Origin of the sequence: Chitinophaga sp. (genome assembly GCF_035538455.1) — a bacterium.
Taxonomy (GTDB): Bacteria; Bacteroidota; Bacteroidia; order Chitinophagales; family Chitinophagaceae; genus Chitinophaga.
In genome coordinates this window covers 1-57,671 of sequence record NZ_DATLKJ010000098.1, presented here as the reverse complement: position 1 = coordinate 57,671, position 57,671 = coordinate 1, and the positions used below count along the sequence as shown (strand labels likewise).

The window sequence follows — 57,671 nt, the reverse complement described above, 5'->3', positions numbered from 1 at the left end:
GGATAACATTGATGCGCTGGAAATGCTGTTGCCCGGAGAGGCGCGTCAGTTGCTGGATGCATCGGGCGATATACCGGTAGGATTCCCTGCAGATAAAACGATTGTTGACCTGTTTGAAGAGCAGGCAGCGAGAACACCTGATGCCATCGCGGCGGTATCCGGCGCGGAAAGACTTACCTATAAAGCGCTACAGCAGCGTTCCAATCAGCTGGCGCACTTCCTCGTATCGAAAGGCGTGAAGCCGGAGACGCTGGTGCCGGTATGTACTGCCCGCACCCTGGATATGATCGTGGGCATCCTGGGTATCCTGAAAGCAGGAGGGGCCTATGTGCCCATCGACACGCTCTATCCGGCTGACCGTATCCTGTACATGTTGCAGGATACCGCAGCTACCGTGGTGGTATGTGATACCGAAGGCCGCAACGCTGTACAACAAACCGGCTACGATACTTCATTGGCAGATCTTTCCAGCGATTGGAATGCGATCAGTCAGTTGCCGGCGTCCATACCGGCGGTTAAAATATCTCCCGCAAATGCAGCTTATGTCATCTATACATCTGGTTCTACCGGCCGGCCGAAAGGCGTGGTGGTAGAGCATTTCAATGTAGTGCGTTTGTTTATGACAGATCAGCCGTTGTTTGATTTTAATGAGCAGGATGTATGGTCTGTTTTTCACTCCTTCTGTTTTGACTTCTCCGTTTGGGAAATGTACGGCGCCTTATTCTATGGTGGCCGGCTGGTGGTAATTCCAAAAGAAGTGGCGCAGGATGCTGCCGCCTTCGGCGAACTGCTGCTGACGGAAGGAATTACCGTGTTGAATCAGACGCCTTCTTCCTTCTATGTGTTGCAGGACTACCTGGCAGAACGCACAACGGTAATGCCTGTACGATATGTGATCTTCGGGGGAGAAGCATTAAACCCGGTGAAGATAAAGAGCTGGAAGCAATCTTACCCCGGCTGCCGCCTGATCAATATGTATGGTATTACCGAAACGACTGTGCATGTAACCTTCAAGGAATTGCAGCCGGAGCACCTGAACAGCAACATCAGTGTTATCGGTAATCCTATTCCGACACTCAGCGCCTATATCCTCGACAGCCGCCGTCAGCCGGTACCGGTGGGGGTGCCTGGAGAACTGTATATCGGCGGTGCAGGCGTAGCAAGAGGTTACCTGAATTTGCCGGTGCTCACCGCGGAGAAATTCATTGAACATCCTTTCATTGGCGGTAAACGGTTGTACCGCAGCGGGGACCTTGCGAGAAGGATGCCTGACGGCGATATTGAGTATCTCGGCCGTATCGATGAACAGGTGAAGATACGTGGCTTCAGGATAGAGCTGGGAGAGATAGAAAGCGTGTTGCAACAGACCGGCATGGTGAGCCAGTGCGTGGTGCTGGCGAAAGCCGATGCGCGCGGCGACAAGCGCCTGGTAGCATATGTAGTACCGAAAGACAATTTTGATAAGGATGATGCTATCGTCTTACTGAAAGAGCGATTACCGGAATATATGGTGCCTGCGGCCTGGGTGCTGCTGGAAGAAGTACCGCTGACATCCAACGGGAAAGTCAACCGGAAAGCACTTCCGGAGCCGGACAGCTTCCCTGTCAACAACAGGGAGTATGTGGCGCCTGTAACCGGAACAGAGATCCTGCTCGCTGAGATCTGGAAAGAATTGCTGGGATTATCTGCGGTGAGCATCCATGATAACTTCTTTGAAGCCGGTGGGCACTCCCTGCTGGTAACACGACTGACCGCGCTTATCAGGAAAAGAAGAACCGCAGAGATCAGCGTGAAGGAGGTATTTGAATATCCTACCATCGCGTTGTTGTCGAAGCACCTGGATCATGCTGCTAAAGCGGCACTACCGGCTGTGCTGCCACAGGAAAGACCTGCCAGGATTCCGCTCTCCTACAGCCAGGAGCGTCTCTGGTTTATTGATCAGCTGGAAGGCAGCACACAATTTCATATACCGCTGGTATTGAAACTGGAAGGCCGCCTGAACGCTGCAGCGCTGGAAAATGCACTGCGTACCGTTGTAGACAGACATGAAGTATTAAGGACCGTTATCCGGGAAGAGAACGGAACCGGCTACCAGGAAATACTTTCAGCGAACGACTGGAAACTGGCCGGCATTGCATCCGCAGACGTGCACGCATTTATTGCACAGCCTTTCCACCTCGCAACCGATTATATGCTGCGGGCAGGTATTATCCGTAACAGCGCAACAGCGCATCTGCTGGTGCTTACGGTGCATCATATTGCCGCAGACGGCTGGTCGCTGTCTGTTATCGGCCATGAGCTGTCTGCCTTCTATGCTGCGTACACCGATGGCGCAACAGCGTTGCCCGAACCGCTCTCCATCCAGTACGCTGATTTTGCCTTATGGCAGCGGGAGTACCTTACAGGTGATGTTATGGCATCCCAGCAGGCATTCTGGAAGCAGCAGCTGTCGGGCGTAGAGCCGTTACGTTTGCCCGCTGATTTGTCTGCACAGGTGAATGATGAGACTCCCGGCGACATCCTTACTTTCTCCCTTGACAAATCATTGGGAGCAGCGCTGAACAGGTTTAGCCAGCAGCAGGGCGCTACGTTGTTTATGACATTGTTGGCTGTCTTCGAAATATTATTGCAGCGTTACTCCGGGCAGGAAGACATCTGCGTAGGAACCGTGATCGCCGGAAGACGGCAGCAGGAGCTGGAAGGGTTGATTGGCTTCTTCATTAATACCCTGGCTATCCGCAGCGACCTGGATAAACAGCATACCTTCACGGCGCTGGTACAGAAAGTAAAAGCAAGATTACTCAACGTATACGATAACCAGGACCTGCCTTTTGAAAAGGTGATAGAAACAGCAGCCAGCAGCAGCAGAGCGCTTGGGAGCAATCCATTCTTCCAGGTGATGTTCCTGATGGAGAATGCGCCGGAGTCTTCCTCTTTCCGCTTTGGCGCGTTGCAGGTTTCTCCGGTTGAATCTTCCTACACCGCTGCGCAGTTTGACCTGATCTTTACGGTTGCTGAAGAAGCGGGCAATCTTTCACTGAGCATCGGTTACAGTACCGGCCTTTTCAGAAAAGAAACGATTGTAAGAATGGCCGGCCATTATGAACAGCTGTTGAAAGCAGCTATGGCAGCGCCGGAAGAACATATCTATCAATTACCGTTATTGTCAGTGGCAGAGCAGGAAACATTATCGCGTTTCTCTGCCGGGCCAGCCAGTGCTTATCCGCATGAAAAATCTGTCATCACCCTGTTTGAAGAGCAGGTGCAGCAACGCCCCGATGCTATCGCGCTGGCCTATGATGATCAGACAATGACGTACCGTGAGCTGGATGCGGCTTCCGGTCAACTGGCGCATTTACTGCAACAACGCGGCGTGCAGGCGGATACGTTAGTAGGTATCTGCATCGGAAAAGGGCTGGAAATGATCATGGGTATTCTGGCGGTATGGAAGGCGGGCGGTGCATATGTACCGTTCGATCCTGCTTATCCGGTGGAGCGCATGCGTTACATGCTGGATGATACCGGAACCGCGATTGTACTGAGCAGCAACGAAAGTAAAAATAACCTGCCATCCGATTGGGAAGGGCTGGTCATCAACCTGGATGACCGTGCAGCATTCGGGGATATGCCGGTAACCGCCCTTGCGCATAAGCCGTCAGGTAGGGATTTGTCTTACGTGATTTATACCTCCGGTTCTACAGGTAAGCCGAAAGGGGTACTGGTAGAGCATCAGGGAATGCTGAACCATCTCTATGCCAAAATAAATGACCTGCAGCTGGATGCGTCTTCCATACTGGCATACACCGCTTCCTACACCTTTGACATATCCGTATGGCAGATGTTCTGCGCCTTGCTGTGCGGAGGAAAAACGGTGATCTATGGCGATCACCACATCCTGCAACCGGCGGAGCTGATCCGGCAGGTGGACACAGACGAAGTGACGATACTGGAGCTGGTGCCATCCTACCTGAATGCCGTATTGCAGGAAGAACTGTCTGTTTCGTTGAGCCGTCTGCGTTACCTGCTGGTAACCGGCGAAGCGGTGAGTCCGGCGCTGGTAACAGCCTGGTTCAATCACCCGCAGTATCAGCGGATTCCGGTGGTAAACGCCTATGGTCCTACAGAGGCCTCCGACGATATTACACATCACTTCATGTATGCCGCGCCAACCGGTAACAGTGTGCCATTGGGCCGGCCGGTGCAGCACCTGCATATCTACATCCTGGATAATCATGGGCAGCAGTGCGCGCCCGGGATTGCAGGGGAGATCTGCGTATCCGGTATCGGCGTATCACGCGGGTATCTGAACCGCCCTGACCTTACCGCAGACCGCTTTGTACAAGATCCTTACCGCAATGGCGAACGGATGTACCGCACCGGAGACCTTGGCCGCTGGCTGGATGACGGCGCCATCGAATACCTTGGCCGTATTGACGAACAGGTGAAGATCCGCGGTTACCGCATAGAGCTGGGAGAAATTGAGAACATGCTGCAACAGCACGAATCGGTACAGCAATGTGCCGTAGTAGCCAGCGCGAATGAGCAGGGAATCAGGCATCTCGTGGCATATGTGGTACCCAATGATGCTGTCAGCAAGACTGCCCTGCATCAATACCTTGGCGAAAGGCTGCCGGAGTATATGGTGCCGGGTGTATGGATGATGCTGGAACAGCTGCCGCTGACGCCCAACGGGAAGATCGATAGAAAAAATCTTCCTGATCCGGAGATTATTCATACACAAAGTGGCGGGTATGTAGCGCCGCGTAATGAAACAGAACAGGCCCTTGCGGCTGTCTGGCAACAGCTGCTGGGCATAGAACGGATCGGGATATACGATAATTTCTTTGAGCTGGGCGGGCATTCACTGATCGCTATCCGTGTGCTGACAGCCATCAGGAAGATGGGATACAGCATCCAGCTGAGCGACCTCGTTATACACAAGACCATTGCGGAGTTATCCGCCATGCTTACGGAAACGGATACACGTAACCAGGAAGATTATTCCGGTGGTCATATTCTTTCCCTCAATAAAGCTACAACAGGCAGGCCGGTATTTATTATGCCCGGAGGTATTGGTCCGGCAGAAGGTTACGACAGGCTGGCGAAAGCCCTGGAAGCCTGCGGCCCGGTATATGGTTTAAGCATGATGGGGACGCAGGAGAAGGAAGCGCCGCTGGGCGCCATCGAAGAAATTGCTACACGCAATATCGAATGGATGCGGCTGATGCAGCCGGTAGGCCCGTACCGGCTGATTGGCCACTCCTTTGGCGGATGGGTGGTGCATGAAATGGTGAAGCAGCTGGAGCACAACGGAGACTCCGTTCAGTTTGCAGCTATCATGGATGTATCGCCACGTACCGAAATGCCGTCTACTGTGTCCGCACTCATGGACATCGCAAAAGGCACGCTGGAAATGCTGGGTATCATCGAAACAACGGATCGTTGTCCGGCATGGCTTACCGACATAGAAACGGCCATGACCAGGCTGCCTCCGGAAGACACACGACGCTTCATGATAGACGAGGTAATCAGCCATTGCCGCGCTATGAACAGGTTCCCGGAAACGGAGCTGCGGTTGGGCCGGCTGCTGCTGTTTAACTCGACCATGTTCAGCTATGTGTCGGCGGGCAAAGTAAATGCCGCCTTTACCATTGTGCATGCTGATACGGTGAAGTGGCAGCAGGACGGATTCGATGAAACGCTCGGCTGGACAACATTCACCAGCCAGGTACAAACCATCACCGCGCCGGGAGATCACTTCAACATGATTGACGGTGCCAATGGCGATACGCTGGGAAGTTTGCTGAAAGCACAGCTGGAAAGTACGGATATAACATCAACGCATATACGGTAATCACATTAAACGCTATAAATCCATTAGGTTTTTTATTTCTGAACAATTAAATGAAATGCTATGTTGACCAATATTTTTGAAACTTTTGAATCGAATGTCCGCAGCTACTCCAGGTCTTATCCCGTTGTCTTCCAGAAAGCAAAGGGAAGTATCCTGTATACCGACAACGGTAAAGAGTATATTGATTTTCTGATGGGCGCCGGCGCACTCAACTATGGCCATAACAATGAGTACATCAAAAGAAGCCTGCTGGATTATATGCAGGGTGACTATATCATGCAGGGCCTGGATATGTTTACGGTAGCCAAGAGTGAATTCATTACAGCATTTAACCAGCATCTGCTGGAACCTAAATCACTTCACTACAAATTCCAGTTCTGCGGACCTACCGGCACCAATGCTATTGAAGCTGCGCTCAAACTGGCGCGCACCTATACCAAACGTTCCAATGTGGTAGCGTTCATGGGCGCTTATCATGGCTTGTCGCTCGGCAGCCTGGCGCTTACCAGCAACCAGTATCACAGACAAGTGGCTGGCGTGGGCCTGAACAATGTAACGTTCATTCCTTTTGAACAGAACGGTCCTGAAGGATTCGACAGCCTGGCTTATTTTGAAATGATGCTGGAAGACAGTCATTCCGGTATTGAGAAACCGGCAGCCGTTATCCTGGAAACCGTACAGGCAGAAGGCGGTATCAACGTAGCCTCCGCAGAATGGCTGGCTGCCTTGTATGCTATCTGCAAGCGTCACGACGTATTGTTTATCTGCGATGATATACAGATTGGCTGCGGCAGATCAGGAGAGTTCTTCTCCTTTGAGCGCGCAGGTATCACACCTGATATCGTGGTGTTGTCAAAATCGCTCAGCGGTTACGGTTTACCGATGTCTATGCTGCTGATCAGACCAGACCTCGACATCTGGAAACCAGGTGAGCATAACGGCACCTTCCGCGGATACCAGCTGGCATTCGTGGGTGGCAAGGCGGCACTGGAGTTCCGCGAAGCAGAAGGACTGGACGCTGCCGTACAAAGAAAGGCCAGCTATGTGACCCGTTTCCTGGAAGATGAGATCGCAGCACTGGATGACCGCATCGAAGTAAGAGGGCTGGGCCTGATGCAGGGTATTGACCTCTCCCGCTTCAGAGATCCGCTGATGGCGAAGAAGATAGCGCAGGATTGCTTTAAGCGCCAGCTTATCGTAGAATGTGTAGGAAGAGAAGATAAAGTGCTGAAGTTATTGCCGGCATTGACCATAGAAGATGATGTACTGGAAAGGGCGCTGGAGATCCTGCGTGACGCCTGCCTGCAACATATCGGTCAGAAAGCATTGTCCTGAGAATTATCTGTTTAATATCTGCATGGGAATGACCAAAAAGTATTTTTTTTCTCGCAGAGGCGCAAAAAGGCAAACAAGCGAAGACCGGAGCGGGTTTTTAAGCTCGCAAAGTGAGGAGACCATACAGAATATTTAATATATTATAATCTTCCCACTTTGCGGGCTTAAAAACTTGCTGCGGTCTTCGCTACTAAAATTTTTTACTTTTTTGCGCCTCTGCGAGAAAAAAAATACTTTTCGGTCAGCCCCATGCTCTTTTCTGAAATTATTAATTATAGTATGGAAACCGGTAATGATAATGCGTTAAAGAAAGCGCTGAGCTTATATAAATACATCAGGCCCTATTGGAAGGTGTTTACGCTGGGGATGTTATTCCTGATTGTATCCAGTGCATTGAGTCTGGCTATTCCTGGTCTGCTGGGAAAAATAGTGGATGTCATCAGGAGGGGGGGCGTACGGAGTGAGATCAATCAGCTGGGTATGCTGATTCTGGGCTTGCTGGTAGCGCAGGCCGTTTGTGTGTATGCCCGTGTGCTTTGTTTTGTCACTGTTACGGAGAAGGGGCTGGCATCCTTGCGCCAGCAGATCTACAATCATCTGATACAGCTGCCGCTGACCTTCTTCCAGAGCCGCCGCACCGGTGAATTGTACAGCCGCATATCAGCGGATATTGCGTTGCTGCAGCAGACATTCTCTGTGACGATTGCAGAGTTCTTCCGGCAGGTGATTATTATTATCGGGGGGATTGTATTGTTGCTGACCACATCGCTGAAGCTGACGTTGTTCATGGTTGCGTTGCTGCCGCCGGTAATGCTGCTGGGCATTTTCTTTGGCAGGTATGTGCGCCGGTTTTCGAAAGAGGTGCAGCAGCGGGCAGGAGAGGCGAGTACGATTGTAGAGGAAACATTACAGGGAATTATCAGTGTGAAGGTGTTTGTGAATGAATTATTTGAGATGAAAAGATATGGTAGAAAGGTACAGGAAGCGGCGCATACCGCCATCAGAGGCGGCAGGTATCAGGGGGCGCTGACTGCCTTTCTTGCACTCGGCGTATTTGGTGCGATGATCATTATTGTCTGGAAAGGGGCGTTGCTGGTGAGTTCCGGGGAGATGAAATCCGTTGGCGATCTCTTTACTTTTATCATCTACTCTGGTTTTGTGGGAGGCGCCGTTACTGAACTGGCGGAGGCTTATTCAGGGATGCAGAAAAGTATCGGCGCTACCGAGCATTTGTTTGAGATCCTGGATGTGCCGGTGGAGCCGGTGGTGCGGGAAGATGATATATCGGAACATACCTTGAATGGTCATATCCGGTTTGATCATGTAGCCTTCCACTATCCGTCACGGAAGGAAGTACAGATCCTGAAAGATGTATCCTTTTCATTGGAACGGGATCAGAAGATCGCTATTGTGGGGCCCAGCGGAGCTGGTAAGAGTACGATCATCAATCTTATACTGGGGCTATATCCTGCCGAAAAAGGAAATATTTACTTTGATGGAAAGGTTATCACTTCATTCCCGCTTGCGGCGTTACGGAGCCAGATTGCGGTGGTCATGCAGGATGTATTTCTCTTCGGGTCCACTATCCGGGAGAACATCGCTTACGGCAGGATCGGCGCCACGGATGAGGAGGTTATTGCTGCTGCGAAGGAAGCGAATGCCTGGGAGTTTATCAGCACGCTGTCCGCAGGATTAGATACGATTGTGGGAGAGCGTGGGCTTCAGCTCTCCGGAGGTCAGCGGCAACGTATTTCCATTGCCCGCGCTGTGCTGAAGAATCCGCGTATCCTGATCCTGGATGAGGCTACTTCCGCACTTGACAGCGTATCAGAGAAACTGGTACAGGAAGCGCTGGAGAAATTACTGGAAGGACGCACTACCATTATTATTGCGCACCGGTTGTCTACCATCCGGCAGGCGGATAAGATCATCGTAATGGATAAGGGAAATGTAGTGGAAGAAGGTACCCATTTTGAGTTGCTGCAGATAGAAGGCGGCGTATATGGTACCCTCAGTGCGATGCAGGTATCGGATAACTGATGAAGAAAAAAAAGAAATATAGCATATAACCATCTTTGATAACAGGGGATAATCAAGGGAGCATAGCGTGGAAGCACCAGGTGTGCAAAGTGGTGGCGTTGATCATGCTGCCGTCATAAATTAAACGGAATCTGTAACTTTGCTGTAACAGATGATTGCTGATACATCAGTTTGTTCCACAACCCTGCAACCCTCAGATCATAAAACCGGTTATATGAAAAATGTTTACCCCTTGCATGCATGGCGATATTTTACTTTGCTTTTCCTTCTTTGTACATCCGTACTGAGTCACGCCCAGAATGTTCCCTGCGAAGGCGTTATTGCACAAACCAATACCACTGGTGGGTTATGTATAGGATGTTATACGGAGCATCCGGAACTGGCGGCAGATAACAATACATCCACCTATTCTACCCTGCATGTTGTACTTGGCTTGTTAGGATCGTATGCAGAACAGAAGCTGCGTTTCCCTTCAGTAAGCCAGCCAGGTGATTCAATAAAAATACTGATTACCTACCCTGTAGGTCTGTTGGATCTTTCGTTATTGGGCAGCATACAGGTGGCGAGTTATAACGGAACGACATATAATAATGACAGGCAATCGATTAACACAGGCCTCATACAATTAAGGTTGATCAGTTCCACTCAGACTATGTTATCCTGGGCGCCGCAACAGCTATTTGATCAGGTGGAGATCCGCCTGAATTCAGGAATATTACAGGCGCTCAATTCCATTAGTATCAACTACGCCAACCGGGTTGTGCCAGGACCACGGATAAAGGATAGCCTGGTAAAGGTGTGCAGGGGTAAGACTGCCGTCATTGGAACAGACAGTTTACCGGGCGTATCCTACAGCTGGTACAAACAACCAGTTGGAGGGTTCTCATTTTATAGTGGGGCAACGTATACTACCAGACCTGTACTTGCAGACAGCACTTATTATGTAGAGGCTGTTCGTAATGGTTGTGCAAATCCACAAAGATCAGTGGTGAAGATCAGCTCATTGCAGTTGCCGGCCGTACCTGTTATAACGCCGGATAGCCTGGGCATATGCAGGAATGAATCAGCTATATTTACTACCGTAATGCAATCCGGAATCATGCACAGATGGTATAGCCAATCTGCAGGCGGTACGATACTGACGGCAGGCGATACTTTCGTATCTCCGCTATTGACCAATCCTAAAAATTATTACGCTGCATCTGTCGATACAAACGGTTGTGTGAGTGCATCCCGCACACAGGCTTCAGTGGTGATACTTCCGCCCGGGCCGGGTGTTTCAATGGGTAGCCGGACAACTATGGGTGGCACGGGTGGAGATGAATTTGTTGCAGTCCTTAATACGCCTGACGGGGGCTACCTTACCGTTGGCAACAGCGCCTCCAATGACGGCGACCTGGCTGGCCAGAATCACGGGGCCAAAGATTTCTGGGTAGTAAAGCTGGATGGTAACAACAATAAACTATGGAGCAAAGCTATAGGTACAAATGGGAGAGATAGCGTAACAGGTGTTGTGGCGGCGAAAGAAGGTAAGTATATTATCTCCGGCGTTTATAATGTGCAGTCGCCTTCTGCTTCAGGCCAACTGGTATGCATCGACCAATCGGGCAATGTGGTCTGGACAAAACAGATCCCGGCCAGGAATCCGGCTGTGGCCCTTTTCCCGAAAGACAGTAATGTGGTAGTTGCCGGAACGGTGGGGGGCGCGCTGCAGCTGATGATGGTGGATGCAATGGGAACTATCCGGAAAACATTGACATATAATGGTAACTATGCAATTGACAGAATATCAATTGCCTCAACAGCAGATAAAAGTTTACTGGTAACAGGAACTACTATTTCCGGTGGTGTTTATGGGAGAGACATATTTGTTGATAAAGTGGATAGTAATCTAAACCGGCAGTGGGAAAAAGTATTCCTTGGGGCAGGTGAAGAGGCAGGCGTCAGCATATACAGGACCGGCGCTGATCACTTTATGGTGAATGGTGTCACCCTGGCGGATACTACCAGCGGCACTACTGTCAAAATACTACGGATGAATGCCGATGGTGTTCTTGATTATATAAAAGTGCTTGGCCCCCTGACACCTCCTTTAACCTCTTCCGTGAAAGGAGCAGCTGGTAATTCATTGACAGCGGTAACAGGAAGTAGTAAAGTTGCGGTAGCAGGTAAGGTTACATGCCCGTCTGTATGTAGGATGTATTGCCCATCTGGATTTGTCAGAGATGTTAACGGGTGCGAATTATGCCAATGCAATAGTTTTGGGAAAGACATGATTAAGTTAGAAAATGGCGCCAGGCCGTGGACTGCAGATAAGGACATGTTATTGGGGCTTAATGTATCCAAAGGGCCCGGAGTGCCTAATGATATACTGTATCTGATGAAACTGGACAGTATAGGTAATATCGTTGCTTTGCAGATAGACAGCACCAATGCCATTATTCCTACGGCAATTACCAATAGCGCGAACGGCGGCGCATTAATGTTAGGCGTTTCTGGTGATTCGGTTTCAAAGGCAGCTATTGTAAAAATAGATCCTCCGTCATGTTTACCATTGACGCCGCCGGTATTGCCAACGGCAGCATCACTTGTACATGATCAGAAATTAATGGCTTACAAAGAGCTGGCGCAGGGGACTGAAGATCAAATGTCCACCCTTCAGCTGGAAGTATTTCCCAATCCTTTTTCTGAAACGGTAACCTGCCGCTATGCTGTTCTGCATACCGGCCGGGTCGTGCTGAGATTAACCCATTCGGATGGACGGCGCGATGTTGTATTAAAAGATGAGCTGTCAGCTCCCGGCACATACAATGTCCGGGTTAATACCGGAGGGTATCCATCCGGCATATATATTCTCTCACTGAAACAGGGGAAGATCAAACAAATAGTGAAATTGTTAAGGTTATAAGACTATTAATCAGTCACTTACAACAAAACGACAGGGGGGTATAACGGGATTTTCATGTCCATCCGAAAATCACGATAGTGCGCTTTTAATACCTATGAGAATCGAATGACAACCGAAGGAGAAGCCGGTGAAAGGTATGGGAAAGGCCTGTGAAAGGCGTGGGAGAACTATTCTGACGCAGGTTTGCGGTCATCAGGCAGGTCATGGGCTCTCCGGTTTCCGGGTTGTTGCTTCCCGGCTATATATTAGTTGAAATATCTGTCACAACGTCGCTTAATACTACTCCTGTTTTTCCCATCCCTTACAGCAATCTATAGTTTACTCTACAGCGCGCTTTTACGCAGCCTCGCATCATTACATCAGCGAATTGGATACATCATTTTCAGGTGATGTAGTGGTGACGTAATATTACCTGATTGATAATCAATTGCTAACGGTTTCTGATGTATGAAAGATGTAATAGAAAAATTGTTGCCACAATAACCATATTCTAATTTTGAAGAGACAACCCTCCTTGTTATGCAGCTATCAATTGTTAGCAATTTTGTTTTTTACACCAGAAACAATCACTGTTCCAATCCTGCATTTTTGACATGCAAGACATGTTGTTGACTCGAGTGTTTGTAAGCGGACTCTATTATTTAGTAAAGCATGTATACAAGGGTATCATCTCATGTTTCAATTTCACAGATTATGATAAATATTGTTGCTGTCGACAATCACCCTATTGTATTGGAAGGATTACAGAAGCTGCTGTCGAATAGTGCTGACATTTTACCGGGCGGCTATTCGAGGTCGGGAAAAGAGATCCTGGCATTACTGGATGCGCAGCCAGCGGATATTGTTCTGATGGATATTAACCTTACGGACATCAATGGAATTCTGCTTTGCCAGGAAATCAAAAGGAAATATACCCAAACAGGTATTATTGTGCTTAGCACACACAGTGAAAGGCATGTGATTATGTCGGCCATCGGGAACGGGGCCAGCGGGTACGTCATGAAGAGTGCCACGGGGCCTGAAATACTACAGGCTGTCTATAGTGTGTATAAAGGCAGCATTTATTTTTGCAGTGGTACGCAACGGGTGCTTAATAACAAAGATGCGGAATATACGCCGCCGATGCCTCACCTGACCAGGAGGGAGACTGAGATTCTTAAACTAATCGGAAAAGGCTACACCTCCCATGAAATAGCTTCACAGTTGTTCATCAGCGTTTATACGGTGGATGGTCACCGGAAGAATCTGAAAGAGAAATTTGAATTGAGCAATATGACCGCTGTTATTAAGAGAGCGGCGGAGTATAACATTATCTGACGCAAAAATATCCTTGTTTGCTGATGGCTACCGGCAACTTTTTTCGGGTGGTTTTCCTCACTGTATCTGCCATATGATTATTCTTATCGTGTTGTATAATATGAACCTGAATTATTAATAAACAACTAACTATATACAGGTGCTGAAGATCAGAAGCAGCAACACGCGATAGCTTTATATTAGTTAATCTGGCTTCCTTGCTACATAATTATCTCTTTGTCTAACCTTTTTTTAAAAACGCAATACTGTACGCAATTTATCATTACGGTTTTACAACCAGGTTAAACTTCAATTATTGTTGTAGCGGTTGCAATGTTTCTAAACCTGTAAAACTTGAAACCATGAAAAAATTATCAGACCTGGGTCAGGTCCTTACCAAAAAAGAATTGAAAGCTATTATTGGCGGCAGAGCTGGCGCTGCTTTTTTTGAATGTAATCCCGGTTATTGTAATAAGAGCTGTGGAATACTGGGGTGCGGTTATGGATATTGCGCCGGTGGCTGTTTCTGCGGAGATTGCCCGGGAGACTTTGCCTGATCAGACAATTACAGCGCTGGCCTATACAGGGACAGCGCTGCATAATAGTTTTACTACAGTATCATTAATTTAACTGACCACATCTCCAGCATAATTCACCGCCACCGAAATCAGTCAGTATACACAAAAATCCCGCAGGACAATCTACATCGGTGATACATTGATTGTTACAAAAGAAGGCATTACTACCATTCCTGCCACCTGCTACTTTTTTCAATTGTTCCCTGGTAAGGGCTTTGTTGCCGGTAAGCTCGAGGGCTGTTTGTTTGAGTTTTTTCATGACTATATGTTTGGGTTTTAAAAAACAAACCGGAGCAGGATCCACATCAATATAGTTACCGGGGCTGTTACCATATCGCAGCAGGGTTTGTGCCGCTGCGGTGGCTGATGATTTTATGTCTGACACTTTTCATGATTGTCGGTTTCGTTCAATTTTAAAAGAACGTAACGGAATAATATTGCATTGGTGATGGTTGGTAAGTGCGGAGCCTGAGGGCTCAACCGTTTTTCGTTATTGCGGCAACCATGTGTAAATACAAAAGAGGAATTCACAGCTCATTTATTCCGGTGCTATTGTTAAGCTGCTTGTAGAACTGGAGTGGAGATATACCGGTGAATCTTTTAAAAGAGCGGACGAAATGAGATTGGTCGGCGTATCCGTTTCCGTAGGCGATGTCGGACAGTTTTTCAAACTTGCCGGCCTGCAATTGCTTTAAAGACGCCTGGAATTGTGCAATGCCTGAAAACAAGCTGGGAGATATACCGACATGCTGTTCGAACTTTCTTTCGAATGTTCTTTCTGTAAGGTTTAGTTCGGATTGCAATTGTTTTAGTGAAACATTACCATTCAGCTGGATAATTCGGCTGGTGGCATATTCCATGCCCTTATCAGGTTCTGTATTATTTCTTTTAATCAAAAATCCGAAATATCTGAACAGTATTTCCACCTGTTCTTCTGCGGCTGCTGTGTTCCACAGTTGTTCGATCAGGTTCATTCCGGGTACGGAAGAAAGCAGTCTTACATCTACAGCGGCATCTGTTATTTCTTTGGCATCAAACCGGAAGACGGACTTCAGTGCGTAAGGTTGAAATGTGAGTCCGATGATTCTGCAGCCTTTGTGGGCGGTCAGCACAACGGGCTTTATTGTTTGACCAAATACATAGGCAGCAGGGATTTGTGGGGCTTTAATATGTGTGGTGAGGTTGGTATCGGGGTGTTGAAAGGCAATGCCGACCATACCGTCGGCAAAATTCATGAATGAATTTTCCGTTTCGCCACTGATCAGTATGACCTGCTTTATATAAGGTTTCAGCTTACCTGGTATTTCTATGAATTTTGCCTGGTTCATAACTGGGAGGTGAGCTTGTATACAAATGTAAGCAGTTCTTACAAAAGTGGCGATACTTCTTTCATGCCTGTATTGAGCCGGTTATTAAAAACACCAGGCGGTACCCTTTCGGGTAGCCGCCTGGCTGTAGGGTTAACATGGATAAGGCCGTATTTATTTCTTTGTGCGGGATTTTCCACCGGTTTCGCGGCCGATAACGGTTTGCAGGGCAGATAACGGTCCTGCATATATTACTTCTCCCGCAATGGATAAGACAATATTAGCTGAGAAAGCCCCTGAAATGCCCAGCTTATAATAGCCATCTCCGGTGTCTTGCACGTAGGTTATTCCGACACCGGTGCTTTCGAGGGTAATACTATTGCTCCATCCCGGGCCGATGTATTTGCCGTTGGTAGCGACTGGCCGGAAGATCAGCGCTCTGTTGGAACCACCGGCGGGATTGTATTGATAAAGGGGTCTGCTGGCAGCGGCGGCAATACCCGGGAAACGTACATAGAAGCTTTCCCTGTGGTATCGTTGGAACGTGCCATAGGTATTATCCGTAGTATTATCCGTACCGTTCACCAGGAAAACGCCCTGATGTGTGCCGGCTACATTTAAACCGCTGATAGTAGCTGTATAGCTTTTGGTGACGGTGTCATACGGTAACGGGTAAACGGTGGCCTGGTCACGGATGGCATTGACGAATGACGTGTCGCGCATCAGGTATTTCATTTTGGATATACTGACAGAAACGGGGTCGGAAGGCAATGTGTCATAGTTTGGTGCGTACGTCCGGGCAATCAGGTCATTGACATCGGTACCAGGTTTGAACAGCACAAAGTTTACAGTAGCATTACGGATCACATTACCTTTATAGTCGAGCGTAACGGAAGGTTTGATGGACTGCCCAACTTTGAGTCCTGTACCGCCGATAGTAAATCCTGATTTCAGGGCGTGATCGTCTGCCACTACCATAAATTTACAGGGTTGTACAGCACCGGGGTTTATATCGAGCTGGGTACGTACTTCCCAGTGTCCATCGCCGGTTACTCCTGGCAGGATATTATTGGGAAATGAGATGGAAAAATTAAGATAGCTGGAATCAAAGCGTTGTCTCACAAATGGTATTAGTTCGCGTCCGTCTTTTTTGATGGAAAGGAACCTGGGTTTAAACACACCCGGTACCAGCATAGTGCCTATGATTGTACTGGCGCCTTTATTAATGATAAAGGAGTCAACTCTTACTGGTGGTTGTACATTAGGGAATGTAGCATCCCGCAATACGATGACCTGTGGTGTGCTGCCACTCATAATACCCGGCAGCTGGTTTGTAAAGGCGGTGACCAGTTCGTCTGGTATTAAAGAAATCTTCTGGTGCGTACCTCCGTTCTTTTCTGCAATCTTTTGCATGGTCTCAACAGCGGTGCCACTAAAACCAAGACTGATGGTGTAGATCTTAATCTGAGGATCTGTGGGCGCGCCTCTTAACCACTGGCCATTAGTTATTTTCTTCCATGCATCGGGACCGGTCACCGATACCTGGTATGGCCCATTCTGTTCTCCATCTGAGAAAACGACCATCGCTTTTTTATGTTTATTGAGTTTTACGGCCGGTGCCAACAGGATGTCTCTCCCCTTAATGATACCGAGACCAAGTGGTGTGCCGCCGTATGGAGTTATGGCCGACAATGCACCAGTCTGGGCGGAGAGGGAGGAGAGATTAGATTCATTCATATCGATCAGCGACAGGGTGTTATAAGGGGCTCCTGCGGGAATACTCCCGCTGCCGTCGGCAAATATGTTCACGGAGATGAGATCATTTTTCTTCTTTGCAATAGCCTTGAGATGGTCTGCCATCAGCGATACTCCTGACTTTAAATAATCCCAACGGCTTTTACCGGGAGGAGCATTGTATGAGGTACCATCGGGGGTTGATGTCATACTACCGGAACGGTCCAGTACCACAGCCAGATCGAGTGGGCGGTGAATAGTGATTTCTACGTTAGCGGATCCGAGGAAGCCGGTAGTCGCGTTAGATGCATATACGGTGAAAGAGACAATAAAGTCATTGCTTACGTCTTCCGGTACGCCATATATCCTGAGTTTTGCCGTTTCGGGTGCACCATTGGTGGTGGTGGCATTGGGAGGTAATTCGATCGTAATACCTTTTATAATACATTTATACAAATAACCAGTTGCGGGATCATTAAATCCGGTATATGTGTCGTTGGGACTGAGTGTCCAGTGGATACCGGTATAGCCGCCCGGTTCAATGCCGATATCAGCGGCGCCGATGGTCTCGCCCTGCGCGAAGAAATATTCCAACGTCTTAAATGGATTCGCCGCCGAAATAGGGAAAAATTTGGATTGTGCAAAGCTGTGCGAGCCCGTTATTAACAGGGCTGCCAGCATGGCAAAGAATAGTTTTTTCATAAAAAAATAATTGGGGGTTAAAAAATTCCTGACAGCAGAAAGCCAGGCCGGAGAGAACCGGCAGCCGTGCGGCATTACGCTTGCAGGCATGGTATTATCAAAAGCGTCTTTGTCGTGATAAGACGCAGCGGGTTACAACAGTTTACTGGTTAAGGATTGTGATTTTGTTCTTGCTTTAACGATAATAAAATTCAGGATTACATAGTGCTGGTATTGAATATGGTTTATCAGGGGTTTTCAGGCTAAATACAGGTCCATTTAGTTTCATGTTCTTGTTGAATCAAATGTAAGATGATTCCCTGCTGTTGAACCGGCAGTGTTCGAAGAGAAGAACAGTAATGAATACCATATAATACAAAAATCACTCACCGTCTTCTATGGTTAATATGGATGATACCAGATATCGAAGTAGAATATACCTGTTTCCAGTGATTGGCAAGACGCCCCTGCTTGTCTAATTTAGTGCAAATAAAAATCAGAGATATGAAACATCTGGCAATGATCATCGCCTTTTTGGTATTAAGTATTACAACATTTGCAAGAATGGGAGATCCCATCGTGATTGAGGTTGCCACGAAGTACACAATCGTGGAGGATGCGCTGAATGCGGCGAAAGACGCACTGCTTGCAAAGAAATTTACCACACAGGAGATGCAGCCCAAAAGGTTTACAGCCACCCGCACCACCGGCGCTAAAGCTGACTATTATACAGCCGACGTATCCGCTGCACAGGCTGACGGCAAGGTAGTCCTGAAGATCACTTTCATTAAGTCGGGTACTGGCTTGCTGAACCTGAAGAAAGTAGCGGCAGAAGTAAAGGAGAAACTGGAACAATAGTTGCCTGGCGGTCCGGCCCGCGAGCCAGTACAACATACGCGGCTGATCATTGACCGGATTCCTTACTGTTTGTAGTTTTCGCCCGCTTATCATAGATAGCAAACATGGCGATGGCGAGCCAGACCAGGTTGACAATGATATTGGGCGGGTCTTTCTGCACAAAGGCGTTAAATATCAAACCCAGTGCTCCCAGTATATTCAGCACATGATAGATGATGGTATCCGCTTTTAATTTACCGGTACTGAGCAAAAGATATGCAACAATGTAAAGTATAGCTCCGGTCCAGCCGACAGCTGCGGCAATTGATGTATCCATAACAGGGATTTTTATTTCAGGTTATCGTGCTACCGCAGCCATATCGAGATGTGATGACAGCGCCTGTAATTCTGTGTAACGGTCTATTTCGAACCAATCGTTGCTATCCAGTGATTGTACCGCAATAGAAAGACGTGGCAGATTTTCGAGTATCATCATATCCCAGAAGTAGTTTCGCTGTGGCGCGTCCTTTTCTGCCAGCGATGAAGCCACATGCATTTCCATGGACGATTTGATCAGGGCTGCATCCTGCCTGGTCCAGAACGAAATGCCAGCAAATATTTTCGCCCCGTTCTTATATAAGGGATCGTTCAGGTGTTCATCTGAAACGATGAGGATATTTCTTACGTGGGTATCATAGTTTACAATCCATTCCTGTGAGATCTTGTCTTTATGGCCACAGAAGTATGTTGAAGTGCCTGGTGCTGCAATGAGAAAGTTACGGGACAGATAAACATCCCCTTCCAGTATGTAGCTATCTCCGAAATATTCCTTCGCGAGGAAAAGAGAGTAGAGATTATTAAAGGATGCATAGTGTTCATTATAGATCAGCCGTACCCCAAACTTAGGGACAAGATAAGCAAACAGTTCATGCAGATGTCCGGTGATAATACTGATGTCTGTAATTCCTTTTTCTTTCAGCATCGTTATCTGCCGCTCTATTATCGGTATGCCTTCCACTCTTACCAGTGGCTTGGGAATGTGGGCTGTCAGGGGATTCAGGCGGCTGCCGATACCTGCAGCCAGGATAATTGCATTCATAAAATCAGTTTCGGGTTATAAAATGTTTGTGGCAACAGGTGAAATAATTTCGTTTCCTGATAGCGATAATATTTGTTTATTTTCAGGTTGTAAATCCATTGTCAGCATGTCTTTCTTATATCCTGCACATATTGCCACGCTTCAATCTCTTTTATTGTCTCACTACAACAGTCATGTAACGGATGTATATAAGCTGAGCAAAGGCATGACCAACCACAACTATAAATGTGTGCTTGATAATCATGAGCAGGTGATCGTAAGATTACCCGGCAACGGTACGTCACTATTGATAAACCGGCATGATGAGTATCATAATCTTTGTGCTATTGTTCCATTGTTCATTAATGTTCCGTTGCTTTATTTTAATGCGGATACAGGTATCCAGGTTACAAGATTTGTGACAGAGCTGCCGGAAACAGATCATACCGGAAGTATATTTCTGCAGGCTGCCACGGCGGCCATGAAAAAGCTGCATACGGCGCCGGTTCGTTTCAACAACCGCTTTGCGGCGATGTCTATGATCCGGCAATACTATGATATTACGTGTCAGTATGATATTGCACTGGCTCCTGCATTTGCGGCGATGCTGCCGGTACTGGAAAGGATCGCTGAAGAGGCGGAGCGGGAAGCGCCGGGTATTTGCCCTTGTCACAATGACCCCGTACCGGAGAACTTCATTCTTGACCGGCGATACCGTTGTTATCTCATTGACTGGGAGTACGCCGGTATGAACAGTCCGTTATGGGATCTTGCTGCATTCTCTCTTGAGCTTAATCTTTCGGTGTCGCAGGAGCAATACATGTTGCAATGTTACTATGGCCCCGCCGCTATACCAGCCTATACCTGCCGTGTAATGCAGTCTTACAAGATATTGCAGGATATGCTGTGGTATTTATGGTCCATGATCAAAGTACATTTCCATACCGACTATTTTGCTTACGGAGTTATGCGATACAATCGTGGTCTGTCCATGCTTTCCTCCGGAGATTTTTTACCGCCGCACATCAGACTCCCAGAGACAGTTGTTCCTGTATAAGATGAAAATAGGCGCCTTTCAGCTGTATCAATTCCTCATGCGTACCTATCTCCGTAATTTTTCCTTTGTCCAGTACCACAATCTGATCCGCATTTTTTACAGTACTTAACCGGTGCGCCACCACTACTACGGTACGGTTGTCGAAGAATTCGGCCAGGTTTTGAACGATTACTTTTTCGTTTTGCGCATCCAGTGCGTTGGTGGCTTCATCCAGGAAGATGAATGACGGATTCTTATAAACGGCGCGGGCGATGAGCATCCTTTGCTTCTGTCCCTGGCTGATGCCATTACCATCCTGTCCGATGCGGGTATTGTATGCCAGCGGCAGGGATTCAATAAATTCTGTGATGTTGGCGGTTCTGGCAGCATGCAGCAGTTTTTGCTTGTTGACCATATCATCGCTGATGGCAATATTGTTGGCAATGGTATCAGAAAAGAGATAGCCATCCTGCGCCACTACGCCGCATGAACTTCGCCAGTATCGACTGTTGATCATATTCATGTTGAAGTTGCCGAGCATTACTTCCCCGGCGCTGGGCTCAATTATTTTGAGCAGTAGCTTAAGCAGGGTAGTTTTTCCTGATCCGCTGGAGCCAACGATCGCTGTTTTCTTGCCATAAGGAATGTGCAGACTGATATTGTCCAATACTTTGGGCGAGTGTGGTCCGCCGTAGCTGAAGCTTACCTGGTTTATCCGTATGTCTTTTTCAACAGAGATGTCTGTGATGGTATCAGCTTCTTTGCTTTCTTCATCGCTTTGGTTGTGGATTTCATTCAGGCGTTCCATACTGATCCGTGCGTCCTGGTAGGAGAGTATCAGTTCAAGCAGGTAGTTTATCGGAGAGTTTAGCTGGCCGGTGATGTATGAAACAGACAGCATCATGCCCAATGTCATATTACCATCTATCACTGCTTTGGCAGAAAGGTAGGACAGGAGGAGGTTTTTTATTTTGTCTATCAGGAAGGCGCCGGCATGTTGATACTGGTTGAGCGCCAGTCCTTTAATATTTACGCTGAACAGACTGGCCTGTATGTTTTCCCATTCCCACCTTTTCTTTCGCTCGCAGTTTTGCAGCTTTATTTCCTGTACGCCATTGATGAGCTGAATAATGTTTGTCTGGTTGGCAGCCGATTCATTGAAAATTTTATAATCCAGGTTCTTGCGCCTTTTGAGGAAGAAAATGATCCACAGCAGGTATAAGATGCTGCCCAGGAAATAAACCAGGAAGATATTCAGGTTATAGTATAAAAGAATAATGCCGAAGATGACGATGTTGAAAACAGAAAAGGCGAAACCTAATGCAGATGATGTCAGGAAGTTCTGAATACGTTTATGATCGCCGATGCGTTGGAGGAGATCACCGTTGGTTTTATTGTCGAAGAAGCTGAAGGGCATCTTCAGCAGTTTGGTGAGGAAGTCAGACAGAATAGCGATACTGATACGGGTGCCGGTGTGCAATACAATCCAGCTTCGCAGAAAATCGATGGCAGCACTTCCTATATACAGTAACAGCTGAGAAACCAGTAAGAGATTAATGAATGAAATGTTATTATTGAAAATACCGACATCCACGATGGCCTGTGACAGGAAGGGCAGTACAAAAGTAAGCAGGCTGCCGGCAAGCATGCCGAGTGCAATTTGTATGAAGTGTTTTTTATACGGTCTTACATATTTATAAAAGTAGCGGAGGGAACCGGTTTCCTGTTTATCGCCGGCTTCTTCATAAAATCTGGGGCTGGGCTCTACGAATAGTACCAGGCCAGTATCTGCACCATTGGTCCGCGTACTTAACCAATATTGGCGGAATTCATCAAAGGTGTATTTTATCTTTCCGTGTGCCGGATCGGCCACGTAAATATGTTTCCCTTTTACCTGGTATACGGTTACAAAATGGTTTTGTTTCCAGTGAACGATGGTGGGAAGGGGTACATCACTGACAAGATTGTCGAAGGGAATAGTTGCGACTAATGTTCTGAAGCCAATATCCTCAGCGGCTTCACAGATGCCTTGCAGCGAGACGCCTTCTCTTGTAATGAAACATTTTTCACGCAGCCGCTCCAGGGTATAGTGCTTACCATAATATTCCGCGACCATCAGCAAGCAGGTAGGACCACAATCCATCGCGTCCAGCTGTTTATAAAAAGGGAACGAACTACTCATTGTGACGAATTAAAAAGAAGATACAACTTACGCTGCGTTAGCAATAGGTCGTTATTATGACTGAAAAAAATGCTGCATTAAATATTTATGCTCTCTTATTACCGTTGCTGGTTTACGGGATGTGTTGCAATATCTATATTTCTTTTAGAAAACGAAAGAAGAAAATCAAGCCAATTTATCACGTAGAAAATTTTTGTTTTGATTTCATTTTAAAAATATTAATATTGTCCGCATAGCAAACAACTGCGTTATTGATTAAACAAAAGAGGAGAGACTAAAGAGCACGACATTAAATAGATGTTGGCGAAGACCCTTGATGGATAAGTGTTTGATAACAATAAAAGAGCGCTGACGAAAATCTTATTGTGTAATTATTTTTTTTCCCGGCAAAAGGTAATTCCAATTTCATGACCAGAAAATAGTTTTAGGGTATCGTTTTTTTTATTAAAGTGAACACAACAGAGCTTCCATGTGATACTCAGGTGACGACCTATGCCCACATCACAATAATGCCATAGTTCTGGGCTTTACACTAATAGATAAACAGTACTGTCATACGAGGAACAACTTGTAAATGTTTGATATTATGCATGCACTCATCAATGGGCAGGCTAATAGCGGGAATCCTATTGCCACTATTTTGTGGGAGATAAAAAGCAGCGAATGGCAACATGCTGCTTACCTGATCGGCACGTGTCATGTTGTAGGGAAATCCTGGCTGGATCAGTGGAAACCTGTGACGGAGTGTCTGTCTGCTGCCGACTGTCTTTATACAGAATGCTTTCCTTCTACTACTGTGAATACGCCGGGCCTCGGGTATATTAAGGCATTGGATCTGCTGAGCAGCGAGCAATATGATTTGCTGGATGCATTTTTTCGCGAACGTTCCGGAGAGAGTGAAGGACTTGAGCATGAAGAAGCTAAAGATATTTCGGTGGTAGGGATGATATCAGCCATCAAGGAAATGCTGATCAGGAAGAATGCACAGCGTCCTTTTCATCAGATGGATTACGAGTTGTATCAGTCGTTTGTTCATGCAAACAAAATGACGAAAGCGCTGGAATATTCGTGGGACCTGGATTTTCGGCCGGATGATAAGGCTGCGGCCAAATCGTTGCTGGACGTATTTGTACGGCAGGTACACCATGCAAGGGAGTGGGATACTGATCGTGCGGATAGTATCATCGCCAGAACCATTGCGTGGTATCATTCGTTGTCATTTAACTATGCCCTGGATGAGGAGGCGCCATCGCCAGAATATGCGGGAACAGCTGTAACTGTTGCAGAGAGAAACCGCAGGTGGCTTCCGGGAATTATGCATGCGTTGCCTGAAGGACCGACTGTTGTTGCAGTTGGTATCGGGCATTTATTTTACAATACTGGATTGGTCACACTATTACAACAACAGGGACTTATACTGTTGCCTGTGTCTCTGCGCTGAAACAGCTGCTGAGTGGTGAATTTTTTTTCTCACCAAAATCCTACATGTATGGAGCAAAAAAAAGCATCCAGGAGGGCCCCCAGACTTCAGTTGGAGGAGCTCAAGGTTCAGAGTTTCGTTACTGAACTGAAGCCGGAAACAGCCCAGACTGCCAAAGGCGGAGATGACGGTACTTCTGTAATCGTGAGTATCGTCGTATCAAAGTCAGTGGAAAACTCTTTTGAATCGAAATGGCCTTGCAGGTTCGCCTGTAAGACTAAACAGACCACATCACCTGGCGGTGGCGGCGATCCTATGTCCGATCCTCCGCTGTGATACCGGTAGCGACAAGGGAGGCACTGCACTCCCCTGTGCTGCATACCGGTTGGTAAACCGCACCGGGTAAGTCGCAATTACCCGGACATTTTCAGTTCACCCTTAAAATCAAAGCAAATGAAAGAAAAAAATCAGCAAAAAAGAACACCCAGACTGCAACTGGAAGAGTTAAAAGTACAGAGTTTCGTAACAGAACTGAAGCCTGAAGTGGCTCAAACCGCCAAGGGTGGTGATGACAGCACATCTGAAATCGTTTCTGCTATTGTTACAAAATCCCTTGATAACTCTGGTAATTCCAAATGGCCTTGCAGGTTTGCATGCAAAACGAAGCAGACTACTACGACAACCGGCGGTGGCGGTAATCCCTCTTCCGATCCGATTTGATAATTATTGACAGGCAATAGCAGGAGAGCGGCAGTGAGCTTTCCTGTAATGCCTTTTCAAACGTCATCCGATATTGCTATCAAACCCACTCCGGACACCCTATGCGTTGCCCGGCGTGTTATTCATAGAATTCCAAAAATGAGAACATGAAACTACTGGCTGTTGTTCATCCGGATTATTCAAGCAGTGACGCACTGTTTACCAGGATTGATATCCAGGAAGTGCCCGTACCATTTGCCATGCTCGAGGTGGCCGTAGATTTAGACAGTAAGCTTGATGATGATATGGTGCTGGTGAAGAAGACGGCATTTTCCATTAACTACCGCGATAAAGGTATTTGCCTCAGGGCCTACCGGGAAATTCAGGAGAGTGGGAGCCTTAGCAGCTATTTTACCATAGGATCAGAATTTGCCGGTGTGGTGGTGCGTGTTGGCAGTGCTGTGCATCAGTTTAAGCCAGGCGACCGTGTGATGCCTGATCATGCCTTTCCTCATTCCGGATATAAACATGTACTGCCTGGCGTGATCTCCAACAAATGCTCCAGTGAGTATGCCGTTTATCATTTTTCCAAACTGATACAGATACCGGACAATATGACTGATGAAACAGCGGCATCTTTTTCACTGGGTGCGCAGACGGCTTATTCCATGGTGCGGAAAGCCGTGTTGTTACCTGGTCAGCGTGCTTTGGTGACGGCTGCCTCTTCCAATACATCCCTGTTCATCATTCAGACATTGATTGCACGAGGTATCGAAACACATGTGATCACTACCCAGCGCGAGTATACGGAAGCCTTTAAGAAAATAGGTGTGCATACGGTATACCATAACAATACATCATTTGATTTCTATGACGAAAGACAGGATATGGCCCACATCAATGACCGATTTGATGCCGTATTTGATCCGTTGTTTGACATTTATTTCGTATCGGTGGTGCCATTGCTGAACATGGGCGCGAAGTATCTTACGTGCGGAAGATATGATCAGTTCTCCGGGATAGATGGAGAGCCGGATGGGCGCTATGATCAGGATATTAAAGTAACAGAACTGATCGGTTATATCCTGCATAACAATATAAGTCTTATCGGTAACTGCATTGGGTTTTCTTCAGATCTTGAACAGGCAGTAAAAGACTATGAAGAAGGGAAACTGCCCGTGCTGATAGACAGCGTTTTCAGGAACGGGGATATCAACGGCTTCATGACCAGGTCATTCAGTGAGAAGAAACGGCTGGGTAAGGTGATTTACTCTTATCAGTAAATAAAAGGGTATGATCAGTAGTAAATACTTTCTTATACCGCGTGCTTCCGGACAGGACGCTGCGATGCTCAATCAACTTATCACGCAGATGGAGTTTGTGCGTAACAAGCACCTGAATTACATCAGCCGCTTCAGTACCGCCGTGCTGGATGTGCGCCTGGGGGAAGGCGGCAATAGTATAGGTACGTTACTGAAACATCTTGCGGCGATGGAATACAAATGCCAGCTGGCAACTTTTGAAGGAAGGGGACTGAATGAATCTGAGCAGGAGAGATGGCGCGGGGCATTAAACGGGGAGCTGATACTCAACCTCATCAAAGGGCACGACATTGACTATTATATACAATTACTGACGGAAGTAAGAAAGGAAACCTTACAGCAAATGATGCAGAAAAATGATGAGTGGCTGCTGGGCTCCACAGCCTATCATTATGATACCCCTACCAATAATTACTTCTGCTGGTTTCATATTATGGAAGATGAAATAGGGCATATCGGGCAGATAAAGATGTTAATGTCGTTATTTAAAAACAAGGTTTAAAAGTTGTAGTCATGATTATCTGTGGTTTAAAACTTACTCACGACAGCAGCATTGCCGTTGTTGATAACGGCAGGCTGGCCTTCTCCATAGAGTTGGAGAAGCTGAACAATAACTCCAGGTATAACATCATAGAAGATCTGAATATTATTCCGCAGCTACTCTCCGGGAATGGTTACAGTATAGATAAGATCGATGAGTTTGTGGTAGATGGATGGGTTGGCGAGAACTCATCGGTCATTAAAGTTGTGAACAACGACCGGGAAGGGGAAGTGGCAGTAGCGCCATATGAAGAACCGGAATCCGGGCGTGGACTGCTGCAACTGAAGTATAACGGAGAGATTGAATTCGGTAACTATAAAGTGCCTTTCAGCAGTTATACGCATGTGCTGAATCATGTGATGGCGAGTTATGCTACCAGTCCCTTTTCCAGGAGCAATGAGCCGGCATACGTGCTGGTGTGGGACGGAGGGATGTATCCCCGTTTGTATTTTGTGGACCCTGCAGCACATGATGTGATGCCGCTGGGTCAGCTTTTTTATATGGGCGTTAATATCTACTCTATTTTCTCCCAGCATTTCCGACCGTTTAAAACCAATGCGAATGTGATTAAAGATGAGCTGTCCGTTGCGGGGAAGGTGATGGCCTACACTGCTTATGGAGAAGTAAGGCAGGATATTCTGGAAGATCTGCATGATAGCTATAAAGCTACTATGGCTGCAGCCCGGCATAAATCAAATATTCCCACCTATCCTTATGAGTTCACCAAGGCTTTGAAAAGGATTGCCCGTACAAAATCTTATACTGATGAAAACATCATCGCCACTTTTCACAAGTTTCTGGAAGAGCTGCTTGTTTCGGGGTTGCAGGAGAAGATAAAGGAAACCGGTTATCTGTCGTCCAATCTTTGTTATGCCGGCGGCGCTGCGCTGAATATTAAATGGAATTCTGCCATCAGGAATGCCGGTATTATCAGTGATATCTGGATCTGTCCATTTCCCAATGACTCTGGCAGCGCAATAGGCGCAGCCTGCAGCCTGCTGGCGGATAAGTCCGGACAATTCTCTGTTGAATGGAATGTATACAGCGGGCCTGAGATACAGCATACTGCTGCTGCCACCGGATGGACGAGGCGGGAGGCTTCCGCCGGGGAACTTGCCCAACTGCTGCACACTTCCCAGGAGCCTGTGGTGTTTCTGAACGGTAAGGCGGAACTGGGTCCCCGCGCATTGGGTAACAGGAGTATCCTTGCCAGCGCGGCAACAAAAAGGATGAAAGACATACTTAATAATATCAAGTTGCGGGAATCGTACCGGCCGCTGGCGCCTATCTGCCTGGAAGAGCATGCACCTGCTATCTTCTCTCCCGGCTGCAAGGATATTTATATGCTTTTTAACCATGAAGTAAATCCTGCGTGGCGGGATAAGATCCCTGCCATTTGTCATCACGATAACACGGCGCGGCTTCAGACCGTTACCCGGGGAAGTAACCCCGTGTTGCACAGTATTCTGCAGGCATATTATGAAATATCAGGAATACCGGTATTATGCAATACCAGCGCTAATTTCAAGGGCAGCGGCTTTTTCCCGGACCTGCATAGCGCCACGCAATGGAACATGGTAAATTATGTATGGTGTGAAGGCTGGTTGTATGAAAGGCAGGAGAAGGCAATTATCTAAATATGGGCGATATGGGCAATGAGAATGAATGGCTGGCAGTGCATATTTACTACGATCAGCATCCTGAGCGGGTACTGACTTCCCTGGTACAACCGCTCCGGCGGATGCTTACCCGGCAGAAGCTGATACAACAGTTTTTTTTCATCCGTTATTTTGATGACGCGGGGAAACATATCCGTTTCAGGGTAATGGGACATGGACAACGCCTGCATGACGATGTGTATCCTTTGCTGCAAACAACGCTGGATACCTTTATGTCGGCGTATCCAAATGTCATTTGCAGCTGGAGGCAAATGCCTTATGAACAGGAAACGGAGCGCTATGGCGGCACGAGGGCTATACAAATTGCAGAGCAGCATTTCTGCGATTCTTCTGCCGCGATTTTATCCCTGATTGGCAGAGATAAAAAATGGAGTTATGACAACAGGTTGTCTGCCGCATTGATGCTGCATCTTTCTTTTATTCATGCGACCGGTTTTAATGCAGATATCGCAGAGAAAATGGTCACCAATATTACGTCGGGCTGGCTGGTTTCCGCTGTTGAATATTACTGTCAGGTTATCAAACCGGGAGAGGCAGAAAATGTGGCTGAAGATACAGTGATTGCTGCGTTTGAGCAGTCCTATCAGAAACAGCAACAATACATTCTTCCATATTGCCTCTCGTTATGGAAAGGTGTTATGGAAGGACAGGATCTTCGCATTGGTCATTCCAACTGGAGCAGAAAAGTAAAGAGGACGCACACTGCATTCTCGGAGTTGCTCCGGTCCGGACAAGTGGAGATACCTGCCCGGCACCGGCATTATGTTGCAGGGCCGCCTGACCAGGCAGACTACCAGCTATCCCTTTTTTATGAAAGCTACCTGCATATGACTAACAACCGGCTTGGATTACTGAATATGGACGAGGCTTTCGTAGGTTATCTTTTACTGGAAGTGATCAGGGAATTGAAATCGGCTGCCCTCATTGTTTAACATCAATTGCATTTTATGCCTGCATTAACGGAAGATCATAACATTGAACTGCGAAGTCCGGCAGCCCAGCGGGTATTGGGAAGAGCGCCCTCGTGGCTGATCTCCTGGGGTAATACCATTATTCTGGGTTGTGTGGTATTGCTGTTGGTGCTTTCCTGCATCATCAAATATCCTGACGTAGTAAATGTAAAGGCGAATATTACCAGTAAAGTACCGCCGGTTTCATTTGTCTGTAAGATGTCAGGGCCTGTGCAGCTTCTGATACAGGATGGGCAACGCGTCAGTCAGCATGAGCTGCTGGCCTATATCGCATCGGGTGCAAATATATCAGATGTCAGGTACCTGTACGATAGTATCCGGGTTTGGGAGGAGCGGGTCAGCAGGCTGGATACCGCGTTCCTCTTCCATAACAATTTCAGGAAAGATATTAATGCAGGGACGATACAGATCAATTATAACAACTGGCTGACCAGCCTGGAGAACTACCGCAACTTTATTCATTCTAACATGGATGCCGCCCTGCTGGGTTCGCTCAACAGCAGAAAGGAATATCTCCGGAATCTCAGTGCTCACCTGGTGAACCGCAGGAGTATTTCTATGGAAGATGTTGCCATGACAGCGAAGAAGATGCGGATAGACAGCGGGCTGTATGCCGAACGTGTTATTGCTTCTGTTGAATTCGACAACAGCAAGACGAGACTCAATCAATCCAGGGCGGATCTTGAATATTCCAACACTAATATTATCAGCAACCAGATACAGATCAGGGAAATTGAGACGCAGTGTGAGCAGTTACGGATTAAACGTGCGGAGAATGAAAAGACCTACGTAATGGAAATACAGAATAACCTGCGGAAACTGCATAGTGAGCTGGAGTCATTCATTAATGAATATGCCTTCATTGCACCTTTTCCCGGTGTTGTATCATTCCCGAAACCATTGGTCAATAATCAGTTTGCGGCGGTACAAGAGAACATCTTCAATCTGGTGCCGTATAATGATCATCTGGTGTGTACCGTTGCGTTGCCCATGACGGGATCGGGTAAAGTGAAGCCGGGGCAACGGGTGAATATCAAACTGGACAATTTTCCCTATCATGAATTCGGCTATGTAAAGGGTACGGTGGAAAGCTTGTCTCTTACCACGTATAATAATTCCTACACGGCTGTTGTCAGCCTGCCCCGTGGCCTGACCACCAGTTATGGCCGGCAACTGACTTATAAACCTGGTATGTCAGGTAATGCAGAGATTATCACCAATGATCTGCGGCTCATCGAACGGCTGTTCAATCAGCTGAAAGCATTGAACAAATAAAAATGAATTTATGGAGGTATGGGACCATACGCTTGTAAGAATTGGCGGCGCGCCTTTCAGTGATCTTGGAGACATGAACGCCCGCGGCGCTTTCCGGATACTGGACCGGATGCACAACATGGAAGTAACGTTGAAGACGTATGCATCCCGCCTTGCTGATGAGCTGCATGCGATTGCCTCGCGTTATGGAGATAACCGTGAAATACTGCATCATATCATCAACCTGCGCAGAGATATATTTAACTTCCGGAAAGTGAAAGATGGTATGGTAAGCTCCCTGAAAGGTTTGCTGGATGAGGATATTTGCCGGCAGATTGAAATGTATCAGGTAATGACCGACGAGATAGGAGAGCAGCAGCAATTGTTTGACACTACATTCGAAAACGAATATCATCAGGCTAAAAGGCAACTCAGGGATTTGCTCCGGCAGGAGCAATTTGTAAAAGGTCTTTTACTGGGCAGCTATGCGCTATATCAGCTGCGCCGGAATTACCTGGAAGATGACCGCATTTTCAACAGCAGCAAATGGGATAGTGAGGAGATAGGGTATATGAAATACTATTCGAGGATGGTGGCCAAAACGTCTCCGTTCAGTACTTTCACCAATCTTTCCCTGGGGTCTTTCCATGAAGAAACAGGTATGAAGGCAGTTCCTGGCAGTGATGGCCAGCGGGGGGAATCTTACACGTCCCTTGTCAGGCTTAACAATCACCTGCTGAAAACATTCCTGCAAGTGCTGCTCAGTTATCCGCCATTTTACCGGTTTGTACCGCTTCGCTGGAATTATACTGTTTACAACGCAGATAAGAAATATAACTTCCTCGTTAATAACAACAACAATGAAGCATTTCAGGAGATCGAGAAGCAGCCTATGCTGGAGTATGTTGCGCGGTTGTTATCGCGGCGGCGTTCCCGTTCTTTCGATAAACTGACCGGCATGATCATGGGCGCAACGGGCGCCACATCAGATCAGGCGCAACAATATGTACAGCATCTGCTTACACTGGGGCTGCTGGAATATGATCTGGCTATCAGCGGCGCTGATCCCGACTGGATCATCACATTGATCAGTTATGTTGAAAAGATCGCAGAAAATGAAGAGGACGAAGTATTGCAGCATCTGGCGGCAGCGTTGCGGCATATCAATGGGCTCTGCGAATCGTATTCTACGGCCGACAGTCAGCAGCGGTGCGCTCTTCAATCTCTTATCCACCAAAGTATCTACGATAGTTACATTGCGCTGCATACTGCTGCGGGACTGCCGGAGGCTGAACGGGTGATGGTAAGAAAATTCCTGGAAAGCAACATCAAGGGAAAGGAGCTGGCCGAGTACCAGAAAGACTTTACCAACAGTGGAAAGGATATCTTCGTCCGGTACAGGGAAACCTGGTTGTTCATCAAGAAAGAGCAAGTGTTGCTGGAAGATACCAGTCTTAGTCGTAAATTCTATCTTCCCGCTCCGCTGCGCGATGACATTATCCCTTTATTGAACAAAGTATGTAAGCTGATACAGTTCTCCAATTATACAATTGAAAAGACAACGGCCGTAAAGGATTTCTTTCTTAAGAACTATGGCAGACATAAAAAGGTACCGCTGTTGAAGTTTTACCGTGCATATGTCAAGTCGGTCAAAGCACCGCAGGATAAAGAGGAAAAGCAGTCACCCCTGGCTACAGAGATGAAATGGGCGGCCGCGTTTTGTAATAGCATCAGGAATACAGACTGGCAACAGGAGCATATCGATATCAGCCTGGCGGATATTCGTGTTATTAATGAAGAACTCCATATTCCCGTTGAGGATACGGTTGTCCGCTCTTACGGCGCTTTTATCCAGCCTTGTCTGCGGCCTGACGGGCAACCAATGCAAATCATGATCAATGGCGTGTTTCATGGTTATGGCAGATATATCAGCCGTTTCCTGCCACTGTTTGATGAAACGGTAACAACGTATTTCCGGGAGCAAAATGACCTGATCAGGGAAGATACGCTGTATGCAGAGTATAATGACGCCTCTTTTTTTAATGCTAATATCCATCCTCCCCTGATGACTCATGAGCTGGTGGCTACTGGTAATAATCCCTATATGCCTGCGGACAGGCAAATCAGCGTGAAGGAGATTGTTGTGACATGGCAGGAGGCGACGGATGAACTGATACTTGTACATACCAGTACCGGCCGGCGTATAATGGTGTTTGATCTCGCCTTTCAGAGTCTGGCGGGTCGTTCTGCTATCTTCAGGTTCCTTTCCCGGTTTTCGGATGCTATTATTCCCAACTTCGGGCTGCTGGTTTCTTCTGTGTATGATACGCTGGAGCATGAAACCCTGAAGCAGGATAATGCTTATGAAGAGATTATCCGGTATCCCCGGATTACGATTGAGCATAAAATTGTTCTCAGCAGGAAGAAATGGCAGATACCTGTTGGCCGCTTTCCGCTTATCAACAAGCAGGACAGTTTTGCTGAAAAAGTGAAGAAGATAAAGGCCTGGCAGATTCAGCACGGATTGCCTGATGAAAGTTATATCTGTCTTCGGCAGGTAACACCCAGGGAGCAGGAAATGGCGCTGGCCAGGGAAGATGTTAAGCCGCAATATATGAACCTGAACAATCCTATGTTACTGAAGATATTGCTGAAGTATCTGCAGAAGGGTATTACCATTGGTATGGAAGAGATGTTCCCATGCAGTCAGTCTTTGATGACTGAGGGGGATAAAAAATATCTTACTGAACTATTAATACAATGGCATGACTGAGCACCAGGTATTTCCGGCTGATGACATCATCTTTCTTTCCGCTCAATCTGATGATTATTATTATCTCTGGCAGTTACAACTGCAGCTGCTCAATTTCAGCGGGCATGGCATACAACAGGAACGCATACACGTACTCTTCTCCTTTGATCCGGTCAATGGTTTGAATGAGGCTGTCCGGCAGTTCATGCTTGACAACAGCGACAAGGCGGCCTTCTTCACTTATCCGGATAAGCGGCAGCGAAGAGCTTATGGTTCCGGTATAAGACCACATATCATTGCGCAGCATCTCGACGCGTACCCCGATATGCAGCGGCGTCCGTTGTTCTATCATGACTGTGATATTATTTTCAGCCGACTGCCTGATTTCAATGCGCTGCTGCATGACGAGGTGTGGTATGTATCTGATACGAGGTCGTACCTGGGTATAGGATATATACAGCAGTTCGGAGAAAATACGTTGCGGGAGATGTGTCATGTCATCGGGATGGATGAAGAGATGGTCCGGCAGCATGACCAGCATACGGGAGGGGCGCAATACCTGGTAAAAAATACCCGTGCTGATTTCTGGCGGAAGGTAGAAGAAGATGCAGAAACACTTTATACATTCCTTGACGAGCGTAAATATACCTGTACGGCGCCAGACGGGAAGAGCAGCCCTATTCAGAGCTGGTGCAGTGATATGTGGGCGTTGTTATGGAATACATGGTATGCCGGATATAAAGTCAGGATAGCGCCTGACCTGGATTTCAGCTGGGCATATGATAATATCAGCAAGTGGCAGGCAAAGAATATCTATCACAATACCGGCGAGAAAGCTGATAGCCTGCATTTCAACAAAAGCAGGTATGTAGATACCAATCCTTTTTTCAAGGATCTTTCCCGGATTGATACCAGTACTTGCAGTATTCATTTTGTGGATATCATTGAGAAATTCCGGAATGCTTATTACAAAGAAGTGCCCGATGTGACCTTTGCTATATTGCTGAAGGCTGATAGTCCTGAACGGCTTCAGAATGCACATGCCGTAATAAAGCACATCAGGAAATATTTCAGGACAAATATGAAACTGATGGAAGTAGGGCTGGAAGCCACATTTAGTGATGCTGCACTCAGTGCAGCAGACTATTCATTTGTGTACGATCCCGGAGATTTCCTTCACATGACCCGGTATCATAACAGACTTATCCGGGAAGCAGATACACCGATGGTATGCCTGTTGGATGCTGATGTGCTGATTGACCCTTCGCAGCTATATGATGCGATTGTGCAGGTCAGGTATCATAAGGCGGATATGTGTTATCCGTATGATGGAACCTTCATTGATATTGACCGGGCGTGCAGCGGCGCCTACTATGAGGATAATGATTTTTCCGGGATTGTTCAACAGCAGGAAGTATTCCGGACGCGTATGAAAAACAGTGTGGGAGGGGCGGTGCTGGTGGATAAAGAGATTTATTGCAAAGCAGGACTTGAGAACGAGCATATTGTAGGATGGGGGCCTGATGATCTGGAAAGATATTACCGCATGAAAATTCTGGGGCATCGTATCACGCGTATCGCCGGACCGCTCTACCATCTTTATCATCCTGTTACCGTCAGTTCGGTACCCAGGGATGCCGTTACCTCATGGCAGAACAGGAAGGTGTTGCTGGACATCTGTAATTCCACCCGAAGCGCATTATCTGCACAGGTTGAACAGTGGCCGTGGTCTGCGTTAATTTCTACCCGCTTATGAGCAAGACTTCATCACTTCGTAAAGAATACTATCTCCGGGAGGCCGGGCGGGTGGCGCAAGATCTGCTCAATATGGCGGGGGATGGGCAGGAGCTGTATTGGGAAAGCCTGACTGAACGCGATGATGCATTGTATTTATATCGCGCGGCGGATATCTATTCCGGTAATGCCGGCATAGCGCTTTTCTGGTGCGAGCTGTATCAGTTGACCGGTGATGAAAAATATCGCAGTACCCTTATAAAGATCCTGACAGCCCTGTATGAACAGCCAATGCCGGCCGGCATCTCTCTATATACAGGGAGAGCGGGTTTAATATACTGTTATGCGAGGTGTGGCATTGTGTTGAAGGAAGATGACTGGATTGGGAGGGCCGCGGCCATTGCTGAAACGATTGGCCATGATTTCGATAAAGCCCCAGATGACTTCAGCGTTGCAGAGCTTACCGGTGGGATCTCCGGGACACTTTGGGCCATTACGTATCTGTATGATCTCCGGCCTTCAGCATGGGCGCTCCGTTTAGTGGCCAGGCTGGCGGAAAAGCTGATCGCACTGGCCTCAATAACCAAAGAAGGTATTTTCTGGGATAAAGAACCGCATCAGGTAAAGGGGCTGTGCGGCATGGCGCATGGCGTGGCGGGCATTGCACATGTACTGAATAACGTGGGACATTACTTCAACAATGAAGGGCTGCTTTTACTGGCTGATATGGCCTTTGCCTATGAGGATGCTCATTACAACAGTACGGCGGCGGGGTGGCCAGACTTCAGACTTGGGATGTATAACGATACTTACCGTGAATTTCTTTTTAAAGCATACGAAGAAAATGATCACGCTGCTTTCCGTACAGGAGGATATATGAATGCCTGGTGTCATGGCGCGCCAGGAGCGGGGCTGGCAAGATGTTATTATAAATCGGCCCGGGGGGCTGTGAGGTACAACCGGATGCTGAAGCAGATTGCAGATCATATTACCCATCAACAGGCATCAACAGCCAAAACGTTCACGCTTTGCCATGGTACCGGAAGTCAGATAGAGTTCCTGCTTAGCTACATGGAGAGCACGGGTAAAAGTACGTACCGGGAATACATATCAGATGTAGTGGCGGCTTACCTTGATGAGAATACATCCCCTGAGCAGCGTTACCGGTCGGGGTTTGAAGGCTCCGGACAGTATGATGCCAGTCTGATGAACGGAGTGGCTGGCATTGGTTACCTCTTTCTGCGTTTGCATAGTACATCTGTACCGTCTATGCTGCTGCCTGTAATAAGATCATCCGTTGATAACGGGCAAGATGAAGCATGCTTAGGAAAGATAATTAACCCGGAAAGCGTGATGGACCGCCTGCTGGATCGCTGCTTTCCTGCAACAGGCCGGATACTGCATATGCGGAATAAAGCCGGGCTGGCAGCACATTACACCAGCGAAAATAAACGCATTAAAGTAAGCAGGCGTCTTCCTGCAGGGATCAAATCCATGTTGGAAGAATGTTCTCCGGAGGAGCGCTTTGAGATCAGAACAGAGCATGCCCTGCAATGTGCGGGGTTTAATATCCGCAGCCATATTTATGAGTATGTCAGACAGCTCGCTAATCAGTTGCAGGTGACGAATATGAAAGATTGCGCTCCCGAAAATATATGGCTGACGAGGGATACATCTGTGAAGATCATGTACGACAAAGATACAGCCCGCCATGTGGCACTCACCGTATCCTGGCAGGGCGCCCGGATGATTGTATTGGAGAAGCTGGCATTTTATATTTGCGGATTTGTGGCTACGCCCACCAATCTGGCCGGAGTGACCGGTTATATACAGGAGATAACGGCATCTCCTGCGGGGTATCATGCCTCATTGCAACAGATTGTGCTGGACCAGGTGATTCACCTGGTGCGGCAGGGCATACTTAACTGTAAAATTATTCAATCCCGTTAATCATGAACATACAACCGCTTCTGGAAAAAGTATTGCCACTGATGACCGATGCAGCGGCAATCCGCAAAGATAACGGGCTTTATCGCGGCAATGCAGGAATGGCTTTATGCGCTTACCACCTTGCTGAGGCGACGGCATCCGATCCGTTATTTGAAAGGGCAGATGAGCTGATACTTCATATGACATCGAACCTGCACCACGTGCAAACAGATGCTTTTGGTGACGGACAACTTGGAATAGGCTGGACACTTCACTATCTCCATGCCAATGGATTTATTAATACGGCGCCGGCTGCATTTAATTTTTTTGATCAGTTGTTTTTTGACTACAACCGTTTCACTACAGAACCAGGTGTCGCAAAAGGCACACTGGGTTATCTGCATTATCTCGAGAACCGCTTCGATACCAATATGTTTGCCTATCGTGATATGCCGGCAGACTGCAACGAAATTGAGAAGAACGAAATGATGGTACAGTTGCTGGATCAACTGGATGTGAATCTGAAGACGTATTATGCAAACCTGGAAATATTCAGGCCTTCGGATATGGTGAATTTTCTCAGTATTCCGTTACAGTATCTCAGTGATTATCTCACGCCTTTATGTGCGGCAGCGCAATTGCTGGGAAAGGTACAGCGCCGGAATATATATCCGGAGATCCTGCAGCAATGCAGGAAGAGAATACTGGAGATACTGGATACTTCAGCTGCGTTGCTCCTGGAATATGCAGCCGGCAGCAAACCAATGCCCGCCACTGAGGTTTATTACCTGCGGAAGAGCATATTTCAGCTATCCAATGCGATGGAAGATTTCACTGTCTGTAAAACATTGGAGATATCCCCTGATTTTCTGTCTGCCGTAAAAGAGTATCCTGTTGATGTTACATTCAGCGCGTTGTTATCACGGGCTTTTCATGGTACGGGTAACCCGCTGTTTGCTGATGCCGTGATAGCGATGACGGATAAAGTGACCGGATATGGATCAGATCACGGACTCGAACATGGATTGGCTGGTCTGACCATGTCGTTGCTTTCACTGGACAACCCGGAGATCCTGTCATGGGACGCGGCAATAGGACTCAGTTAACCATATTCGTGAATTATAACGGACACCGATGATGCACGCACACGCTACCGCAGCTGTCACTGATAATAATGCTATGCAGGCACATGGTATTATATTGCGTATGCTTAAAATAATTGACTATATCTGCCGGAAACATCACCTTACCTATTGGCTGGAATACGGGACGCTTCTGGGGGCAGTGAGGCACCGGGGATTTATTCCGTGGGATACGGAAGCAGATATAGGTATGTTACGTCCGGATTTTGAGCAACTAATGAAAGTGGCTGCCGCTGAGCTTCCGGAGGAGACTTTCTTCCAGCATGCAGGATCGGACCCCGGATTTATAACGGTATCACCCTATATAGAAGCGAAGTTCAGAGACAGATACAGCCGGTATCCTGCTGCTGATACCGACTATCCCGGACACACGTGGCATAACGGCATACAGGTGGATATATTTGTTTATGACCAGGATTATTCCAGACCGGGTGTGCTCATCAATGCATTTGAAAGGATAAGCCGGAACCGGAACAGCTTCTGGACAACTGAAGAACTTTCGTTGATAGCCCGCTGTAGATTTGAAGATACAGCGCTGCTGGTGCCAGCGGGATATCACCATTACCTGCAACGTAACTATAACGACTATATGGAATATCCACCTCCGGATAAACAGGTTCCTGAATATGTAGAAATACAGTTGCCGCTATTGTTAAGAAAAAAATTAACTTTATCTGATGCAGCAAGCTAAATTCACGACCTTTCGACAGCAACATTTCCTCCTGCTGATTACTACCTGTCTGTTGCTCCTATCCTGTTGCCTGCAGCTGTCTGCACAACGTTATACGCCTACATTATTATGGGAAGTAACCCGCAGGAATAATAAAGATACGGCCTATCTGTTTGGTACCTTTCATGAAGTGGCTCCTTCATTTTTTACAGCATATCCGCGTGCAGCCCGGTTACTTGAACAGGCTGACATTGTGATTCTTGAAACCAGAATCGCCGGTAATACCGCTGCCGCCGGTACCGGACTGACGCTGAATTATTCCCGTGACAAATGGGAGTACCTCATGGATACAGCCCAGGCAGCCATTTTTAACAGGTTTACTGCCAGGGCGGAAGACAGCAGCTATTACAAAATGCCGCCACTGGTAGCGGCCTTGTCGCTGAACAGGATGTACATTAAAAACTATTGTGACACCACAGCTGCTGCCGCTAATGTTTTGATGGATGAATATATTGAACAAAAGGCGCTGGAAGATAAAAAAACAATTGTTGGCCTGGAAAAGAACCAATTTACGACACTATCCGGCGTAGCAACAGCTGCATCCGGTGGCGAGGAAAAATCATATGTAGCCTCCACCGTAACGTTGATGGAGAAAATGCTGACAGATAACACCGACTACTGCAACGATATTCAGCAATACCAACAGCTGCATCTGGACTATCAGTTGGATCAGCGTGCACCGGGTAATCCCGGGCTGTTACACAACAGAAATAAACTATGGATGCAGCAGTTGGATCAGTTGTTCAAAAAAGGCCGTTGCTTTGTGGCGGTGGGATTCCGGCACCTGTATTACCGGGAAGGTCTCATCAGCAGCCTGCGCCAACTAGGGTACAAAGTACAGCCTATAGCCAGATAACCCCGGTTTATATTCTTCTGACAAACACCCTCACTTCTTCAGCCATTTGTAAATAGGAATGCCGGATAAGGTGATCAACAGTCCCGGCCAGGTAAAGTGCGGCTTGAATACAAACAGCAGGCCGCAGAAAGCGAGTCCCATGATGATGTAAAGTATAGGCAGCAATGGATAGCCAAAGGCTTTGTAAGGTCGTTCTGCATCCGGTCTTTTCCTGCGAAGGATAAATATGCCAACAATAGTGAGCATGTAAAAGGCTACTACCACGAAGGAGATCATATCCAGCAGGTCGCCGTATTTGCCGCTAAGGCACCAGATACATGCTGCCAGGCATTGTATCCACAGGGCGAAGGATGGTACCGCAGCCTTGTTCAGTTGTCCTGCTTTTTTAAAGAAAAGCCCGTCGTTGGCCATCGTATAATATACGCGGGCGCCGGCCAGTATCAGTCCGTTATTACAGCCGAAGGTGGAGATCATGATCATGAGTGCAATGATGATGGTGCCGGGGTGTCCGAATATAATGTGAGAGGCAGCTACAGCTACCCGGTCTTTGGGTGCATAGGCTATTTCGCCGATGGGCAGTACTGCGAGGTAGGTGATGTTGGTGAGCAGATAGATGATGGTGACGATAGCCGTACCAAGGAACAGGCTAAGGCCGATGTTGCGTTTGGGATTCCTGATTTCTCCGGCTACAAAGGCTACATTATGCCATGAGTCGCTGCTGAACACAGATCCTACCATTGCGGCGGCAATGGCGCCGAATGAAGCGATAGTCGTGTAAGATATTACTGTGCTTTCCGGTGTGAGTGCATGCAATTGCCAGGCGTGTTGCCAGTTGGCGCTCCATACATCCGGCTTTGCAGCAATCAGTCCAAATATAATGAGTCCTGCAAGGCTTACCAGCTTGGTGAGCGTGAAGGTGGTTTGTATAACTTTCCCTCCTTCAATGCCGCGTGTATTCATATAAGTCAGGAGGAGGATGACGGCAATGGAAAGCAGCTGTGCTGCTGTGATATGCATAAAGCCCAGGTCTAACAATATATGTTCTTCGCTGAAGAACGGAAGGAGATAGGCTGTGAATTTGGCAAAGGCTACGCCTACGGCGGCGATAGTGGCTGTTTGTATCACTGCAAAGAAACTCCATCCGTACAGGAAGGCGGTCATCGGATTATAGGCTTCCTTGAGATATACATATTGCCCGCCTGCCCGTGGGAACATGCTGCTCAGTTCTCCGTAGCTCAGCGCTGCTGTAAGGGTCATGAATCCTGTAATGAGCCATACCAGCAGTAACCAGCCGGCGCTGCCGGTATGACGGGTAATATCCGCACTCACAATAAAAATACCTGAACCGATCATGCTGCCGGCCACGATCATCGTGGCATCCAACAGCTTCAGCGAAGGCCGGAACGAGGGTGCATTCGACATAGCGTTTAGATTTGGTGGCATACAAAATACTTCGTTCATGGATATACTACTTTTTAATTATTGATCAATATTGCGCGGATTTTGCAGTTGTGGTAAATTACTATGGCCGTCTTTAGGTCAAGATATGAGTAGAAATGATCAATAACTGTTTAAAAACAGACCGCTGCTATTACTATTTTTAAGGAAATAGTAATGTTTCATGTTCACACTAAAGAAAATACTACCTGTAATCCTGTGCCTGGTAATGCAACAGGCGGTGGTATCTGCACAATCATCCGATAAAGACCTGTACCAGCAAACGAGTGAAGTCAACAATATCATGGTGCAGTATGATGCAGACGCCGGCAGTTTATACCGCTTTTATTTTGTGGATAGTTCGCCAGAGCGCACGGCCAGATTCATAGCACTCATCAAAGGCTACCAGCAGCGGCTGCAACAATTGAATTATCAGCAGCTGAATGTTGGCGCACAGGTGGATTATGTACTCTTCAAAGACCGCTTGGAGAATGAGATGGAGCAGCTGGCTGCCGTTCAGCAGGAGTATGGGCAGGTGAAGAAATGGTTTCCATTTGCGGACACGATCTATACAACAGAACATCACCGCCGCCGTGGTGAAAAGCCCGATGCACCGGCACTGGCTGCCCGCCTGAATACGATCTGCGGTGAAGTGCTGGCGAAGAAGGCTGCGCTGGAAAAGGACAGCAGTCTTACGATTGAGCAGGCCCGCCGTGGGATGTCCGTGATTAAAGGGCTGCGGGCTGCATTGCATAGCGTCAATGAGTTTTATAATGGTTACGATCCGCTTTATTCCTGGTGGGTGCCCACGCCTGCAAAGCAGCTGGACAGCCTCCTGGATACCTATAGCAAAGTGTTTGCCGGCAAGGGTAAGAACAGCCGCGGAAAAGAGGATGGCAGCGGCATCATTGGGTATCCTATCGGAAAAGCAGGGCTGGAGAAAGATCTCCGGCATGCCATAATCCCCTATACACCGGAGGAGCTGGTTGCCATCGCGAATAAAGAATTTGCCTGGTGTGATGCAGAAATGGAGAAAGCTGCAAGAGAAATGGGTTTCGGCGCCGACTGGAAAGCTGCGCAGGAGAAGGTAAAGAATACCTATGTACCACCCGCAGACCAACCCACCGCGATGATGAAGCTCTACAATGAATCTGTGAGCTTTCTTAAACAACACGACCTGTTGACCATACCGCCCCTCGCCGAAGAAACCTGGCGCATGACCATGATGAGTCCGGAGCGTCAGCTGGTAAATCCTTTTTTCCTGGGAGGCGAGGAGTTTATTATATCGTACCCGGTAAACAGTATGAGTCATGCTGATAAAATGATGAGCATGCGCGGCAACAACCCTCATTTTTCCAGGGCTACCGTGCATCATGAACTCATTGCAGGACATGCCCTGCAGGAGTTCAGTATGAGCCGCAACAAAGCGTACCGCCACTTTGATACGCCTTTCTGGATGGAAGGATGGGCGCTCTACTGGGAACGCCTGCTCTGGGATATGGGCTTCCCGCAATCACCGGAAGACCGCATTGGTATGTTGTTCTGGCGTAAACACCGTTGCGCGCGCATCATCTTCTCTATTAACTACCATACTGGTAAATGGACGCCGCAGCAATGTATTGATTTTCTCGTAGAGCGTGTAGGGCATGAACGCGCCAATGCGGAAGGAGAGGTGCGCCGCTCTTTCGCCGGTGGTTACAGTCCGCTTTATCAGATTGCGTACATGATTGGCAGTCTTCAGTTTGAAGCGTTGAGGAAAGAATTAGTAGATAGTGGTAAGATGTCTTACAAACAATATCACGATGCCGTGCTGAGGGAGAACATGATACCGGTGGAAATGCTCCGGTACATATTACTGAATAAGCCCGTGCCGGCTGACTTTAAAACAAACTGGAGATTTTATAAATTGTAAAAATTATACAGGGGCGCTGTTATGCGTCCCTGTATAGCCAGAAGAATGTATCCATTGGGGATCTGGCATTCAAAGTATCACATCCATCCATCCTGAAGTTATTGTGCCAAATGCGCTACCATCCTCAAAAAAAAATGCAAAATATTCATCGCCAATATTTGCATTAAAAATTGCGAAGCCGTTATTTACCCAAATTCCAGGGCCTCCGTTTATGGATATATATCCGTATTGAGGTCTGCCGCCACCTGTGTGGTGGAAAAAGATCGTAATGCCTTGTGTAGCACGTTTAGTTTTTGTCACACTTATCGTTTTGGTTGCTTTTGTAGGTACGCCGCTGAAAAGCACGAATAGTGGCACCAGGAAAATGGCCATTAGTTTTGGTTTCATAAAAAAGAGTTTAAAAAGTGATGGATAGCCGGAATGAGCCGTTTGGTCTGTATCTTGCCTGTAGCGCTGGTGGCCGCAGCAATGGATCTGCGTTCCTGTCTTTTTTGCTATTGTTAGATTAATTTTATTACTTTTAACTGTAAGTATGAACGCACAACCAAAATCGTAACACATCGTTAATAACAGGCATTCCTTGATTTATATATTTTTGTGCAATGAGGAACAATGAGCAGATTAGATCTCTTTTTGAAAGGGTCTGCCAGGATGATATGCGGGCATACAATGAGCTGTATCTCGCGCTGTGTAAACAGTTGCTTCACTTTTCCGCGGCTATCGTTTCCTCATTCCATCTTGCGGAGGAAGTAGTTTCTGATGTATTTATAATGATCTGGCAAAAGCGTCATCAGCTGGCGCATGTGCAGAATCCCGCCGTATACCTGTATGTGGCTACCAAAAATTATTCACTGAACACCTTGCAGCAGCAGAAGCGGCACCTCCATGCCAGCCTGGAACTGCTGGATACTTCTGCCTTACTGATAGCACCGGATGCTGAAAGCGGCATGATCTCCGCAGAGGTGTCACAGAAAATAGAGGCGGCTATCCGCAGCCTGCCTGCCCGCTGTCAGCTGATCTTCCGGCTGGTAAAGCACGATCAGCTCAGCTACCGGGAGGTGGCTGAGTTGCTGAATATTTCTCCGAAAACTGTGGATGCACAGCTTACCATCGCTGTGAAGAAAGTGACCCAGGCTGTACGCTTTGATCTCTCCGGTGAACTGGCCCAATCCTACCTGCATCTCGACTCATAAAAAAATTTTAAAAACCCTTAGGGAATTGTTGACACCACTATTGTCCTATTAATATCAGCGTATGGACCAGGAAAGATTGTATCACCTGTTGGCCAGGGAAATTGCCAATGAATTGACTCATGCCGAGACGGAAGAACTGCAGCAGCTGTTGCAGCACCATCCGCATGCTTCTTATATAAGGGAGCTATTTACACGGCAGTGGGAGGAGGTGTCACAGCAGGAATACCCTCAACAAATGCTGGCGAAGCACTTGCAGCGTCTTGAGCAGGCAGCTGCTCCGGAAGAGGAGGCAGAAGAACCTGTTGCAACATCCGGCCGCCGGCTATGGTTGCGCATCGTGGCGGCAGCTGCAAGCCTGGCGATCATTGCCGTGGTGGGCTGGAAGTTGTTATACCGTCCGGCCACGGCGCCGCCACCGCAGGAGCAGCTGGTCACTACAAAGGGCACCCGCTCAAAACTGGTATTGCCTGACGGCACCCGCGTATGGCTCAATGCAGGCAGCAAACTGGATTACCCCAAAACATTTGCCGTTGATCAGCAGCGTATTGTGCGACTCGAAGGAGAAGCGTTCTTTGATGTAACTACAGATGCTGCAAGACCATTCCGGGTACAGACAAGATCCTTTACTATATTGGTACTGGGTACCTCTTTTAATGTGAGGGCTTATCCGGAAGAGGATAGCGCCGTTACTTCACTGGTACAGGGCGCTGTACAGGTGCAGCTGGACAAAGCGGGTAAACAGCTGGTAGCGCTGCATCCCAATGAAAAACTCACGGTGCCTGCCAATCTGTTCGAACAATCTGAAGAACTGGTCAAGGAAAGCGATACAAAAAAATTACAGGTCCCTGTATACAAACAGCCACTTACACAGGTGCGCGACAGCGTATTGACGGAAACCGCCTGGGTAACGAATAAGCTGGCCTTTAAGCATCTTGAGCTGGAGAAAGTAACTGCTATGCTGGAACAATGGTATGGTGTGGAAATAGGCTTCCGCAATGAACAAAGAAAACAATTGTATTTCACCGGCGTGTTCGACACCGGGAATGTGGATAATGTGCTGGAGGCGCTCGCCTCCACCAATTCATTTACTTATATAAAGGATGCAAACGGAAAAATCTGGATCGAGTAGGCAAACGCTTAAATCAATGTAAAACGAATACTATGGCTTAATTCAACTAAAGAGAAATTATCTGTCACGTTTCTTTAACGGATAAAAAAACGGGAAATGTTCGCACCATTCCCCGTGTAATTATCGGTTAACAGCTTCGTATTGTCATTTGCGCAACAATCCAATTAATTAACCAACAAAACAAAAGTATGAAAAAAAACACAGTGGACAATTGTGTCCCACTGCGGCGGGGACTGTATAAACTGTTAATTTTTATGAAGTTTTTTACGCTGCTCGTAACGGTTGTGTGCCTGCATGTAAGCGCCAGTGTGCGTTCTCAGTCAAAGGTCACGCTGAAACTCTCTCAGGTGCAGTTGGAGAAAGCGCTTGCGGTGCTGGAAAAAAACAGCAGTTATCGTTTTGTGTACAACGATGATAACCTGCCGCTGCATCAGAAGGTATCGGTCAATGCGAACGATCTTACGGTCGACAAAGTGCTGGAACAATTGCTGAACAACACTTCCCTGCGTTACCGCATGATGCCCGGCAATATCATTGTGATTGCGCCAGCGGCTTTGGTAAGTAAGGATGTGACGGTGAAAGGAACAGTAATCAATCCTGCTGGCGAAGCGCTGCCGGGTGTTACTGTGCGATTGAAAAATACGGCTATCGGCGTTACTTCCGATGTAAAGGGCGGCTTTGAACTGAAGGTGCCTGAAAACGCGGTGCTGGTACTAACCTATGTTGGTTTTGATCAGCAGGAAGTGTCATTGAACGGACGTGATCATATCACTGTAACAATGGAGCCGTCCAGAAACTCCATGGAAGAAGTGATTGTGGTGGGATACGGTACGCAGAAAAAAATTAATGTGACCGGCGCCATAGACCAGATCTCGGGCAAGCAACTTGCAGAAAGGCCAATCGCCAATATTACACAGGGTTTGCAAGGCCTCAGTGCGGGTCTTAATATTACGTTTAAAGGCGGCGCACCCGGACAGGTACCCAAAATCAATATCCGTGGCTTTACTTCTATTAACGATAACACCAATGCGCCACTGATCCTGATAGATGGTATCACTGCGGCTGCAGACGATCTGTTACGTCTCAACCCGGCAGACGTCGCGTCTATTTCCGTATTGCGCGATGCTGCTTCCGCAGCCATTTATGGCGCACGCGCCGCTTTCGGTGTGTTGCTGATCACCACCAAATCAGGTGTTCCTGGCGGCAGGCAGAGTGTGAGCTACAGTAACTACTTCGCAAAGTCGAAGCGGACGGTACTCCCGGAACCGGTTACAGATCCTTACATCTATTCACGTGTGCTGGAAACAGCTACTGATAATACCCCCTGGGATTATGTCAACTACTCTGATGAATATTATAAATGGGCGAAAGAAAGATCTGAAAACCCATCACTGCCTGATACACGCCTCGATCCCAGTGATCCTTCCAAATGGGCATATATGGGCAGCAACAACTGGAATGATTACTTCTTCAGTAAATCCAACTTCTCCCAGTATCACAGTATCTCCCTGAGTGGCTCTGCTGAAACGGCGAAGAAGATGCCCATATCTTATCTGCTTTCCGCAGACTACACCAACGAGAATGGACTCAACAGGCTGACAAAAGACACCTGGGATCGCTATGGCCTCCGCAACAAAGTGAACATAAAACCACTCAGCTGGCTGCAGGTAGATAATAACCTCAATATTTACCAGCTAAAGGCAGATGCGCCTACAAATAACATCACAGATGTATATTATCTGCAACCTACCCAGGTAGCAGTGAATCCCGACGGTACCTGGGCCAATACAGGCGCCGGCCGTCTTGCGGCAAAACTGGTGGATGGCGGACGTAACATACAAACACGCTTCGGCTTCCAGGATGTGATCAGGGGAGTAGCCTCTTTCCTGGACAATGACCTGCAGATCACCGGTGATGCAAGTTTCAAGCGCGAGTTATGGAAATATCATACGGATTCCAAGAAATACAAAATCGGCTATGGTCCTAAAGATATACGTGAAGAAGGTGGTACCGGCTCCGTTACAGAAAACAACGGTACCGTTTCACATGATGTATTTGACCTGTACGCCAATTATCATAAAACACTGGGCCATGATCATAAAGTGTCACTGCTGGCCGGCTTTAACCAGGAAAGCTACGAATGGAGTCTCGTGAATGTAGCCCGGAAAGGAATTATTTCTTCTTCCCTCCCTTACATTGCATTGACGAATGGCGATGCTACTGCCGGCGCCACCTACCAGTCGTACGCGATCCGCAGCTTCTTTGGCAGGATCAACTACACCTTCAAAGACCGTTATATCATTGAAGGAAACGGCCGTTATGATGGTTCTTCCAGGTTCCCTTCTACTAACCGCTGGGGTTTCTTCCCGTCTGTTTCTGCTGCGTGGATAGCCAGCGAAGAGAGCTTCATGAAAGGTCTCTCGCATCAGTTGTCTACCCTCAAGTTCAGGGCTTCCTATGGTAGCCTCGGCAACCAGAACGTAGATTATTTCGGCTACCTGCAGGCCATCAAAACACCGGCTTCCGGTTACCTCATTGGCGGCAATGCCAACCAGACCATTGCAGCAGGTGCTCCGGCGCTGTCTGTAGATCCGTCTTCTTACACCTGGGAAAAAGTGGTCACCTCCAATATCGGTACAGACATCGGCCTTTTCGATAATCACCTGATGGCTACCTTCGATTACTATGTGCGCAACACCAAAGGCATGCTCACCAAAGGAGTGGAGTTGCCTGCAGTACTGGGTACTACACCACCCCAGCAGAACGCTGCCGACCTTTCCACACGAGGATGGGAGCTTACTGTTGCCTACCGCAATACAGTGAATGTGAGCAATGATCCGCTAAGCTTCGGGATTAAAGTGCTGCTGTCTGACGACAAAACCAGCATCACCCGTTTCAGGAACGACCAGCAGCTGCTCAGCAGCTACCGCGAAGGCCAGACACTCGGAGAGATCTGGGGGCTTACCAACGACGGTATGTTCCAGAATAAAGATGAGATCAAAGCGCTGGACGAAAGCGCTATCATTCCCTGGGGCGCACTCTCCATCATTCCGGGATGGCCTAAGTACAAAGATCTCAATGGTGATGGCAAGATTGAACGTGGTTCCACTGCTAAAGATCCGAAAGACCTCAGCGTTATCGGTAACAGTAATCCGCGCTATCGCTTCGGTGTGAATCTCGATGCAAGCTGGAAAGGATTTGATGTTTCCATGTTCCTGCAAGGGGTTATTAAAATGGATTTCTATCCGCACCATTACCTCTTCTGGGGCCCTTATCAGCAACCATATGCCAACATTTATCCCTGGAACCTCGACTTCTACCGCGGTAAAGCAGACGATGCAGCATTGCGTGCGCAGCACTCAAAATCATACATCGATGCCGGACTGGCAGATGCCAACCCCAACTCCTATTTCCCGGTATTGCAGTCATGGCTGGCGGATAACAACTACGGTGCTGGCCTGGATATTCCACAATCCAGATACCTGCTGAATGCGGCTTATCTCCGTATAAAGAACATTACGATAGGGTATACGCTGCCGCAATCACTCACCAAACGTTACCGCATTGCACGTTTACGGGTATTCGTTTCCGGTGAGAATGTATTCGAGTTCTCTGCCATCAAGAAATACCTGGACCCGGAGTCTATCACAGATGGCTATGGATGGGCGTATCCCTACCAGCGTAAATATGCAGTGGGACTGAATCTTGACCTGTAATAGTGATGTGGTGAACATTTAAAAAAGTAACATGAAAAAACTTTCCATCTTTATCATAGCCGGTGTAATAATTGCCGGTACGTCGTGTAAGAAATCTTTCCTCGACAGGTATCCGCAGGATGCCATCTCCCCGCAGCTGTTTTTTAAATCAGAAGAAGACCTGGCGCTGTATGTGAACGGCCTGCTTGTTCTGCCTGGTACAGACATCTACTATGGTGATCAGAGCAGCGACAATATGGCTACTACCGCCGCCGTCGAAGTAAAAGGAGTGATGACCGGCAGTCCTTCGTCCCAGACGCTTACCGGCGGGTGGGACTGGGGCCGCCTTCGTAATATCAATTACTTCCTCGACAACTACAACAAGGCAGACGTAACGCAGGACGTAAAGGATCATTATGTGGGTATGGCGAGATATTACCGCGCACTGTTTTATTTCGGCATGGTCAAACGTTACTCCGATGTGCCCTGGTACGGACGTACCATGAATCCTTCAGATACAGTCATGCTTTATAAGGCGCGTGATCCGCGCGCGCTCGTTGTAGACAGCATCATGGCTGATCTGAGCTTTGCCGCTTCGCATATCCGCAGCAGCGTGCCTGCCGGTACCCCGAATGTATGGGCTGCCAAAGCATTGTTTGCACGTATTGCGCTGTATGAAGCCACATTCCGTAAATATCATCCGGAACTTAACCTGCAAGCCACGGCGGGCCGCTTCCTCGATTCGGCCGTAAAGGTGACACAGGATATTATGAGCAATGGTGGCTTCAATGTTTACAACACCGGCAAGCCTGACCAGGATTATGGAGCACTGTTCAACAGCCAGGACCTGATGTCAAACAAAGAAGTGATACTTGCACGTCCTTTTGATGCCAGTAAATCTGTGAGCAGCGGCGGAACAGGAACGGTGTTCGGCGATTATGAGCAGTCGCCTGCCCGTGACCTGGTGCAATCTTACCTGATGGATGACGGCACACGATTTTCAGATGTACCGGGATATGCACAGCTGCAGTTTGTGCAGGAATTCCTGCACCGCGACCGCCGTCTGGCGCAAACGCTTGCCTCGCCCGGGTTTGTAAGAGCGGGGGATACCAAACCGTATATCCAGCGTCTGAATAAGAACTTCTCCGGTTATCACCAGGTAAAAGGGCTTACCAACACAACTGATAATATACTGGCAGGAAGTGTGGATGTTCCCGTATACCGTTATGCAGAAACATTGCTGATCTATGCAGAAGCTAAAGCAGAGCAGGAGAGCCTTACGCAGGCTGACCTGGACAAATCAGTGAACCTGCTGCGCGCACGTGTACAGATGCCGCCGATGAATCTTGCGATGGTGAACAGCAACACAGATCCCATACTGGGTACTATGTATCCGGGTGTGACGGGCGCCATGAAGGGCGCTATCCTGGAGATACGCCGTGAACGGAGAGTAGAACTGGCTATGGAAGGTTTCCGCTATGATGATCTTATGAGATGGCGTGCAGGCGCCCTGTTGGCGCAGTCGCCTGAAGGCATGTATTTCCCGGGCCTCGGTAAGTATGACCTGACCGGTGATGCGATCCCGGATATTATCCTGGTAGATAAAAGCGCGGAGATCCCGACAGACGATAAGAAAGAGAAGAATGCATTAGGTGTGAACCTGATCTATTACAAGGCGGGCAGCTTTGGAGATAACGTTACCGTTTATATGAAAAACGGAACTGCGGGCGGGCCTTTGGTTACGGAAGTTACTCCACGTAAATTCCTGGAACCGAAATATTATTACCGTCCGGTTCCTTACACACAGCTCGTATTGAATCCGAATCTGAAACAAATATTTGATTGGCAGTAATATGAACAGAAGAGAAATTATCAGAGGCGGAGGCCTCCTGGCGGCAGCATCGTTGCTGTCGCCAGCTGTAAAAGCCGCAGCGCCGGCCAATAAGCGTAAGCCGGTACTGACGGTTGCGCATATAACGGATGTGCATATACGTCCTGATGAAGGCGCGCCTGAGCGGTTTAAAAAATGCCTTGCAGCGGTTAAAAAGCATGGCGTGGATTTCATGCTCAATGGCGGCGATTCTATCTTCGACGCTTCGTATGACGACGTAAAGCGGGAACGCGTTACTGAGTTGTGGGGCATATGGGATCGTTGTATGGAAGTCATCAAGCCCTTTGAAGTATATAGCTGTCTCGGTAACCACGACATGTGGTGGAAAGCGCCTTCAAAGGAAGATGAGATGTACGGGAAACCATATGTGGTAAAGCGCCTGAATATTCCGGCACGCTATTACAGCTTCACCAAAAAAGGCTGGCACTTCGTGATACTGGATGGCAACAATGATAACACCTCGCTGGATGATGAGCAATACAAATGGCTGGAAAACGACCTGCAACAGCTGGCGCCTGATACGCCTGTATTACTGATGTCGCATTATCCCATCCTCGGCGTAACGCCTTCCCTTGTGGGCGGCGGGCATGGGGATCATGTAAAGCTCAAGAACCTCTTCTACAAGCATAAGGATAAAGTGAGAATATGCCTCAGCGGCCATAACCACCTTGCTGATAACGCAGTGTATAATGGTATCAGGTATTGCTGCAACGGCGCGATGTCTGGATTCTGGTGGGGGAAGGGCGACAAAGATTCTGCAGGCCCGGGTTACTATTACGAAACGCCGCCGGGTTACGCGATCCTGCGGTTATATGAAGACGGGCAGGTGGAAAATGAATACATCCCTCACGGGTATTAAAAAAAGCGGCAGGAACTCCTGCCGCTTTTTTAGTACAATTGTTAGTTGAACATCACTTCATCCACGAATACCCAACCGTGATTTCCCTTGCCTGGATGCCACGGCGGCAGGCTCGCAACAGGTGTCAGTACAATTTTCATACAGGACACCTGCACCGGCGCAAAGCTGCAATCAAAAGTGATGGCCGCATTGGGATCATCCTTTTTTCCTTGTTCAGGAACCATTCTTTTCAGTAGTCTGAGATGCTGTTTATCAGGCCCTCCCCATACTTCAATTTTTTGCGGAGGGAAAATATGCGCACCAATATTTCTGAAAGTATTGATGGAGACGGACTTTACAGGCACCGTCCGGAGGAATACCAACTCCGCTTCCAATGCCTTTTTTGAGTAACCAAGCCATTTACCATTGTTATAATCCATCCCGCCTTTCTGTTCATCGGTTAATGTTTTAGGGCCGTTACCAGCATATGCGCCGTCAGGTTGATTGAGTAATACAACGCTGTCAGGTGTGTAGGTGGTTTTACTGAAAGAAAACTGTACGGGATCGCTTGCATTCCAGCCCTGCTTGCAGGCTATTGCGCGGATGGTGGTATTGCCGGTGAGCAGGAGACTGTCCTTAAATACCGGTGAGTGTATACTATCAGGAATGGAGCCGTCTGTAGTGTAACGTATCTCCACGCCCTTTATGGAGTGTTTCAGTAGCAGTTGCATGCTACTTCTGAATACGGCGGTAGTATTGAGTAGCACCGGCTGGCTGAGCTTCAGTTGCTCTTTGTTATCACTGATAAAACCCTTTACCAGTGTTACATGGCTGAAGGATTTTTGCGCCTGCTGAAGATCACTCTCTGACAAAGAAGTATTCCATACATAAAGTTCTTTCAGTGCCGGCGCTGTTTTCAGGACAGCAAGGTGACTGAGGGAAACGGGTGTTCCCGACAAAGAAAGGCTTTGCAGGTGTGGTAACTTAGCCAATGCAGACAATGTCTTACCGGTAATATTGGTGAAGCTCAGGTTAAGCACGCGCAGTTGATGGAACTGCGATAGTACTTCCAGGTCAGCGTCGGCCACGGGCATCTTTTGCAGATGCATTTCTATCAACTGTTCTTTAACAGGTAGTAATTCACGTACAGATGTTATGTTGAATTTATCCTTGTTATACCAGTTTGCCACGAGGGGCGCAGCATGCATGGCTATTGGATAGAGCACGCGGTAATTGTTACTCAGTTGCTGCACCAGTTTTTCATCAGCGGGGGAGAAGTCGTACACCGGCTCTTTGGCTTCCGATGGCTGTAACCGTGCACTTGCAAGCAGTCGCAGGCTATCGTGTGCCGGCAGCGCAGCTACCATCTTCTTCATATCTGCGCCTCCTTTGATCCAGTGATACAACAAGGCGGTTTCTTCATCAGTAAGCTGTGGTTTGCCAACGGGTGGCATATGTTTCTTGTCTTCCGCAGCAAGATGTATTCTTATCATCAGCAGACTGGCTACCGGGTTGCCCGCAATCAGCAGTTTGCCACTGCGGCCACCGGCCAGTAACTTATCTGGTTGCTCCATGGATAAGCCGCCTTTGGCTTTCCCTGCATTGTGACAGCTCATACATTTCTCCTGCAATATCGGCCTGATCACGTGTTCGTATACCAATGCTTTTTCCAGCGGAACTTCCGGCGCATGCGATGCCGGCATCACCGGCGCCAGCACAAAATTATCGCCATGTGTAATATCCGCGCCGAGGTGGCCGGTGACGAGCAGTAGCGCAGTGGCAACGACGGCGCCGGATTTCAGCAACCAGCGGCGATGAGAGCCGCTCAGCCAGTAACAGGCGGAGGCTGCCCATAATACAAGTATACCACCCCATTTATGCCAGAATAGTGCGCCGTTGGCGGCATAGCCTTCCTCCCTGTAAAGGAACAAACCCATTATAACGGTAACGGCTGCACTGAGTGCGCCAGCCAGCAGCAGTATGCCGGTAAGTTGTTCTTTCCATTTGTTGGCAGCAGGTTCACGCAGGCGGATAAACACCAGTAAGGTACTGATGATCATCAGCACAATCGGGAAGTGCAGCAGTAAAGGGTGCATACGCCCCGCCACCTGCAGCCAGGAGGGAACAATCACCCTGCTGCCGGCTACCAGCAGGAACAAAACAAAAATGTTGCAGGCAAACAACAGGTAACTACCCGTTTTTTGCCACAGATTCTGATTCATCTTCATTACACCCTCCTGAGTTTATACGGATAAACTTTACCGGAGCTCCATTGTGCTACATACAGATTTTCATCATTGTCTACACATACATCATGCGGATGAACGAAGATCTTCTCCGCCTGCCGCATGGGTTGCAGCTGATTGTTGACATACACGGGATCGGTACCGCCAATATTGGACACCACTTTATTGTCTTTGTCGAGGATGGTCACAAAGCCGCTGCCACTGAGGTTCATATCGGGTGATCTCAGTACGGCTGCATACAGGTGATCACCTTTTATCACCGGGCGGCACACGCAGGCGCCCGGCAGTGATATTACTTCCAGCAGCTGTCCGTCCATACTGAAGCGTTTGAAACAGTTACGGGTCCTGTCTGTAATCAGCAGGGTAGGAGCTCCTTTACGATGGTCTACACAGATACCGTGGGCATTGTCGAGATGCGCATTGCCTTCGCCGCGTCCGCCGAAAGTATTCAGCAGCTTGCCATTACGGTCGTAGTGCATGATATACTGCGCGCCATAACCATCAGCTATATAGAAGTCTCCGTTAGCTGCTACCGTCGTTTCTGTCGGCACAAATTCTTCTTTCTTTTTATAGACGCCGCTTTCAGCCGGGTAATCGATTGTCATAACAACCTTGCCGTCCATCGTGGTTTTATACACCTGGTGTTTATCTGTGTCTGTGATGAAGAGGAACTCTTCTCCGTTTTCATCAGCGAGCGTAAGGCCGTGTGCGCCGGGAAATTCATGCCCCCAGCTGCCCAGCAGTTTACCTGACTTGTTATATACGAGAATATTATTTTGCGTTTCGTTGGTGAGCAGGATGATGCGGCCTTTTTTATCCTGCACCATCTCATGACAATCTTTCACCGGAAACCGGCTGCTGTTGAGCGTCCCCCATTTTGTGTCGAGGGTATACCGCATGCCGTTGTGGCCATATACGGGCGATTTAGGACGGGCATAGAGATCACGCGAGATATAAAAGGATGCGGTGAATAACGTTGCCGCCTGTACGAATTTTCTTCTTTCCATAATATGTTTTTATCAGGCCATCAAGCCGGGTATTACTTTTCCTGCTACGTCTGTAAGCCGGTAGCGGCGGCCCTGGTGTTTAAAGGTCAGTTTCTCGTGGTCGAGTCCCATGAGGTGCAGTACGGTGGCATGAAAGTCGTGCACATGCACCGGATCTTTGGTGATGTTGTATCCGAATTCATCTGTCTCTCCATAGACAATACCGGGTTTTACACCGCCGCCGGCCATCCAGATGGAAAAGCAGCGGGGATGATGATCCCGGCCGTAGTTGTCTGCGGTCATCTTACCCTGGCAGTAGTTGGTACGGCCAAATTCGCCACCCCATATTACAAGCGTTTCGTCGAGGAGCCCGCGTTGCTTCAGATCTGTGATCAGTGCCGCGGAAGAGCGGTCTACATCTTTTGCCTGTTTGGCCATTTCATTGGGGAGGTTACCATGCTGATCCCATCCCTGGTGATAGAGTTGTATGAACCGTACGCCGCTTTCAGAAAGCTTTCTGGCCAGCAGGCAGTTAGAGGCGAAAGTACCTGGTGTCATACAATCGGGACCATAGAGTTTTATGATGTCATCTGGTTCCTTGGATAGATCCGTCAGCTCAGGTACGGCTGTCTGCATACGGTAAGCCATTTCATACTGCTGTATCTTGGTGGCAATCTCGGGATCTCCGAATTCTTTGTAAGACTTGTCGTTCAACGCCGCCAGCTGATCAAGCATCATGCGGCGGTTGGCAGTATCAATGCCGTCCGGGTTATTGAGATACAGTACCGGGTTATCCCCGCTGCTGAATTGTACGCCCTGATGGATGCTGTCAAGGAAACCGTTGGACCATAATTTGGAATACACGCCCTGCCCGTTGCCTTTACCACGCGACAGCAATACACAGAAAGCGGGCAGGTTTTTATTTTCACTGCCCAATCCATAGCTCAGCCAGGAGCCAAAGCTGGCACGGTTGCCCTGCTGTGCGCCTGTTTGAAAAAAGGTGAGTGCGGGATCGTGATTGATCGCTTCCGTGAACATCGATTTTACAATACATATATCGTCTACAATTCCCGCCGTATGAGGGAAAAGATCACTGATCCATGCACGGGCTTCTCCGTATTGTTTGAAATCGTAATGAGACCCCACCAGCGGAAAGGACGACTGCCCGGAGGTCATGCCGGTCAGGCGTTGTCCCATACGTATGGATGGCGGCAGTTCCTGACCCATCATCTCACGGAGTTTCGGTTTATAATCGAAACTCTCCAGCTGTGACGGCGCGCCGTTTTGAAACAGGTAAATGACCCGCTTTGCTTTCGGCGCAAAGTGAGGCATACCGGGCACGAATGGCGTTTCGCTTTCGCTGCTTTTCCCAAAGAGATCCGGTATCAGCAGTGAGCCCAGCGCTACGCTGCCTATGCCCAGACTCAGGCCCGACAGGAACTTACGGCGATTCATGTTCAGGTGTCGCTCTATAAATTCATTTTTCATTGTACATTTTTTAGAAAGATGACGATATGGGTGTATGCGCCGGTATCTTGATTATGTTTTGGATAATGTTTCTTCCAGATTATAGATGGTGGTGATCACCTGCATCATAGCAGCCCACGATGCCTGGTCGAGACCGTTGGCCATGGCGGATTCTCCGTGATGCAGCAATTTGGCGGCCTGGCCGGGTTGCTTTTTATAAAGCGCCTGTTGCTTCCCGTAGTACGCCGACAAGATACTGACCTCCTGCGGTTGTGGTGTGCGGCACACGATCATGCGAAAAGCCTGTTGAATGTTGGCGTCTGCATTACGGCCCTGTTGCAGGAGCCTGGAAGCCAGTACCCTGGAGGCTTCCAGCACAGTCGGATCATTCAGCATGGCAAGCGCCTGTAATGGTGTGTTGGTAACGGAGCGTTTTATTTCGCACTGATCCCGGTTGCTGGCATCAAATATCATCATCGACGGAGGAGGCACCGTTCTTTTAATGAATGTATAAAGTCCGCGGCGGTAAAGGCTTTCGCCATGATCCTGCCTGTAAATGGTAAGCTGGCCTCTGCCGGAAGTAGCCATTTCCCATAGGCCCGCCGGCTGGTAAGGTTTCACACTTGGTCCTCCAACCTTATGTACGAGCAACCCGCTGGTGGCCAGCACGAGGTCGCGTACCGTTTCTGCAGGAAGGCGGAATCGTGGCCCGCGGGAGAGGTAGATATTTTCAGGATCGGCTTGCAGCTTTTCTTTTGATGCCTGGGCGGATTGCCGGTAGGTGGCCGACATCACAAATTGCTTCATCAGCCGTTTGATATTCCATCCATGCTGCATAAAGTCTACCGCCAGCCAGTCGAGCAACTGCGGGTTGCTTGGCAGGTCGCCCTGCATACCGAAATCGCCGGTGCTCTTTACGATGCCCCTGCCAAAAACTTCCTGCCACAGCTGATTGACGAAGACGCGTGCCGTCAGTGGATTC

40 protein-coding genes (1 of these 40 running past the window's edge) are annotated in these 57,671 nt (G+C 48.0%); 28 read left to right on the top strand and 12 right to left on the bottom strand.

Annotation, left to right across the window (positions count from 1 at the left end; translation table 11 throughout):
* From VM802_RS12035 to VM802_RS12010, 6 genes are all read left to right on the top strand, one after another.
* On the top strand, positions 1 to 5,854 hold the 3' portion of the coding sequence (locus VM802_RS12035) for a non-ribosomal peptide synthetase (RefSeq protein ID WP_325530711.1). It extends 563 nt beyond the left edge of the window; the window shows 5,854 of its 6,417 coding nt (coding positions 564-6,417); its start codon lies off the left edge, out of view; the stop codon is at positions 5,852 to 5,854.
* A 60-nt stretch (positions 5,855 to 5,914) separates the two neighbouring features.
* Entirely contained in the window at positions 5,915 to 7,189 is a 1,275-nt protein-coding gene (gene ectB / locus VM802_RS12030; RefSeq protein WP_325530709.1) for a diaminobutyrate--2-oxoglutarate transaminase, read from the top strand.
* Positions 7,190 to 7,468: 279 nt separating this feature from the next.
* Positions 7,469 to 9,229: an ABC transporter ATP-binding protein gene (locus tag VM802_RS12025; RefSeq protein WP_325530707.1), complete on the top strand. Its 1,761-nt coding sequence runs from the start codon at positions 7,469 to 7,471 to the stop codon at positions 9,227 to 9,229.
* Positions 9,230 to 9,443: 214 nt separating this feature from the next.
* Positions 9,444 to 12,137 carry an Ig-like domain-containing protein gene (locus VM802_RS12020; RefSeq protein WP_325530705.1) on the top strand — a complete coding sequence of 898 codons (2,694 nt, stop codon included), beginning with the start codon at positions 9,444 to 9,446 and terminating at the stop codon, positions 12,135 to 12,137.
* A gap of 693 nt (positions 12,138 to 12,830) precedes the next feature.
* The gene (locus VM802_RS12015; RefSeq protein ID WP_325530703.1) at positions 12,831 to 13,454 is read left to right on the top strand and encodes a response regulator; all 624 of its coding nucleotides are present in this window, start codon (positions 12,831 to 12,833) and stop codon (positions 13,452 to 13,454) included.
* 341 nt (positions 13,455 to 13,795) lie between these two features.
* Positions 13,796 to 13,990: a bacteriocin gene (locus VM802_RS12010; protein WP_325530701.1), complete on the top strand. Its 195-nt coding sequence runs from the start codon at positions 13,796 to 13,798 to the stop codon at positions 13,988 to 13,990.
* Between the two features lie 64 nt (positions 13,991 to 14,054).
* On the opposite strand, the gene VM802_RS12005 is transcribed toward VM802_RS12010, so the two are convergent.
* The 3 genes from VM802_RS12005 to VM802_RS11995 all read right to left on the bottom strand — a co-directional run bounded on the left by VM802_RS12005 (position 14,055) and on the right by VM802_RS11995 (position 17,754).
* Positions 14,055 to 14,270: a hypothetical protein gene (locus VM802_RS12005; protein WP_325530699.1), complete on the bottom strand. Its 216-nt coding sequence runs from the start codon at positions 14,268 to 14,270 to the stop codon at positions 14,055 to 14,057.
* 268 nt (positions 14,271 to 14,538) lie between these two features.
* The gene (locus tag VM802_RS12000) at positions 14,539 to 15,339 is read right to left on the bottom strand and encodes a helix-turn-helix domain-containing protein (protein ID WP_325530697.1); all 801 of its coding nucleotides are present in this window, start codon (positions 15,337 to 15,339) and stop codon (positions 14,539 to 14,541) included.
* A 153-nt stretch (positions 15,340 to 15,492) separates the two neighbouring features.
* Entirely contained in the window at positions 15,493 to 17,754 is a 2,262-nt protein-coding gene (locus VM802_RS11995) for a vWA domain-containing protein (RefSeq protein ID WP_325530695.1), read from the bottom strand.
* A 483-nt stretch (positions 17,755 to 18,237) separates the two neighbouring features.
* On the opposite strand from VM802_RS11995, the gene VM802_RS11990 reads away from it, so the two are divergent.
* Complete coding sequence (locus tag VM802_RS11990; RefSeq protein ID WP_325530693.1) at positions 18,238 to 18,591, top strand: hypothetical protein; 354 nt, start codon at positions 18,238 to 18,240, stop codon at positions 18,589 to 18,591.
* Positions 18,592 to 18,637: 46 nt separating this feature from the next.
* Here VM802_RS11990 and VM802_RS11985 read toward each other — a convergent pair whose 3' ends face one another.
* The gene (locus tag VM802_RS11985) at positions 18,638 to 18,907 is read right to left on the bottom strand and encodes a CBU_0592 family membrane protein (RefSeq protein WP_325530691.1); all 270 of its coding nucleotides are present in this window, start codon (positions 18,905 to 18,907) and stop codon (positions 18,638 to 18,640) included.
* Between the two features lie 21 nt (positions 18,908 to 18,928).
* Positions 18,929 to 19,669, bottom strand: coding sequence for a sugar phosphate nucleotidyltransferase (locus VM802_RS11980; RefSeq protein WP_325530689.1), 741 nt, complete (start codon positions 19,667 to 19,669; stop codon positions 18,929 to 18,931).
* A gap of 106 nt (positions 19,670 to 19,775) precedes the next feature.
* On the opposite strand from VM802_RS11980, the gene VM802_RS11975 reads away from it, so the two are divergent.
* Positions 19,776 to 20,705 (top strand): phosphotransferase, encoded by a 930-nt coding sequence (locus VM802_RS11975; protein ID WP_325530687.1) that lies wholly within the window; start codon positions 19,776 to 19,778, stop codon positions 20,703 to 20,705.
* On the opposite strand, the gene VM802_RS11970 is transcribed toward VM802_RS11975, so the two are convergent.
* Positions 20,674 to 22,866, bottom strand: coding sequence for a peptidase domain-containing ABC transporter (locus tag VM802_RS11970; protein ID WP_325530685.1), 2,193 nt, complete (start codon positions 22,864 to 22,866; stop codon positions 20,674 to 20,676). The genes VM802_RS11975 and VM802_RS11970 overlap by 32 nt on opposite strands.
* A gap of 586 nt (positions 22,867 to 23,452) precedes the next feature.
* Between VM802_RS11970 and VM802_RS11965 the strand changes: the two genes are divergently transcribed.
* The 14 genes from VM802_RS11965 (at position 23,453) to VM802_RS11900 (ending at position 39,895) form a co-directional block, all read left to right on the top strand.
* Positions 23,453 to 24,307 carry a TraB/GumN family protein gene (locus VM802_RS11965; RefSeq protein WP_325530683.1) on the top strand — a complete coding sequence of 285 codons (855 nt, stop codon included), beginning with the start codon at positions 23,453 to 23,455 and terminating at the stop codon, positions 24,305 to 24,307.
* A 48-nt stretch (positions 24,308 to 24,355) separates the two neighbouring features.
* Positions 24,356 to 24,622: a pinensin family lanthipeptide gene (locus VM802_RS11960; protein ID WP_325530681.1), complete on the top strand. Its 267-nt coding sequence runs from the start codon at positions 24,356 to 24,358 to the stop codon at positions 24,620 to 24,622.
* Positions 24,623 to 24,739: 117 nt separating this feature from the next.
* The gene (locus VM802_RS11955) at positions 24,740 to 25,006 is read left to right on the top strand and encodes a pinensin family lanthipeptide (protein WP_325530679.1); all 267 of its coding nucleotides are present in this window, start codon (positions 24,740 to 24,742) and stop codon (positions 25,004 to 25,006) included.
* Between the two features lie 146 nt (positions 25,007 to 25,152).
* Positions 25,153 to 26,268, top strand: coding sequence for a quinone oxidoreductase family protein (locus VM802_RS11950; protein WP_325530677.1), 1,116 nt, complete (start codon positions 25,153 to 25,155; stop codon positions 26,266 to 26,268).
* A 10-nt stretch (positions 26,269 to 26,278) separates the two neighbouring features.
* Positions 26,279 to 26,809, top strand: a complete 531-nt coding sequence (locus VM802_RS11945; RefSeq protein WP_325530675.1) for a DinB family protein — start codon at positions 26,279 to 26,281, stop codon at positions 26,807 to 26,809.
* 11 nt (positions 26,810 to 26,820) lie between these two features.
* Complete coding sequence (locus VM802_RS11940; protein WP_325530673.1) at positions 26,821 to 28,485, top strand: carbamoyltransferase N-terminal domain-containing protein; 1,665 nt, start codon at positions 26,821 to 26,823, stop codon at positions 28,483 to 28,485.
* Positions 28,486 to 28,496: 11 nt separating this feature from the next.
* On the top strand, positions 28,497 to 29,459 hold the full coding sequence (locus tag VM802_RS11935) for a thiopeptide-type bacteriocin biosynthesis protein (RefSeq protein ID WP_325530671.1): 963 nt from the start codon (positions 28,497 to 28,499) through the stop codon (positions 29,457 to 29,459).
* Positions 29,460 to 29,474: 15 nt separating this feature from the next.
* The gene (locus tag VM802_RS11930; RefSeq protein ID WP_325530669.1) at positions 29,475 to 30,773 is read left to right on the top strand and encodes an HlyD family secretion protein; all 1,299 of its coding nucleotides are present in this window, start codon (positions 29,475 to 29,477) and stop codon (positions 30,771 to 30,773) included.
* A gap of 10 nt (positions 30,774 to 30,783) precedes the next feature.
* Entirely contained in the window at positions 30,784 to 33,525 is a 2,742-nt protein-coding gene (locus tag VM802_RS11925; protein ID WP_325530667.1) for a lantibiotic dehydratase, read from the top strand.
* On the top strand, positions 33,518 to 35,260 hold the full coding sequence (locus VM802_RS11920) for a galactosyltransferase-related protein (protein ID WP_325530665.1): 1,743 nt from the start codon (positions 33,518 to 33,520) through the stop codon (positions 35,258 to 35,260). Before VM802_RS11925 ends, VM802_RS11920 begins: the two co-directional genes overlap by 8 nt.
* A complete protein-coding gene (locus tag VM802_RS11915; RefSeq protein WP_325530663.1) occupies positions 35,257 to 37,188 on the top strand; it encodes a lanthionine synthetase LanC family protein in 1,932 nt (643 codons plus the stop codon). The genes VM802_RS11920 and VM802_RS11915 overlap by 4 nt, the downstream gene beginning before the upstream one ends.
* A gap of 2 nt (positions 37,189 to 37,190) precedes the next feature.
* Entirely contained in the window at positions 37,191 to 38,273 is a 1,083-nt protein-coding gene (locus VM802_RS11910) for a glycoside hydrolase family protein (protein ID WP_325530661.1), read from the top strand.
* Positions 38,274 to 38,301: 28 nt separating this feature from the next.
* Positions 38,302 to 39,000: a LicD family protein gene (locus VM802_RS11905; RefSeq protein WP_325530659.1), complete on the top strand. Its 699-nt coding sequence runs from the start codon at positions 38,302 to 38,304 to the stop codon at positions 38,998 to 39,000.
* Positions 38,987 to 39,895, top strand: a complete 909-nt coding sequence (locus VM802_RS11900) for a TraB/GumN family protein (protein WP_325530657.1) — start codon at positions 38,987 to 38,989, stop codon at positions 39,893 to 39,895. The genes VM802_RS11905 and VM802_RS11900 overlap by 14 nt, the downstream gene beginning before the upstream one ends.
* Positions 39,896 to 39,925: 30 nt before the next feature.
* On the opposite strand, the gene VM802_RS11895 is transcribed toward VM802_RS11900, so the two are convergent.
* On the bottom strand, positions 39,926 to 41,317 hold the full coding sequence (locus VM802_RS11895) for an APC family permease (protein WP_325530655.1): 1,392 nt from the start codon (positions 41,315 to 41,317) through the stop codon (positions 39,926 to 39,928).
* A gap of 199 nt (positions 41,318 to 41,516) precedes the next feature.
* Between VM802_RS11895 and VM802_RS11890 the strand changes: the two genes are divergently transcribed.
* Complete coding sequence (locus VM802_RS11890; protein ID WP_325530653.1) at positions 41,517 to 43,244, top strand: DUF885 family protein; 1,728 nt, start codon at positions 41,517 to 41,519, stop codon at positions 43,242 to 43,244.
* 69 nt (positions 43,245 to 43,313) lie between these two features.
* Here VM802_RS11890 and VM802_RS11885 read toward each other — a convergent pair whose 3' ends face one another.
* Positions 43,314 to 43,631 (bottom strand): hypothetical protein, encoded by a 318-nt coding sequence (locus VM802_RS11885; protein ID WP_325530651.1) that lies wholly within the window; start codon positions 43,629 to 43,631, stop codon positions 43,314 to 43,316.
* Between the two features lie 215 nt (positions 43,632 to 43,846).
* Here VM802_RS11885 and VM802_RS11880 point away from each other — a divergent pair, with 215 nt between their 5' ends.
* The 5 genes from VM802_RS11880 to VM802_RS11860 all read left to right on the top strand — a co-directional run bounded on the left by VM802_RS11880 (position 43,847) and on the right by VM802_RS11860 (position 52,011).
* Entirely contained in the window at positions 43,847 to 44,437 is a 591-nt protein-coding gene (locus VM802_RS11880; RefSeq protein WP_325530649.1) for an RNA polymerase sigma-70 factor, read from the top strand.
* Positions 44,438 to 44,498: 61 nt separating this feature from the next.
* Positions 44,499 to 45,566, top strand: coding sequence for a FecR family protein (locus VM802_RS11875; protein WP_325530647.1), 1,068 nt, complete (start codon positions 44,499 to 44,501; stop codon positions 45,564 to 45,566).
* A 254-nt stretch (positions 45,567 to 45,820) separates the two neighbouring features.
* Positions 45,821 to 49,282 carry a TonB-dependent receptor gene (locus tag VM802_RS11870; RefSeq protein WP_325530645.1) on the top strand — a complete coding sequence of 1,154 codons (3,462 nt, stop codon included), beginning with the start codon at positions 45,821 to 45,823 and terminating at the stop codon, positions 49,280 to 49,282.
* A 31-nt stretch (positions 49,283 to 49,313) separates the two neighbouring features.
* Positions 49,314 to 51,113 carry a RagB/SusD family nutrient uptake outer membrane protein gene (locus VM802_RS11865; RefSeq protein WP_325530643.1) on the top strand — a complete coding sequence of 600 codons (1,800 nt, stop codon included), beginning with the start codon at positions 49,314 to 49,316 and terminating at the stop codon, positions 51,111 to 51,113.
* Between the two features lies 1 nt (position 51,114).
* Positions 51,115 to 52,011 carry a metallophosphoesterase family protein gene (locus VM802_RS11860; protein WP_325530641.1) on the top strand — a complete coding sequence of 299 codons (897 nt, stop codon included), beginning with the start codon at positions 51,115 to 51,117 and terminating at the stop codon, positions 52,009 to 52,011.
* Between the two features lie 41 nt (positions 52,012 to 52,052).
* Here the strand turns inward: VM802_RS11860 and VM802_RS11855 are convergent, their stop codons facing one another.
* The 4 genes from VM802_RS11855 to VM802_RS11840 form a co-directional block, all read right to left on the bottom strand.
* Entirely contained in the window at positions 52,053 to 54,218 is a 2,166-nt protein-coding gene (locus tag VM802_RS11855) for a c-type cytochrome domain-containing protein (RefSeq protein WP_325530639.1), read from the bottom strand.
* Positions 54,218 to 55,243 (bottom strand): NHL repeat-containing protein, encoded by a 1,026-nt coding sequence (locus tag VM802_RS11850; RefSeq protein WP_325530637.1) that lies wholly within the window; start codon positions 55,241 to 55,243, stop codon positions 54,218 to 54,220. Before VM802_RS11850 ends, VM802_RS11855 begins: the two co-directional genes overlap by 1 nt.
* Before the next feature lie 12 nt (positions 55,244 to 55,255).
* Positions 55,256 to 56,710 (bottom strand): DUF1501 domain-containing protein, encoded by a 1,455-nt coding sequence (locus VM802_RS11845; protein WP_325530635.1) that lies wholly within the window; start codon positions 56,708 to 56,710, stop codon positions 55,256 to 55,258.
* Positions 56,711 to 56,761: 51 nt separating this feature from the next.
* On the bottom strand, positions 56,762 to 57,671 hold a 910-nt coding region (locus VM802_RS11840; protein WP_325530633.1), incomplete at its 5' end, for a DUF1553 domain-containing protein.

Bases quoted from the DNA above. Each gene is read 5' to 3' on its own strand.
- ectB (WP_325530709.1), top strand. From the start codon at position 5,915: ATGTTGACCAATATTTTTGAAACTTTTGAATCGAATGTCCGCAGCTAC.
- VM802_RS12025 (WP_325530707.1), top strand. From the start codon at position 7,469: ATGGAAACCGGTAATGATAATGCGTTAAAGAAAGCGCTGAGCTTATAT.
- VM802_RS12020 (WP_325530705.1), top strand. From the start codon at position 9,444: ATGAAAAATGTTTACCCCTTGCATGCATGGCGATATTTTACTTTGCTT.
- VM802_RS12015 (WP_325530703.1), top strand. From the start codon at position 12,831: ATGATAAATATTGTTGCTGTCGACAATCACCCTATTGTATTGGAAGGA.
- VM802_RS12010 (WP_325530701.1), top strand. From the start codon at position 13,796: ATGAAAAAATTATCAGACCTGGGTCAGGTCCTTACCAAAAAAGAATTG.
- VM802_RS12005 (WP_325530699.1), bottom strand. From the start codon at position 14,270: ATGAAAAAACTCAAACAAACAGCCCTCGAGCTTACCGGCAACAAAGCC.
- VM802_RS12000 (WP_325530697.1), bottom strand. From the start codon at position 15,339: ATGAACCAGGCAAAATTCATAGAAATACCAGGTAAGCTGAAACCTTAT.
- VM802_RS11995 (WP_325530695.1), bottom strand. From the start codon at position 17,754: ATGAAAAAACTATTCTTTGCCATGCTGGCAGCCCTGTTAATAACGGGC.
- VM802_RS11990 (WP_325530693.1), top strand. From the start codon at position 18,238: ATGAAACATCTGGCAATGATCATCGCCTTTTTGGTATTAAGTATTACA.
- VM802_RS11985 (WP_325530691.1), bottom strand. From the start codon at position 18,907: ATGGATACATCAATTGCCGCAGCTGTCGGCTGGACCGGAGCTATACTT.
- VM802_RS11980 (WP_325530689.1), bottom strand. From the start codon at position 19,669: ATGAATGCAATTATCCTGGCTGCAGGTATCGGCAGCCGCCTGAATCCC.
- VM802_RS11975 (WP_325530687.1), top strand. From the start codon at position 19,776: ATGTCTTTCTTATATCCTGCACATATTGCCACGCTTCAATCTCTTTTA.
- VM802_RS11970 (WP_325530685.1), bottom strand. From the start codon at position 22,866: ATGAGTAGTTCGTTCCCTTTTTATAAACAGCTGGACGCGATGGATTGT.
- VM802_RS11965 (WP_325530683.1), top strand. From the start codon at position 23,453: ATGCATGCACTCATCAATGGGCAGGCTAATAGCGGGAATCCTATTGCC.
- VM802_RS11960 (WP_325530681.1), top strand. From the start codon at position 24,356: ATGGAGCAAAAAAAAGCATCCAGGAGGGCCCCCAGACTTCAGTTGGAG.
- VM802_RS11955 (WP_325530679.1), top strand. From the start codon at position 24,740: ATGAAAGAAAAAAATCAGCAAAAAAGAACACCCAGACTGCAACTGGAA.
- VM802_RS11950 (WP_325530677.1), top strand. From the start codon at position 25,153: ATGAAACTACTGGCTGTTGTTCATCCGGATTATTCAAGCAGTGACGCA.
- VM802_RS11945 (WP_325530675.1), top strand. From the start codon at position 26,279: ATGATCAGTAGTAAATACTTTCTTATACCGCGTGCTTCCGGACAGGAC.
- VM802_RS11940 (WP_325530673.1), top strand. From the start codon at position 26,821: ATGATTATCTGTGGTTTAAAACTTACTCACGACAGCAGCATTGCCGTT.
- VM802_RS11935 (WP_325530671.1), top strand. From the start codon at position 28,497: ATGGGCAATGAGAATGAATGGCTGGCAGTGCATATTTACTACGATCAG.
- VM802_RS11930 (WP_325530669.1), top strand. From the start codon at position 29,475: ATGCCTGCATTAACGGAAGATCATAACATTGAACTGCGAAGTCCGGCA.
- VM802_RS11925 (WP_325530667.1), top strand. From the start codon at position 30,784: ATGGAGGTATGGGACCATACGCTTGTAAGAATTGGCGGCGCGCCTTTC.
- VM802_RS11920 (WP_325530665.1), top strand. From the start codon at position 33,518: ATGACTGAGCACCAGGTATTTCCGGCTGATGACATCATCTTTCTTTCC.
- VM802_RS11915 (WP_325530663.1), top strand. From the start codon at position 35,257: ATGAGCAAGACTTCATCACTTCGTAAAGAATACTATCTCCGGGAGGCC.
- VM802_RS11910 (WP_325530661.1), top strand. From the start codon at position 37,191: ATGAACATACAACCGCTTCTGGAAAAAGTATTGCCACTGATGACCGAT.
- VM802_RS11905 (WP_325530659.1), top strand. From the start codon at position 38,302: ATGATGCACGCACACGCTACCGCAGCTGTCACTGATAATAATGCTATG.
- VM802_RS11900 (WP_325530657.1), top strand. From the start codon at position 38,987: ATGCAGCAAGCTAAATTCACGACCTTTCGACAGCAACATTTCCTCCTG.
- VM802_RS11895 (WP_325530655.1), bottom strand. From the start codon at position 41,317: ATGTCGAATGCACCCTCGTTCCGGCCTTCGCTGAAGCTGTTGGATGCC.
- VM802_RS11890 (WP_325530653.1), top strand. From the start codon at position 41,517: ATGTTCACACTAAAGAAAATACTACCTGTAATCCTGTGCCTGGTAATG.
- VM802_RS11885 (WP_325530651.1), bottom strand. From the start codon at position 43,631: ATGAAACCAAAACTAATGGCCATTTTCCTGGTGCCACTATTCGTGCTT.
- VM802_RS11880 (WP_325530649.1), top strand. From the start codon at position 43,847: ATGAGGAACAATGAGCAGATTAGATCTCTTTTTGAAAGGGTCTGCCAG.
- VM802_RS11875 (WP_325530647.1), top strand. From the start codon at position 44,499: ATGGACCAGGAAAGATTGTATCACCTGTTGGCCAGGGAAATTGCCAAT.
- VM802_RS11870 (WP_325530645.1), top strand. From the start codon at position 45,821: ATGAAGTTTTTTACGCTGCTCGTAACGGTTGTGTGCCTGCATGTAAGC.
- VM802_RS11865 (WP_325530643.1), top strand. From the start codon at position 49,314: ATGAAAAAACTTTCCATCTTTATCATAGCCGGTGTAATAATTGCCGGT.
- VM802_RS11860 (WP_325530641.1), top strand. From the start codon at position 51,115: ATGAACAGAAGAGAAATTATCAGAGGCGGAGGCCTCCTGGCGGCAGCA.
- VM802_RS11855 (WP_325530639.1), bottom strand. From the start codon at position 54,218: ATGAAGATGAATCAGAATCTGTGGCAAAAAACGGGTAGTTACCTGTTG.
- VM802_RS11850 (WP_325530637.1), bottom strand. From the start codon at position 55,243: ATGGAAAGAAGAAAATTCGTACAGGCGGCAACGTTATTCACCGCATCC.
- VM802_RS11845 (WP_325530635.1), bottom strand. From the start codon at position 56,710: ATGAAAAATGAATTTATAGAGCGACACCTGAACATGAATCGCCGTAAG.